The sequence below is a fragment of the Phytohabitans maris genome (assembly GCF_031085175.1).
GTDB lineage: Bacteria > Actinomycetota > Actinomycetes > Mycobacteriales > Micromonosporaceae > Phytohabitans > Phytohabitans maris.
On the sequence record NZ_JAVHUY010000016.1, the window covers coordinates 57,672 to 114,762 of the forward strand.

At 72.6% G+C, this 57,091-nt stretch carries 56 protein-coding genes and 1 pseudogene (2 of these 57 only partly in view); 34 read left to right on the plus strand and 23 right to left on the minus strand.

The genetic code is table 11. The features are described 5' to 3' along the window. The 3 genes from RB614_RS18390 to RB614_RS18400 all read left to right on the plus strand — a co-directional run. Window positions 1-286: the end of an acetoin utilization protein AcuC gene (locus RB614_RS18390; protein WP_308713887.1), read on the plus strand. Its footprint begins 896 nt before the window's first position; only the last 286 of its 1,182 coding nucleotides appear in the window; its start codon lies off the left edge, out of view; its stop codon occupies window positions 284-286. Beyond that, window positions 283-2,847: a bifunctional acetate--CoA ligase family protein/GNAT family N-acetyltransferase gene (locus tag RB614_RS18395; protein WP_308713888.1), complete on the plus strand. Its 2,565-nt coding sequence runs from the start codon at window positions 283-285 to the stop codon at window positions 2,845-2,847. Before RB614_RS18390 ends, RB614_RS18395 begins: the two co-directional genes overlap by 4 nt. A gap of 124 nt (window positions 2,848-2,971) precedes the next feature. Next, window positions 2,972-3,757 (plus strand): methyltransferase domain-containing protein, encoded by a 786-nt coding sequence (locus tag RB614_RS18400; RefSeq protein WP_308713759.1) that lies wholly within the window; start codon window positions 2,972-2,974, stop codon window positions 3,755-3,757. A 25-nt stretch (window positions 3,758-3,782) separates the two neighbouring features. Here the strand turns inward: RB614_RS18400 and sigB are convergent, their stop codons facing one another. Next, the gene (gene sigB, locus RB614_RS18405) at window positions 3,783-4,748 is read right to left on the minus strand and encodes an RNA polymerase sigma factor SigB (RefSeq protein WP_308713760.1); all 966 of its coding nucleotides are present in this window, start codon (window positions 4,746-4,748) and stop codon (window positions 3,783-3,785) included. A 245-nt stretch (window positions 4,749-4,993) separates the two neighbouring features. Between sigB and RB614_RS18410 the strand changes: the two genes are divergently transcribed. Next, window positions 4,994-5,782, plus strand: coding sequence for a sporulation protein (locus RB614_RS18410; protein WP_308713762.1), 789 nt, complete (start codon window positions 4,994-4,996; stop codon window positions 5,780-5,782). Window positions 5,783-6,060: 278 nt separating this feature from the next. On the opposite strand, the gene dtd is transcribed toward RB614_RS18410, so the two are convergent. From dtd to RB614_RS18435, 5 genes are all read right to left on the minus strand, one after another. Beyond that, window positions 6,061-6,483 carry a D-aminoacyl-tRNA deacylase gene (gene dtd / locus RB614_RS18415; protein WP_308713763.1) on the minus strand — a complete coding sequence of 141 codons (423 nt, stop codon included), beginning with the start codon at window positions 6,481-6,483 and terminating at the stop codon, window positions 6,061-6,063. Between the two features lie 5 nt (window positions 6,484-6,488). Then, window positions 6,489-7,964, minus strand: coding sequence for a DUF7782 domain-containing protein (locus tag RB614_RS18420; protein WP_308713764.1), 1,476 nt, complete (start codon window positions 7,962-7,964; stop codon window positions 6,489-6,491). After that, complete coding sequence (locus RB614_RS18425; protein WP_308713765.1) at window positions 7,965-8,441, minus strand: cupin domain-containing protein; 477 nt, start codon at window positions 8,439-8,441, stop codon at window positions 7,965-7,967. It lies immediately after the preceding gene. Between the two features lie 17 nt (window positions 8,442-8,458). Then, window positions 8,459-9,577: a PQQ-dependent sugar dehydrogenase gene (locus RB614_RS18430; protein ID WP_308713766.1), complete on the minus strand. Its 1,119-nt coding sequence runs from the start codon at window positions 9,575-9,577 to the stop codon at window positions 8,459-8,461. Window positions 9,578-9,769: 192 nt separating this feature from the next. Beyond that, a complete protein-coding gene (locus RB614_RS18435) occupies window positions 9,770-10,306 on the minus strand; it encodes a hypothetical protein (protein ID WP_308713767.1) in 537 nt (178 codons plus the stop codon). A gap of 245 nt (window positions 10,307-10,551) precedes the next feature. Between RB614_RS18435 and RB614_RS18440 the strand changes: the two genes are divergently transcribed. After that, a complete protein-coding gene (locus RB614_RS18440) occupies window positions 10,552-11,136 on the plus strand; it encodes an HhH-GPD-type base excision DNA repair protein (protein WP_308713768.1) in 585 nt (194 codons plus the stop codon). On the opposite strand, the gene RB614_RS18445 is transcribed toward RB614_RS18440, so the two are convergent. Next, window positions 11,133-11,444: a ribbon-helix-helix protein, CopG family gene (locus tag RB614_RS18445; protein WP_308713769.1), complete on the minus strand. Its 312-nt coding sequence runs from the start codon at window positions 11,442-11,444 to the stop codon at window positions 11,133-11,135. The genes RB614_RS18440 and RB614_RS18445 overlap by 4 nt on opposite strands. After that, on the minus strand, window positions 11,441-11,728 hold the full coding sequence (locus tag RB614_RS18450) for a hypothetical protein (RefSeq protein WP_173055330.1): 288 nt from the start codon (window positions 11,726-11,728) through the stop codon (window positions 11,441-11,443). Before RB614_RS18450 ends, RB614_RS18445 begins: the two co-directional genes overlap by 4 nt. A gap of 78 nt (window positions 11,729-11,806) precedes the next feature. Here RB614_RS18450 and RB614_RS18455 point away from each other — a divergent pair, with 78 nt between their 5' ends. Then, complete coding sequence (locus RB614_RS18455) at window positions 11,807-12,151, plus strand: DUF3099 domain-containing protein (protein ID WP_308713770.1); 345 nt, start codon at window positions 11,807-11,809, stop codon at window positions 12,149-12,151. 57 nt (window positions 12,152-12,208) lie between these two features. On the opposite strand, the gene RB614_RS18460 is transcribed toward RB614_RS18455, so the two are convergent. Beyond that, window positions 12,209-13,090: a carbohydrate kinase family protein gene (locus tag RB614_RS18460; protein WP_308713889.1), complete on the minus strand. Its 882-nt coding sequence runs from the start codon at window positions 13,088-13,090 to the stop codon at window positions 12,209-12,211. Next, window positions 13,090-13,995, minus strand: a complete 906-nt coding sequence (locus RB614_RS18465; RefSeq protein ID WP_308713771.1) for a pseudouridine-5'-phosphate glycosidase — start codon at window positions 13,993-13,995, stop codon at window positions 13,090-13,092. The genes RB614_RS18460 and RB614_RS18465 overlap by 1 nt, the downstream gene beginning before the upstream one ends. Window positions 13,996-14,070: 75 nt before the next feature. On the opposite strand from RB614_RS18465, the gene RB614_RS18470 reads away from it, so the two are divergent. From RB614_RS18470 to RB614_RS18480, 3 genes are all read left to right on the plus strand, one after another. Next, on the plus strand, window positions 14,071-14,289 hold the full coding sequence (locus tag RB614_RS18470; protein ID WP_308713772.1) for a DUF3039 domain-containing protein: 219 nt from the start codon (window positions 14,071-14,073) through the stop codon (window positions 14,287-14,289). A gap of 9 nt (window positions 14,290-14,298) precedes the next feature. Continuing rightward, window positions 14,299-14,901 carry a trimeric intracellular cation channel family protein gene (locus tag RB614_RS18475; protein WP_308713773.1) on the plus strand — a complete coding sequence of 201 codons (603 nt, stop codon included), beginning with the start codon at window positions 14,299-14,301 and terminating at the stop codon, window positions 14,899-14,901. A gap of 105 nt (window positions 14,902-15,006) precedes the next feature. Next, complete coding sequence (locus RB614_RS18480; protein WP_308713774.1) at window positions 15,007-16,722, plus strand: DEAD/DEAH box helicase; 1,716 nt, start codon at window positions 15,007-15,009, stop codon at window positions 16,720-16,722. Window positions 16,723-17,171: 449 nt separating this feature from the next. On the opposite strand, the gene RB614_RS18485 is transcribed toward RB614_RS18480, so the two are convergent. Beyond that, a complete protein-coding gene (locus RB614_RS18485; protein ID WP_173041975.1) occupies window positions 17,172-17,411 on the minus strand; it encodes a DUF7455 domain-containing protein in 240 nt (79 codons plus the stop codon). Window positions 17,412-17,657: 246 nt separating this feature from the next. After that, window positions 17,658-19,295: an RNA polymerase sigma factor gene (locus RB614_RS18490; protein ID WP_308713775.1), complete on the minus strand. Its 1,638-nt coding sequence runs from the start codon at window positions 19,293-19,295 to the stop codon at window positions 17,658-17,660. Between the two features lie 269 nt (window positions 19,296-19,564). On the opposite strand from RB614_RS18490, the gene RB614_RS18495 reads away from it, so the two are divergent. Next, entirely contained in the window at window positions 19,565-20,362 is a 798-nt protein-coding gene (locus RB614_RS18495; protein WP_308713776.1) for an inositol monophosphatase family protein, read from the plus strand. A gap of 153 nt (window positions 20,363-20,515) precedes the next feature. On the opposite strand, the gene RB614_RS18500 is transcribed toward RB614_RS18495, so the two are convergent. Further along, entirely contained in the window at window positions 20,516-21,037 is a 522-nt protein-coding gene (locus RB614_RS18500) for a LytR C-terminal domain-containing protein (protein WP_308713890.1), read from the minus strand. Window positions 21,038-21,345: 308 nt separating this feature from the next. Between RB614_RS18500 and RB614_RS18505 the strand changes: the two genes are divergently transcribed. After that, window positions 21,346-21,642 (plus strand): DUF4193 domain-containing protein, encoded by a 297-nt coding sequence (locus RB614_RS18505; protein WP_308713777.1) that lies wholly within the window; start codon window positions 21,346-21,348, stop codon window positions 21,640-21,642. Window positions 21,643-21,655: 13 nt separating this feature from the next. Next, window positions 21,656-22,435, plus strand: a complete 780-nt coding sequence (locus tag RB614_RS18510) for a hypothetical protein (protein ID WP_308713778.1) — start codon at window positions 21,656-21,658, stop codon at window positions 22,433-22,435. Here RB614_RS18510 and RB614_RS18515 read toward each other — a convergent pair. Then, window positions 22,422-22,907, minus strand: coding sequence for a DUF3093 domain-containing protein (locus RB614_RS18515; RefSeq protein ID WP_428983039.1), 486 nt, complete (start codon window positions 22,905-22,907; stop codon window positions 22,422-22,424). The two genes, RB614_RS18510 and RB614_RS18515, sit on opposite strands and share 14 nt — an antisense overlap. A gap of 136 nt (window positions 22,908-23,043) precedes the next feature. On the opposite strand from RB614_RS18515, the gene dut reads away from it, so the two are divergent. The 4 genes from dut to RB614_RS18535 all read left to right on the plus strand — a co-directional run bounded on the left by dut (window position 23,044) and on the right by RB614_RS18535 (window position 25,381). Further along, window positions 23,044-23,514: a dUTP diphosphatase gene (dut, locus tag RB614_RS18520; RefSeq protein ID WP_308713780.1), complete on the plus strand. Its 471-nt coding sequence runs from the start codon at window positions 23,044-23,046 to the stop codon at window positions 23,512-23,514. Then, window positions 23,511-24,263: a DUF3710 domain-containing protein gene (locus tag RB614_RS18525; RefSeq protein ID WP_308713781.1), complete on the plus strand. Its 753-nt coding sequence runs from the start codon at window positions 23,511-23,513 to the stop codon at window positions 24,261-24,263. The genes dut and RB614_RS18525 overlap by 4 nt, the downstream gene beginning before the upstream one ends. Before the next feature lie 81 nt (window positions 24,264-24,344). Beyond that, window positions 24,345-24,725: an OB-fold nucleic acid binding domain-containing protein gene (locus RB614_RS18530; RefSeq protein ID WP_308713783.1), complete on the plus strand. Its 381-nt coding sequence runs from the start codon at window positions 24,345-24,347 to the stop codon at window positions 24,723-24,725. Between the two features lie 2 nt (window positions 24,726-24,727). Continuing rightward, a complete protein-coding gene (locus RB614_RS18535; RefSeq protein ID WP_308713784.1) occupies window positions 24,728-25,381 on the plus strand; it encodes a DUF3159 domain-containing protein in 654 nt (217 codons plus the stop codon). Window positions 25,382-25,440: 59 nt separating this feature from the next. Here the strand turns inward: RB614_RS18535 and RB614_RS18540 are convergent, their stop codons facing one another. Both RB614_RS18540 and RB614_RS18545 read right to left on the minus strand, forming a co-directional pair. Continuing rightward, complete coding sequence (locus tag RB614_RS18540; protein ID WP_308713785.1) at window positions 25,441-26,130, minus strand: potassium channel family protein; 690 nt, start codon at window positions 26,128-26,130, stop codon at window positions 25,441-25,443. A 2-nt stretch (window positions 26,131-26,132) separates the two neighbouring features. After that, window positions 26,133-26,798 (minus strand): potassium channel family protein, encoded by a 666-nt coding sequence (locus RB614_RS18545; protein WP_308713786.1) that lies wholly within the window; start codon window positions 26,796-26,798, stop codon window positions 26,133-26,135. A gap of 92 nt (window positions 26,799-26,890) precedes the next feature. Between RB614_RS18545 and RB614_RS18550 the strand changes: the two genes are divergently transcribed. Together RB614_RS18550 and RB614_RS18555 are read left to right on the plus strand one after the other, a co-directional pair. Continuing rightward, the gene (locus RB614_RS18550) at window positions 26,891-28,894 is read left to right on the plus strand and encodes an APC family permease (protein WP_308713787.1); all 2,004 of its coding nucleotides are present in this window, start codon (window positions 26,891-26,893) and stop codon (window positions 28,892-28,894) included. Continuing rightward, window positions 28,891-30,060: a class I SAM-dependent RNA methyltransferase gene (locus tag RB614_RS18555; RefSeq protein WP_308713788.1), complete on the plus strand. Its 1,170-nt coding sequence runs from the start codon at window positions 28,891-28,893 to the stop codon at window positions 30,058-30,060. Before RB614_RS18550 ends, RB614_RS18555 begins: the two co-directional genes overlap by 4 nt. 83 nt (window positions 30,061-30,143) lie before the next feature. Here RB614_RS18555 and RB614_RS18560 read toward each other — a convergent pair whose 3' ends face one another. Next, window positions 30,144-30,371 carry a hypothetical protein gene (locus RB614_RS18560; RefSeq protein ID WP_308713789.1) on the minus strand — a complete coding sequence of 76 codons (228 nt, stop codon included), beginning with the start codon at window positions 30,369-30,371 and terminating at the stop codon, window positions 30,144-30,146. A 427-nt stretch (window positions 30,372-30,798) separates the two neighbouring features. Here RB614_RS18560 and RB614_RS18565 point away from each other — a divergent pair, with 427 nt between their 5' ends. The 14 genes and pseudogenes from RB614_RS18565 (at window position 30,799) to htpG (ending at window position 47,270) form a co-directional block, all read left to right on the plus strand. Continuing rightward, the gene (locus RB614_RS18565) at window positions 30,799-32,088 is read left to right on the plus strand and encodes an ABC transporter substrate-binding protein (protein ID WP_308713790.1); all 1,290 of its coding nucleotides are present in this window, start codon (window positions 30,799-30,801) and stop codon (window positions 32,086-32,088) included. A gap of 73 nt (window positions 32,089-32,161) precedes the next feature. Further along, window positions 32,162-33,055 carry a carbohydrate ABC transporter permease gene (locus RB614_RS18570; RefSeq protein WP_308713791.1) on the plus strand — a complete coding sequence of 298 codons (894 nt, stop codon included), beginning with the start codon at window positions 32,162-32,164 and terminating at the stop codon, window positions 33,053-33,055. Further along, the gene (locus tag RB614_RS18575; RefSeq protein ID WP_308713792.1) at window positions 33,052-33,867 is read left to right on the plus strand and encodes a carbohydrate ABC transporter permease; all 816 of its coding nucleotides are present in this window, start codon (window positions 33,052-33,054) and stop codon (window positions 33,865-33,867) included. The genes RB614_RS18570 and RB614_RS18575 overlap by 4 nt, the downstream gene beginning before the upstream one ends. Before the next feature lie 9 nt (window positions 33,868-33,876). Next, window positions 33,877-35,013 carry an ABC transporter ATP-binding protein gene (locus tag RB614_RS18580; protein WP_428983042.1) on the plus strand — a complete coding sequence of 379 codons (1,137 nt, stop codon included), beginning with the start codon at window positions 33,877-33,879 and terminating at the stop codon, window positions 35,011-35,013. Between the two features lie 23 nt (window positions 35,014-35,036). After that, window positions 35,037-36,999 (plus strand): annotated as a pseudogene (dxs, locus tag RB614_RS18585) (1-deoxy-D-xylulose-5-phosphate synthase); the annotation flags it as partial. A 124-nt stretch (window positions 37,000-37,123) separates the two neighbouring features. Further along, a complete protein-coding gene (locus RB614_RS18590) occupies window positions 37,124-38,455 on the plus strand; it encodes a hypothetical protein (RefSeq protein WP_308713795.1) in 1,332 nt (443 codons plus the stop codon). A 406-nt stretch (window positions 38,456-38,861) separates the two neighbouring features. Next, on the plus strand, window positions 38,862-40,160 hold the full coding sequence (locus tag RB614_RS18595; RefSeq protein ID WP_308713796.1) for a PQQ-binding-like beta-propeller repeat protein: 1,299 nt from the start codon (window positions 38,862-38,864) through the stop codon (window positions 40,158-40,160). 40 nt (window positions 40,161-40,200) lie between these two features. Next, window positions 40,201-41,460 (plus strand): outer membrane protein assembly factor BamB family protein, encoded by a 1,260-nt coding sequence (locus RB614_RS18600; RefSeq protein ID WP_308713797.1) that lies wholly within the window; start codon window positions 40,201-40,203, stop codon window positions 41,458-41,460. Window positions 41,461-41,462: 2 nt separating this feature from the next. Beyond that, complete coding sequence (locus tag RB614_RS18605; protein WP_308713798.1) at window positions 41,463-42,791, plus strand: outer membrane protein assembly factor BamB family protein; 1,329 nt, start codon at window positions 41,463-41,465, stop codon at window positions 42,789-42,791. 65 nt (window positions 42,792-42,856) lie between these two features. Next, window positions 42,857-43,516, plus strand: coding sequence for a response regulator transcription factor (locus RB614_RS18610; RefSeq protein WP_308713799.1), 660 nt, complete (start codon window positions 42,857-42,859; stop codon window positions 43,514-43,516). Then, window positions 43,513-44,718, plus strand: a complete 1,206-nt coding sequence (locus RB614_RS18615; protein ID WP_308713800.1) for a sensor histidine kinase — start codon at window positions 43,513-43,515, stop codon at window positions 44,716-44,718. Before RB614_RS18610 ends, RB614_RS18615 begins: the two co-directional genes overlap by 4 nt. A 63-nt stretch (window positions 44,719-44,781) precedes the next feature. Further along, a complete protein-coding gene (locus RB614_RS18620; protein ID WP_308713801.1) occupies window positions 44,782-45,072 on the plus strand; it encodes a type II toxin-antitoxin system Phd/YefM family antitoxin in 291 nt (96 codons plus the stop codon). Window positions 45,073-45,167: 95 nt separating this feature from the next. Beyond that, window positions 45,168-45,362, plus strand: a complete 195-nt coding sequence (locus tag RB614_RS18625) for a type II toxin-antitoxin system RelE family toxin (RefSeq protein ID WP_308713802.1) — start codon at window positions 45,168-45,170, stop codon at window positions 45,360-45,362. Window positions 45,363-45,422: 60 nt separating this feature from the next. Beyond that, window positions 45,423-47,270: a molecular chaperone HtpG gene (gene htpG / locus RB614_RS18630; RefSeq protein ID WP_308713803.1), complete on the plus strand. Its 1,848-nt coding sequence runs from the start codon at window positions 45,423-45,425 to the stop codon at window positions 47,268-47,270. Between the two features lie 82 nt (window positions 47,271-47,352). Here htpG and RB614_RS18635 read toward each other — a convergent pair whose 3' ends face one another. The 5 genes from RB614_RS18635 to RB614_RS18655 form a co-directional block, all read right to left on the minus strand. Next, the gene (locus tag RB614_RS18635) at window positions 47,353-48,966 is read right to left on the minus strand and encodes a cation:proton antiporter (protein WP_308713804.1); all 1,614 of its coding nucleotides are present in this window, start codon (window positions 48,964-48,966) and stop codon (window positions 47,353-47,355) included. After that, window positions 48,963-49,745, minus strand: coding sequence for an ABC transporter substrate-binding protein (locus RB614_RS18640; protein WP_308713805.1), 783 nt, complete (start codon window positions 49,743-49,745; stop codon window positions 48,963-48,965). The genes RB614_RS18635 and RB614_RS18640 overlap by 4 nt, the downstream gene beginning before the upstream one ends. A 50-nt stretch (window positions 49,746-49,795) precedes the next feature. Next, window positions 49,796-51,871 (minus strand): 3-hydroxyacyl-CoA dehydrogenase NAD-binding domain-containing protein, encoded by a 2,076-nt coding sequence (locus tag RB614_RS18645; RefSeq protein WP_308713806.1) that lies wholly within the window; start codon window positions 51,869-51,871, stop codon window positions 49,796-49,798. Then, on the minus strand, window positions 51,868-53,058 hold the full coding sequence (locus tag RB614_RS18650; RefSeq protein WP_308713807.1) for a thiolase family protein: 1,191 nt from the start codon (window positions 53,056-53,058) through the stop codon (window positions 51,868-51,870). Before RB614_RS18650 ends, RB614_RS18645 begins: the two co-directional genes overlap by 4 nt. 145 nt (window positions 53,059-53,203) lie before the next feature. Further along, entirely contained in the window at window positions 53,204-54,523 is a 1,320-nt protein-coding gene (locus RB614_RS18655; protein WP_308713808.1) for a ribonuclease D, read from the minus strand. A 228-nt stretch (window positions 54,524-54,751) separates the two neighbouring features. Between RB614_RS18655 and RB614_RS18660 the strand changes: the two genes are divergently transcribed. Both RB614_RS18660 and RB614_RS18665 read left to right on the plus strand, forming a co-directional pair. Beyond that, window positions 54,752-55,879, plus strand: coding sequence for a S1C family serine protease (locus tag RB614_RS18660; protein ID WP_308713809.1), 1,128 nt, complete (start codon window positions 54,752-54,754; stop codon window positions 55,877-55,879). Between the two features lie 84 nt (window positions 55,880-55,963). Then, complete coding sequence (locus RB614_RS18665) at window positions 55,964-56,977, plus strand: hypothetical protein (RefSeq protein WP_308713810.1); 1,014 nt, start codon at window positions 55,964-55,966, stop codon at window positions 56,975-56,977. 65 nt (window positions 56,978-57,042) lie between these two features. On the opposite strand, the gene RB614_RS18670 is transcribed toward RB614_RS18665, so the two are convergent. Next, window positions 57,043-57,091, minus strand: the 3' portion of a protein-coding gene (locus tag RB614_RS18670) for a DUF3000 domain-containing protein (RefSeq protein ID WP_308713811.1). 518 nt of this gene lie beyond the right edge of the window; the window shows 49 of its 567 coding nt (coding positions 519-567); its start codon lies beyond the right edge, outside the window; the stop codon is at window positions 57,043-57,045.

Below are 57,091 nucleotides of genomic sequence, written 5' to 3' on the forward strand. Positions count from 1 at the left end.
GTACGCGCTGGTCGAGGTCGTCCCGCGTACCTGGACCCACCTGCTCGCGGCGGCCACCGGCGACCCGATCGACCCGGCGGCGCTGACCCCGCTCGCCTGGCGTGAGCTGGCCAAGCGCCGCCGCCCGGGGCGCGACGTGCCGCTGCGGATGACCGACGACGTGCCGGTGACGTACCGGCAGTGGCAGCCGGAGAGCGAGCCGGACGCCGTCGACCGGGCCGTCATGGCCACCCGCAAGGCGGTCTTCCCGCTGCACGGCCTCGACCCCCACGACCCGCGGGACTGACCACTGTGGATCGATCCGCCGACGTCCTGCTGAGCGACGGCACCACCGTCCACCTGCGACGGATCCGCCCGGAGGACGCGGCCGGGATCGTCGCGATGCACTCGCGCTTCTCCGAGCGCACCCGCTACCTGCGCTACTTCTCGCCGTACCCGCGGATCCCCGAGCGCGACCTCAAGCGCTTCGTCAACGTCGACCACGACGCGCGCGAGGCCTTCGTCATCGAGACCGGCGACCGGATCCTCGCGGTCGGCCGGTACGAGCGGCTCGGGCCGGAGGCGCCGGATGCCGAGGTGGCGTTCGTCGTGGAGGACGCCTACCAGGGGCGCGGGATCGGGTCGGTGCTGCTGGAGCACCTGGCCGCCGCGGCGCGGGACGCCGGGATCAGCCGGTTCGTGGCCGAGGTGCTGCCGGAAAACTCGCCGATGCTGCGGGTCTTCGCCGACGCCGGCTACCTGATCCAGCGGCAGTACGCGGACGGCGTCGTGCACCTCGCGTTCCCGATCGCGCTGACCGAGCGCTCGCTCGAAGTGCAGTGGCGGCGGGAGCAGCGGGCCGAGGCGCGGTCGATCGCGCGGCTGCTGAGCCCGCGCGGCGTCGCCGTGTACGGGGCGAGCGCCAGCGGCCACGGCATCGGCGCGGCGATCCTCGGGCACCTGCGGGACGGCGGCTTCACCGGCGCGATCCATCCGATCCACCCCAGCGCGGACACCGTGGGCGGCCTGCCCGCCCTCCGCTCGGCGCGGCTCGCCGAGGGCATCGACCTGGCGGTGGTGGCGGTGCCACCGGAGGCGGTGCCCGGGGTGGTCGAGGACGCGGCCGCCGCCGGCGTGCACGGCCTCGTCGTGGTCTCGGCCGGCTTCGCCGAGACCGGTACCGGGTCCGGCACCGCCGCCGAGCACGAGCTCACCCGCGCGGCCCACGCGGTGGGCATGCGGGTGGTCGGCCCGAACTGCCTCGGCGTGGCCAACACCCACGAGGGGGTACGCCTCAACGCCACCCTCGCCCCGCGGCTGCCGCTGCCCGGGCGGGCCGGGTTCTTCAGCCAGTCCGGCGCGTTGGGTGTGGCGCTGCTGGCCGAGGCGGACCGGCGCGGGCTGGGGCTGTCGAGCTTCGTCTCGGCCGGCAACCGCGCCGACGTCTCCGGCAACGACCTGCTCCAGTACTGGGAGGACGACCCGGCGACCGACGTGATCCTGCTGTACCTGGAGAGCTTCGGCAACCCGCGCAAGTTCGCCCGGCTGGCCCGCCGGATCGGGCGCACCAAGCCGATCGTCGCGGTCGCCTCGGCGGCCCGGCCCACGGGGGCCACGGTGCTCTCCGGGGCGCGCTCGCTGCCCGCGCCGTCGAGCGTGACCGGCACCGCCCCGGGGCCGGACCGGGCCGGGGTGGCGGCGCTCTTCGCGCACGCCGGCGTGATCCGCGTGGACACGGTCGCCGAGCTCTTCGACGTGGGCGTACTGCTGGCCCACCAGCCGCTGCCGGCCGGCCGCCGGGTGGGCATCGTGGGCAACTCGACCGCGCTGACCCGGCTCGCCGCGGCCGCCTGCGTGGACGGCGGGCTGGTGGTGGCGCACGGGTACCCCCAGGACGTCCCGCCCGGGGCCGGCGCCCACGACTTCGGCGACGTGCTCGCCGACGCGGCCACCGACGGGGAAGTGGACGCACTGGTCGTGGCCCTGGCGCCACCGGTGCCGGGGCAGCTGTCCGATGAGGACGCCGACTTCGCCACCGCGCTGGCGAGCGTGGCGCTGGCCGGTGACAAGCCGACCGTCGTGACGTCCCTTGTAGACAAGATGCCGGCGGGCGTGCCGGCGTACCCGTCGGTGGAGGAGGCGGTGCGGGCGCTGGCCCGGGTCGCAGGGTACGCGGACTGGCTGCGCCGTCCACCCGGGACGGTGCCCGAAGTGGCCACAGTGGACTCGTTCGACGTGCTGGCCGCGTACGGGATCCAGGTCGCCCCCACGCTGCCGGCCGAGTCGGCGCGGGAGGCGGTGGCGGCGGCCGGCCGGCTGGGCTACCCGGTGGCGCTCAAGTCGTCCGGCGAGGCGCTGCGGCACCGGCTCGACCTCGGCGCGGTCCGCCTCGACCTGACCGATGAGTCAGCCGTCGGGCGGGCGTACACGGAGTTGGCCGACCGCTTCGGTCCCGGCGTGCTGGTGCAGGCGATGGTGCCGCCGGGCGTGGCCTGCGTGGTGGAACTGGTCGAAGACCCGGCGTTCGGGCCGGTGGTGGGCTTCGGGCTCGGCGGCGTCGCCACCGACCTGCTCGGCGACCGGGCGTGGCGGCCGGCACCGCTCACCGACCGGGACGCCGCCGCGATGGTCGACGAGCCGCGGGCCGCGCCGCTGCTGCGCGGCTACCGGGGCGCCGAGCCGGTCGACCGGGAGGCGCTGGCCCGGCTGCTGATCCGGGTGGGGCGGCTGGCCGACGAGCACCCGGAGGTACGCGAGCTGCGGCTCAACCCGGTGCTGGCCCGGGCGGACGGCCTGTCGGTGCTGCACGCCGAGGTGGTGCTCGGCCCGCCCGCGGTCCGCCCGGACACCGCACCCCGCCACCTCTAACCCGTGATCAAAGCTCCCCTCAAGTCGTTCTAGCGACTTGAGGGGAGCTTTGAATCACGGGAGGTGAGTTCGTATGCTGGGATACCGCTCCCAGAGTGTGGGCGGTGGGGTTAGCGTGCGGGACATGGCGACGTACACGCACGGGCATCACGAGTCGGTCCTGCGCTCGCACCGCTGGCGCACGGCGGAAAACTCCGCGGCGTACCTCCTCGGCCACCTCGCGCCCGGCCTCGCCGTGCTGGACGTCGGCTGCGGCCCCGGCACGATCACCGCCGACCTGGCCACGCTCGTCGCACCCGGCCCGGTCACGGCGGTCGACGTCGCCGAGGCGGTACTCGCCGAGGCGCGCCGGGCGGCGGATCTGGTCAACGTCGAGTTCGCGGTGGCCGACGTGCACGCGCTCGACTTCCCGGACGCCTCCTTCGACGTCGTACACGCCCACCAGGTGCTCCAGCACGTCGGCGACCCGGTCACCGCGCTCCGCGAGATGCGGCGGGTGTGCCGGCCCGGCGGGATCGTCGCCGCACGCGACTCCGACTACGCGGCGATGACCTGGTACCCCCAGGTGCCCGAGCTGGACGAGTGGCTGGCCCTCTACCGCGACGTGGCCCGGCGCAACGGCGGCGAGCCGGACGCCGGCCGGCGGCTGCACGCGTGGGCGCGGCAGGCCGGCTTCACCGAGGTGACCGCCTCGGCGTCGGTGTGGTGCTTCGCGACCGGTGAAGACCGGGCCTGGTGGAGCGGCATGTGGGCGGAGCGGATCACGCGCTCGGCCATCGCCGGGCAGGCGCTCGCGGCCGGGTACCGGCAGGAGGACCTGGACCGGCTCTCCGAAGGCTGGCGGAAATGGGGCGCCGTGGAGGACGGCTGGTTTGCCATCCTCCACGGCGAAGTGATCTGCCGCCCCTGAGGCTCTTCGCCGCGGCGCCGCACGGTCAGCTGGCGTACGCCTCCAGGCGCTTGGCCCGCGAGGGGTGGCGGAGCTTGAGCAGGGTGACCTTTTCGATCTGGCGGATCCGCTCGCGGGAGAGGCCGAACTCGCGCCCCACCTCGTCGAGCGTGCGCTGGCGGCCGTCGTCGAGGCCGAAGCGGAGCCGGATCACCGCCTGCTCCCGCTGGGAGAGCGTGGCGAGCACGATCTCGACCTCGCTGCGCAGCTCGCCCTGGGCGACGCTGTCGGCCGGCTCCTCGCGCGGGTCGACGCCCGCCACGAAGTCACCGAGCGCGCTCTCGCCGTCTTCGCCGACCGCCTGGTCGAGGCTGACCGGCTCCCGGTCGTACGAGATCAGCTCGATCACCTGGAACTCCGGCACGCCCATCGCCTTGGCGATCTCGGCGATCGCGGGCTCGCGGCCGAGCGTGGTGCTGAGGTCGCGGCGGGCGCGCACCATCCGGTTGACCTGCTCGACCATGTGCACCGGGATGCGGATGGTGCGGGCTTGGTCGGCCATGGCTCGGGTGATGGCTTGGCGGATCCACCAGGTGGCGTAGGTGGAGAATTTGTAGCCTTTGGTGTAGTCGAATTTTTCGACGGCGCGGATGAGGCCGAGGTTGCCTTCTTGGATGAGGTCGAGGAAGGCCATGCCACGCCCCGTGTACCGCTTCGCGATGCTGACCACGAGCCGAAGGTTGGCCTCCAGCAGATGGTCCTTTGCCGCCCGACCCTCGACCGCGATGGTCGTCAGGTCTTCGCGTATGGCCGGCGGAAGCGCCGCGTCCGCGAGCTTTTCCTCGGCGAAGAGCCCGGCCTCGATGCGCTTGGCCAGCTCGACCTCCTGAACGGCGGTGAGCAGCTTGGTCCGACCGATACCGTTCAGATACGCCCGGACCAGGTCGGCCGAAACCCCCCGCTCGTCGGTGGCGTCGAGGTCGGCATCGAGGGTGAGCTCGTTGTCGTTCATGTGCAGGACCACCTTTAGTCGCCTCCCCGCGTCGACAAGTGGCACGCGTCCCAGCCGCCCGAGTGGCGCTGGTGAGAAAAGCTTGGCGGTCGGGGCGTGAAGCGGGGGTGAGGCGAGCGTTCCGTGGCACTAATCCGGTAGTTGAATGGCCCGGCGTACCCCTTTTGAGGTAAATGTCGACGCTTGCTGAGTGGGGTTAGTGTGCTGAGGTTGCGATAGCTCCAACCCCGATCCGGGAGGACGACGTGGTCTTCAAGCGCATGTTGCAGGCGATGGGTGTGGGAGGCCCGTCGGTCGAGACAGTGCTCAGCAACCCCAACTGCCGGCCGGGCGGCTACCTGGAGGGCCAGGTGCACGCGGTCGGCGGCGACCACCCCGTCGATATCGAATACGTCGCTGTCGGCCTGGTCACCCGGGTCGAGGTGGAGAGCGGCGACTCTGAGTACGACACCAACCAGGAGTTCCACCGCCAGCGGCTGACCGGCCCGTTCCGGCTGGCCCCGGGCGGCCGCCACGACGTGCCGTTCCGCTTCGAGGTGCCGTGGGAGACCCCGATCACCGAGCTGTACGGCCAGCACCTGCACGGCATGACCATGGGCCTGCGCACCGAGCTCGAGGTGGCCCGCGCCGTCGACAAGGGCGACCTGGACGCGGTGGCGGTGCACCCGCTGCCGGCCCAGGAGCGCATCCTGGACGCGTTCCTGCGGCTGGGCTTCCGGTTCGGCAAGGCCGACGTCGAGCGCGGCCGCATCCACGGGGTGCAGCAGACGCTCCCCTTCTACCAGGAGATCGAGTTCTATCCCGCGCCGCAGTACGCGCGCGCCTTCAACCAGCTCGAGGTGACCTTCCTGCCCACGCCGCACCAGCTCCAGGTGGTGCTGGAGCTCGACAAGCGGGGCGGCGTCTTCACCGAGGGCCGCGACGCGTTCGGCCGCTTCACCGTCGACTACGCCGGGGCCGAGCGGGCCGACTGGACCAACCAACTGGACGCCTGGCTCCGCCAGTCGGCCCAACGTCGGGGCCTGTTCTTCTAGATCTCCGCCCGCCCGAAGCCCGCCGCCACCCGCGGCGGGCTTCGCGCACAAAGACCCATTCCAGAGCAGAGACTGTGAGCTACCGCGATGTCCGTGGTGGTCCGGACCGTTGCTCCCGCGGCCTCACCCTCCGCGCTCCACACCCCAACCGCCGGCCCGCCGCACGCGCGGCCTGCCGGCGCGTTGCGACCGGATCGAAGTAGATCTAGAACGTTTAGGGCTGAAATAGCGCCCTAAACGTTCTAGATCTACATTCACGGGCTCGGGCCCGGAGGGCTTCAGAGGTCCAGGAGGATCGTGCGGGGGCCGACGTTGACGCTCTCGACGAGCATGTGGGCGCGGAAGCGGCCGGTCGCCACCTTCGCGCCGCGCGACTCCAGCGCCTCGACGAACGCGGTCACCAGCGGCTCGGCGACCTCGGCCGGGGCGGCGGCGCCCCACGACGGGCGGCGGCCCTTGCGGGTGTCGCCGTAGAGGGTGAACTGGCTGACCACCAGCACGGGCGCGTCGATGTCGGCGGCCGAGCGTTCGTCGTCGAGGATGCGCAGCTCCCACACCTTGCGAGCCATCGTGTCGGCGGTCGCCGGCGTGTCGGTGTGGGTGACGCCGAGCAGCACCAGCAGGCCGTCTTCGATCCCGCCGACCACCTCGCCGCCGACCGTCACGCTGGCCCGGCCGACCGTCTGCACCACCGCGCGCATCCCGCTCAGCCCTCCGCGAGTCCGGCGACCGGTACGAGCATGCCGCGCTCCACCAGGTGGGCGACGATCGGCACGGCGGCCTCGGCGAGGTCGGACTCCGCGACCTCGTGCGCGACCGCGAGCACCGCGATCTGGTCGCGCAGCGGCACCCGGCCGTCGGCGCCGCCGACCAGCGCGAGCACCAGCGGGTCGACCTCCTCGCTCCAGCGCAACCCCTGCGGCATCGCCAGCACCTGCCGGTCCACCGCCCAACCCTCGGGGCCCATCGTGGCCTCCTGCCGCAGCTGGAGACCCTCGGCCGCCCGGTACCGTCCGGCGAGCAGGCCGGCCGCGTCGCGTACCCGGAGAAAATGCTGGCGGTCGAACCAGGCCGCGACCTGCGCGCCCAGCGGCCCGCCGACCTGCTGGCGCAGGTCTTCGACCCGGACCACCGGGTCGTCGGCGCCGGCGCGGCGGAGGGTGACCAGGCCGAAGCCGACCGCCTCGATCTTGTGGGCGTCGAACCAGTCGAGCCACTCGGCCTTGCGGGCCGGGTCGTGCGGCTCGCCCGCGTCGGTCAGCCAGAGGTCCACATAGGAGACCGGGTCGGCCACCTCGCGCTGGATCACCCAGGCGGAAAGGCCGGTGCCGGCGACCCAGCCGGCCACCCGGTCGCCCCACTCCTCGCCGGCGACGTGCGCCCAGTTGGCCAGGTACTGCATCGTGCCGCCCTCGGCCAGCAGCGCCGGCGCGGCGGCGGCCAGCTCGGCGCCGAGGCCGTCGCCGACGCGGCCGGAGTCGCGGTAGGCGTGGGTGGCCGTGCCCGGCCCCACCACGAACGGCGGGTTGCTCACCACCAGGTCGAAGCGGCGCCCCGCGACCGGCGCGACCATGTCGCCGCGCAGCAGCTCCCAGTCCATGCCGTTGAGCGCGGCCGTGGTGGCGGCGAAGCTGAGCGCCCGCTCGCTCACGTCGGTGGCGGTCACGGTGGTGGCGTGCTGGGAGAGGTGCAGCGCCTGTACGCCGCAGCCGGTGCCCAGGTCGAGCGCCGACCCCACCGGGCGGCGGATCGTGGCGCCGGCCAGCGTGGTGGAGGCCCCGCCGACGCCGAGCACGTGGTCGGGCGCGAGCGGTACGCCGGGGTGGGCGGCGGCGGGCAGGTCGGCGACGACCCACCACGAGTCGCCGTACGCCTCCAGGTCGAGCCCCTGCCGCAGCCCGTCGCCGTCCGGCACGACCAACCCGGCGGCCAGCGCCTCGGCGAGGGGGAGCGGCGCGAACGCGGCCTCCACGGCGGCGCGCGGCTCGGTCTGCCCGCACACGAAGAGCCGGATCAGCATGGCCAGCGGGTCGCGGTCGGCGGTGGCCCGCAGCGCGGCCCGGAAGTCGTTGCGGGAGACGCCGGCGGTGGCGGCCGGGCCGAGGCGCTCGGCGATGCCGCTGGAGGTGTACTCGGTCAGGGCGGTGCGGAGCTGCTCGACGCCCTTGTCGGTGAGAAGCATTCAGTCCATCCGGAAGTCGGCGAAGTCGAAGCCGGGCGCCACCACGCAGCTGACCAGCACCGGCTGGTCACCGGCGGGCGCCGCGGCCTGCCACACGCCGCCCGGTACGAGCACCTGCGGGCGCTGCCCGGCGGCGATGTCGTTGCCCAGGATCGCGGTCTCCTGGTCCTGGATCGAGCCGGCGGCCGTGACCTCCGGCTCGCGGAGCGAACGCGAGGCGGCCAGGCCGCGCATCCGCAGCGCCAGCGGGCCGCCGGCGTGCCACAGCCACAGCTCGTCCGAGCGGACCACGTGCCACCGCGACTCCTCGCCCGGGTGGAGCAGGAAGTAGATCGCGGTGGCGGCGCGGCGCGGACCGCCGTACCCCTCGGGCTCGAACGCGTGGTCGCTGCGCCAGGTCTCCCGAAACCACCCGCCCTCCGGGTGCGGGGCGAGGTCGAGCTGCTCGGCCAGTGGTGGTCGTGGTGAGGTGGTCACCCGGCCATTCTGTCGGGTCAGGAGCGGGCGGGGTGGCGAAGGATGCGATCGTCACCGTCCCGGACGTCGCCGCGCCCGTCGCGGTTGGACGTGGCCAGCCACAGCGCGCCGTCGGGGGCGACCTCCACCGTCCGCAGCCGGCCGTAGCGGTCGCGCAGCTCAGCGCGGGGTTCGCCGGCCCGGCCATCATTCAGGGGTACCGTCCAGAGCCGCTCGCCGCGCAGCGCCGCCACGTAGAGCGTGTCGCCGGCGATGGCCGCGCCGGACGGGGAGGCGTCGTCGGTCGGCCAGGTGACGATCGGGTTGGTGTACCGCCCACCCTCGGTGTCGCCTTCGCCCTCCACCTCGGGCCAGCCGTAGTTTCGGCCCGGCTCGATGCGGTTGACCTCGTCGAGGCGGTTCTGGCCGAACTCGGTCGCGTACATCCGGCCCGCGCTGTCCCAGGCCAGCCCCTGCACGTTGCGGTGGCCCATCGTGTACACCGGGGAGCCGGCCCGCGGGTTGCCCGGCGCCGGGTCGCCCTCGGGCGTCAGCCGCAGGATCTTGCCGTTCGGGCTCTGCGGATCCTGCGAGAGGTCGGTGTCGGCGGCGTCGCCGGTGCCCGCGTACAGCATGCCGTCCGGGCCGAACTTGATCCGCCCGCCATTGTGGTTTCCCGCTTTGCGGATCCCCTGGAAGATGACCTCCGGCCGGCCGCCGCCGTCGAGCCGGAAGCGCACGATGCGGTTGTCCGGCTCGGCGGTGTGGTACGCGTACACCCACCGGTCCTGGGTGTATTCGGGTGAGACGGCCAGCCCCAGCAGCCCACCCTCGCCGCCCGCGTCGACGCCCGGCACCTCGTACACCTGGCGCGCCGCCCCGCCGCCCGGCGACACCTGGAGGATCCGGCCGGTGTCGCGCTCGGCGACGAGGGCGTTGCCGTCCGGCAGGAACGCCATCCCCCACGGCACGTCCAGCCCGCTCGCCACCTGCTGCGGCGCGCCGAGGTCGGGCGGGCCGCCGGGCCTGCTGCTGGCGCCCCCGGTCACGGTCGGCGTGGGCACGGCGGGCGCGGGCAGGGTCGGCTCGTCGTCGCCCTCGTCCGAGCAGGCCGCCAGGGCCGCCACCAGGGCAACTGCCACCACGGTCTTCCGCACGGTCGTGCCCCTCTCGTCGGCTGCCTCGAACGCACCAGATCGCCGCTTCGCTCCGCCGCCCGGACCTTGCCAGCCGGCGGCGGAAGTCGCCCGCCGCCCGGCCCTTGCCAGTTGGGCGCCGGAGGTCGTCCGCCGCTCGGACCTTGCCAGTCCGGGGCGAAAGCCCGAGGAAAGAGTAGAGCCGTGGAGAGATTACTGCCGGCCGATGGCGTGTCCCTGCGAGCGCAGCCGCCGGGCCCAGCCGGCGACGGTGTGCCGGGGCACGTCGAAGTGCTCGGCGACCGCGGTGATCGAGCCGGTCTGCCGGTACACCTCCATGACCTCCTCGGCTTCGGGCATCCGCCGGTACGCGCGGGTGCCGGTGCTCTCCGCGGCCCGCTTGGTCGCCTTCTTCGCCGCCGCCCTGGTGGCTTTGGCGGTGGCTTTCTTGGCGGCGGTCTTGCGCGGGCGGCGGCGCGGCGGCGGTGCGACCTCTTCCTCCTCGACCGGCTCGGGCACCGGCGGCAGGGCCGGGGGCGGTGCCGATCCGGCGAGCGCGCGCACGAGCAGGTCCAGGTCGACCGGGGGCAGGTCGGCCGGGGCGAGCCCGCCGCCGCTGGCCGCCCGCACGGTCAGTTCGGTGATCCGGGTCTGCCCGGTCGAAGTGTCCACCCGAACGGTGGTGTGCGCCGTGGCGGCGCCGGCCGCGCCGTCGTTGTCCGGCGTGATGGTGATGACGTATCTACTCACGGGAGCCTCCTGTCCGGTGGGTCCGCCATCCGCGCCCGACCGCCGCGCCCCCGTACGCATGCGGCGCCCCGCAACAAACCTCGGTGGGACGACCTGCCACATTTGTCGACGGCGTGAGATTACCTCCCCGAGTTCGGGGACCGTGCTCTCTCGGGTGCATTTCGCTGCTGAAAGGTGTGCTTTCCATAGTGGAGCCCGCCGCGCACCCGACCCCGGCCGGAGGGCCGATCGTGCAGGATGGGGGCATGACGCTCAACCTGCCCATCGACGCCAAAGCCAACGAGCTGCTCCAGCGGAGCCCGTTGGCCCTGTTGGTCGGCATGATTCTGGACCAGCAGTTTCCGCTGGAGCGCGCCTTTTCCGCGCCGTACGAGCTGAGCCGCCGTCTCGGCCACGAGCCGACCGCGGAAGAGCTCGCCGACTTCGACCCGGAGGCGCTGACCGCCATCTTCGCCACCCCGCCGGCACTGCACCGCTTTCCGAAGGCGATGGCCGCGCGGGTGCAGGAGGCGTGCCGCATCGTCGTCGACACGTACGGTGGCGAGGCGGAGACCCTCTGGCGCACCGCGGCCGACGGCAAGGAGCTCTTCAAGCGGGTGAGCGCACTGCCCGGGTTTGGCAAGCAGAAGGCGCAGATCTTCGTGGCGCTGCTCGGCAAGCGGTTTGGCGTACGGCCGGAGGGCTGGCGCGAGGCAGCCGGTGCCTATGGGCCGGACGACGCGTACAAGTCGGTGGCCGACATCGTCGACGCCGCCGCGCTGGTGAAGGTGCGCGAGTACAAGCAGCAGGCCAAGGCGGCGGCCAAGGCCGCGAAGTCGGCGACCGGCTAGGCGGCGCGCGGGTGGGCCAGCGCCGCTATCGCCCGGCGCACGTCGGCGAGCGAGACGGTGGCCGACTCGTCGAGGTCGGCGAGCCCGGCCTCGATCCACTGCCGCATCAGGGTGGTCACGCCGATGCCGCGCGCCTCGGCGGCTTCGCGCACCCGCTCGTACGTCTCGACGGGCAGCCGCACGGATCGGCTCACCATGGGCACGTCACTGTCCGGACTGGGCAGCTCGGCCGGCTGCCCCTCGTCGATCAGCTCCGCGAGCCGATCCCCACCCTCGTGAAACTGCTTGAGCGCGTCGTTTCGATTCATCGTCGCCACCCCTGCTGTGCCTCGTCGTACCGCTTGGACTCGACGTCGGTCAGGTCGCGGGCGGACAGGACATCCCAATCGTTGTCGCCGCGGTCCGCCTCGATCAGCAGGATCGCGAGCCGCCGACCCCGCCCGGTCGCCGCGTAGACCACCATCACGTCGTCGCCCAGGTGCCGGATGATCCGGCGCGTGCTGTGGAGTGCTTCCCAAACCTCGCCCGGACTCACCTCGTAGAGCCGCAGGTTGGCCAGGCCCTCCTCGGTGAAGCTGAACCTGCTGCCCACACCGGCGAGCGTACCACGGGCGTAACACGCGAGACCGGGCGAAAAATCCGCCGGTGAGGCGAGTGGAAGGATGGACCGGTGAGGCGAAAGGCCGCACGGCCGATCCTGATCACCGACGCCGACCGCAGCCAGGCGGACCAGTTGCGCAGCCGCCAGGTGCGGTACGTCCTGATGATGTCCGTCCGGGGTGTCTGCCTGCTGGTCGCGGCGATCCTCGTGGGCACCAAGGCGCCGCTGCTCTGGCTCTGGCTGCCGCTCTGCCTTCTGGGCATGGTGCTGATCCCCTGGCTGGCCGTGCTCCTGGCCAACGACCGCCCGCCCAAGGAGCAGTACCGCTTCCGGCACAACCGCACCGAGGCGGACGAACCACCCCAGCAGGCGCTGCCGGACGCATCCCCGCCGAAGACGATCGACGCCGACTAGCTCTCCCGTGATCGAAGCTCCCGCCACGTCGTTCTAGCGACTTGGCGGGAGCTTCGATCACGGGAGCGGTGGGCGGGCGCCGAGCCGGGCGACCGCCTCGGTGCCGAGCGCCACCGCCCGCTCCAGCGCTTCCGCCGGCGGGGCTCCGCCGACCCAGGCCGCGAGCAGGCCCGCCGCGAAGGCGTCGCCGGCGCCGGTCGGGTCCACCACCGCCGGCGCGGGTCGGCCGGGCACCGCGAAGACGCCGGCCGGGCCGGCCCAGACGGCGCCGGCCGGGCCGCGCTTGACCACCGCGTGCACCGCGACCGTGGCGAGCGCGCGCGCCTGGACGACCGGGTCGGTGCCACCGGCCAGCACGGCCGCCTCGTCGGAGTTCGCGAGGACGAGGTCGACGCCGCGTACCCAATCCAGGAAGGCCGGGCCCGCGCGCCGCAACGGGCCCGCGGACGCCGCGTCGACGCTGGTGGTCAGCCCACGTTCGCGGGCCGCGGCCAGCGCGCGGAGGCCGGCCCACCGCGAGGCCGGATCGAGCAGGGGGTACCCGGAGACGTGCACGTGCCGCGCGCCCGGCGCCCCGGCCAGCGCGGCGTCGACGTCGGCGGGGGAGAGCAGCAGGCTGGCGCCGCGGTCGTTGACCATCGTGCGCTCGCCGTCGTGGGTGAGGACGATCACGGTGCCGGTGGCGGTGCCCGGGTGGGCGCGCACCGCGCAGCGGACGCCCGCGGCGGCGAGCTCGGCCACCCGGGTCCGGCCGGGCTCGTCGTCGCCGACCGCCGCGACGAGCGTGACCTGGGTACCGCGGGCAGCCAGCCAGGCGGCGGTGTTGGCGCCCTGGCCGCCGCCGGCGAAGCGGATCCGCGCGCCCGTGTCGGTGCCGGCCGCGGGTGGGCCGTCGAGGGCCGCGACGACGTCCGTGACCAGGTCGCCCACCACGACGATCAAGCGGCGGCCGCCACCGCGATCCGGCCGGCGAGCTCGGCGTTGCGCAGGATGATCCGCACATTGACGGCGAGGCTCTTTCCCCCGGTCGCGGAGTGGAAGTGCGCCAGCAGGAACGGCGTGACCGCCTTGCCGGTGATCCCCTCGGCGCGCAGCTTGGCCAGGCCCTCGGCGAGGGTGCGGTCGTGCAGCTCCGGGTCGAGCTGCTCGTCGAGCGGGAGCGGGTTGGCGACGACCAGCCCACCCTGGTGTACGCCCTGCGCGCGCCGCGCGGCCAGCACGGCCGCCACCTGCTCCGGCGTCTCCACGGACCAGTCCAGGTCGAAGCCGGCGTCGGTGATGTAGAAGCCGGGGAAGCGGCGGGTGCCGTAGCCGAGCACGGTGACCCCGAGCGTCTCCAACCGCTCCAGCGTGGCGCCCACGTCGAGGATCGACTTCACGCCGGCGCAGACCACGGTGATGGGGGTACGGGCGAGCGTGATCAGGTCGTTCGACTCGTCGAAGGCCTCGCGGTGCACCCCGCCGAGCCCGCCGGTCGCGAAGACCCCGATGCCGGCCGCGACCGCGACCGCGCTGGTGGCGGCGACCGTGGTGGCACCGTCGGCGCCGGCGGCCGCGGCGACGGCGAGGTCGCGTACGGAGAGCTTGGCGACGCCGTCGGCCATGGCGAGGCGGGTCAGCTCCGTGTCGTCCAGCCCGACGGTCAGCGCGCCGTCGATCATGCCGATCGTCGCCGGTACGGCACCCGTCGCGCGGACCGCCTGCTCGATCTCGCGGGCCACCCGAAGGTTGTCCGGACGGGGCAGGCCGTGTGCGACGATGGTGCTCTCCAGGGCCACGACGGGCTGGCCGGCGCGGAGTGCCCCGGCGACTTGGGCGCCCACCCGGATGTGAAGGTCCGTCACGATCACTACCGTATGTGGCACGTTGGACCGCCCGCCGCCGAGGTGGGAAACTAAACGGCTGGAGGTGTCGTAAACGTGAGCACTGAGGTTCTCGAGCGTCCGGATCTGAAAGACGCCGATACCGGTCCTGAGATGTTCCACTATGTCCGTAAAGAGAAGATCGCCGAGAGCGCGGTCATGGGCACCTTCGTGATCGCACTGTGCGGGGAGACGTTCCCCGTGACCAAGGCGCCCAAGCCGGGCTCGCCGGTCTGCCCGCAGTGCAAGGAGATCTACGAGTCGATGCGCCAGTGACCGGCCCCCTTGCTCTTCGCTGACCTCGTGGGGGTGGCGGTCTTCGCCGCCTCCGGAGCGACGGCCGGCGTGGCCAAGCGCCTCGACCTGTTCGGCGTGATCTTCGTCGGCTTCGTGGCCGCGCTCGGCGGCGGCATCATCCGCGACATCGTGATCGACGTGGTGCCGCCGCTGGCCTTCGCGGACTGGCGCTACCCGACCGTCGCGGCCCTCGTGGCCACCGCCACCTTCTGGCTCCACCCGCAGATCGCCCGGCTGCGCCGCACCGTACTGGTGCTCGACGCGGCCGGGCTCGGTCTGTTCACCGTCACGGGCACGCTCAAGGCGCTCGACGCCGGTGTGCCCGCGGTCGGTGCGTGCCTGATCGGCATGCTCGTCGGCATCGGCGGCGGGCTCGGCCGCGACCTGCTCACCGGCGAGATCCCGGTCGTCCTGCGGCGCGAGATCTACGCGGTGGCGGCGTTCGCCGGCGCGGTCGCGGTGGTCGCGCTGGAGCGCGCCCAGATGCACCACGACGTGGTACTGCTGGTGCCCGCCGCGCTCATCTTCGGGGTACGCCTGGTCGCGATCCTGCGCCGCTGGTCCGCCCCGCTCCCGCCGACAGCTGTGTGACTCCTGCGGCGGCTGTCCGCCAGTGGGGCCGGTGCGCGGTTATGCTGAAAGCCGCCTTCGCGCCGTCCGCGCGGGGGCGATTTCGTGTGTCGAGGGGGGTGTCGGGTGCGGCTGGCGTTGGACGACTTCCCACCGCTTCGGGCCTGGCAGCGCAAGGCCATGGTGGAGTACCTGCGCCGCCGTTCCGAAGACTTCATGGCGGTGGCCACGCCCGGCGCCGGCAAGACCACGTTCGCGCTGCGCATCGCGGCCGAGCTGCTGGCCGACGGCACCGTCGAGGCGGTCACGGTGGTGGCGCCGACCGAGCACCTGAAGGCGCAGTGGGCGGCCGCGGCGGCGCGGGTGGGCATCCAGCTGGACGCCGCGTTCCGCAACGCCGACATCCACTCCTCGACCGACTTCCACGGGGCCGTGGTCACGTACGCGCAGGTCGGCGTCGCGCCCCAGGTGCACCGCCGGCGCACGATGACCCGGCGGACGCTGGTGGTGCTCGACGAGATCCACCACGCCGGTGACTCGCGCTCGTGGGGCGAGGGGGTGCGGGCCGCCTTCGAGCCCGCCGTACGCCGCCTCATGCTCACCGGCACCCCGTTCCGGTCGGACGACAACCCCATCCCCTTCGTGACGTACGAGCGGGGCGCTGACGGCCTCCAGCGGTCCCGCTCCGACTCGGTGTACGGCTACGCCGACGCCCTCCGCGACGGCGTCGTGCGGCCGGTGATCTTCCTGGCGTACTCGGGCGAGACCCGGTGGCGCACCAGCGCGGGCGACGAGCTCGCCGCGCGGCTGGGCGAGCCGATGACCCAGGACCTCGTGGCACAGGCGTGGCGCACCGCCCTCGACCCGGCCGGCGAGTGGATGCCCCAGGTGCTCCGCGCGGCCGACGCGCGGCTCCAGGTGCTGCGGGCCGGCGGCATGGCCGACGCGGGCGGGCTCGTCATCGCGACCGACCAGCAGGCCGCGAGGGCGTACGCGCGGCTGATCGAGCGGGTGACCGGCGAGAAGGCGGTCGTGGTCCTCTCCGACGACCAGGGCGCCTCGGCGCGCATCGCCTCGTTCTCGGCGTCGGAGCAGCGATGGCTGGTGGCTGTGCGGATGGTCTCCGAGGGCGTCGACATCCCGCGCCTGGCGGTCGGCGTCTACGCGACGAGCGCCTCCACGCCGCTCTACTTCGCCCAGGCGATCGGCCGCTTCGTGCGCGCCCGGCGTCCCGGCGAGACCGCCACGGTCTTCCTGCCGAGCGTGGCGCACCTGCTGGGGCTGGCGAGCGAGATGGAGGCCGAGCGCGACCACGTGCTGGGCGAGCCGAAGCGGGCCGAAGAGGAGGAGCTCTTCGAGCGGGCGCAGCGCACCGAGCAGGCCAGTGGCGAGCTGGAGAAGCGCTTCGAGGCGCTCTCCGCCACGGCCGAGCTCGACCAGGTCATCTTCGACGGCGCCTCGTTCGGCACGGGCGCGCAGGCCGGTACCCCCGAGGAGGAGGAGTACCTGGGACTGCCCGGCCTGCTCACGGCCGAGCAGGTGGCGCTGCTGCTCAACAAGCGCCAGGCCGACCAGCTGGCCGCCCAGCGCCGCGCCAAGGCCACCACGGCCGCGCCGGCGGCCGGCGTGCCGCCCCAGCCGGCCGGGCCGCGTACGGCGGGGGAGCGGCGGATCGCGCTGCGCCGCCAGCTCAACTCGCTGGTCAACGCCCACCACCACCGCACCGGCCTGCCGCACGGCAAGATCCACGCCGAGCTGCGCCGGCTCTGCGGCGGCCCGCCGAGCGCCCAGGCCACGATCGAGCAGCTCGAAGAGCGGATCGCCGCGGTCCAGACGCTCTAGCCCGATCTCCTCCCACCCGGCCTCCCGGCCGGCCTCCCGGCCGGGCGACGCCGTCGGGCCGGTGCGGCAACCGAACAAGCCCGCCGCCTCGGTTTCTCACCCGCCATCGGGCAGATCTAGAACGTTTAGGGCGGATATAGAGCCCTAAACGTTCTAGATCTCCTTGCCCACGGGGTGAGGCCGCCCGCGGACGTGGCAGCGGAGGCCGGGGGTCTCGGCAGCGCTGCGAGCCGCCGGCCGTAGCGGTGCCCGCGGGAATGCACCCCAAGAAAACGCTCCGCTGCGCTCCACGTTTCCCCGGGGGCCCCGCGCGAACGGTCCGCAGCTGACGCGGACCGGGGAAAATCTGGGTTTCGCTCTGAGCGAAACCCGCCGAGGAACACAGAACCGGCCGGAGGCACACCTCCTCCGGCCGGTCTACGTCTGTGTGTGCGCTTGCCGAACCTCGGCTAGTTCGGATTTGCCATCAGCTCGGCGCCGCGCCAGGTGAACTCGGGGTCCGACACGAACTGGACCGTGATCTTCACGAGATCCTCGGCGTACTTGTTCGCGTGGTGCCCACAGAACACCAGCTCGCTCCCACCCGCCAGGGTGATGCGCAGCTTGCCAGCCGCATTGCAGCGGTCGCACCGTTCATCGGCGGCTGGCGGGGCCGCCGTCTCGGGCGGCGGCGTGAGGGTCGGGGTCATCGCCTTCCTCCTCTGGTCGTCACCGATGAACACGTTCTTCGGTCGTTGCTCACCTATCGTCCAACACCCATGGTGGGTGCTGCCTTCCCGGAGTGCCCTCTGGGGACCGAGGTCACACCCGGGTACCGACAGTGTGCCGTGCGACAAGGGTGCCACGTCAACGATCACATCTGGGCAACGGTGAGATGACCACACCGTGATGTACGGGTGGTGTTCAAAGCGACACGCTCTGTTGACTAACGTCCCTCAATCGAGGTAATCGCGGAGCACCTGTGACCGCGACGGGTGTCGCAACTTTGACATCGTCTTTGACTCGATCTGACGAATGCGCTCGCGTGTCACGCCGTAGACCTGGCCGATCTCGTCGAGCGTGCGCGGCTGGCCGTCGGTGAGGCCGAAGCGGAGCCGGACCACGCCCGCCTCCCGCTCGGAGAGGGTCTGCAGGACCTGCTGGAGCTGGTCCTGCAGCAACGAGAAGCTCACCGCGTCGACCGCGACCACGGCCTCGGAGTCTTCGATGAAGTCGCCGAGCTGGCTGTCGCCCTCGTCGCCGATGGTCTGGTCGAGCGAGATGGGCTCCCGGGCGTACTGCTGGATCTCCAGCACCTTTTCCGGTGTGATGTCCATCTCCTTGGCCAGCTCCTCCGGGGTGGGCTCGCGGCCCAGGTCCTGGAGCAGCTCGCGCTGTATCCGACCGAGCTTGTTGATCACCTCGACCATGTGCACCGGGATGCGGATGGTGCGGGCTTGGTCGGCCATGGCTCGGGTGATGGCTTGGCGGATCCACCAGGTGGCGTAGGTGGAGAATTTGTAGCCTTTGGTGTAGTCGAATTTTTCGACGGCGCGGATGAGGCCGAGGTTGCCTTCTTGGATGAGGTCGAGGAAGGCCATGCCACGCCCCGTGTACCGCTTGGCCAGCGAGACCACGAGCCGCAGGTTGGCCTCGAGCAGGTGGTTCTTGGCCCGTTCGCCGTCGCGCCCGATCCAGCTCAGGTCGCGGTGCATCTGGGTGGGGAGCTTTTCCTCGCCCTCCTCGGCGGCGCGCAGGCGCTCCGCCGCGTACAGCCCGGCCTCGATGCGCTTGGCGAGCTCGACCTCCTGCTCCGCGTTGAGCAGGGGGACCTTGCCGATCTGCTTCAGGTAGGCCCGGACCGAGTCGGCGGAGGCGGTGAGCTCGGCGTCGCGGCGCGCCTGCTTGAGCGCCTCGGACTCCTCGTCGTCCCACTCGAAGTCGTTGCTGTCGGCGGTGGCGTCGGCCTGCGCCGCCTCGGCGAGCTCGGCCGGCTCCTCGACCACGACGTCTTCGATCTCGGCGGCCAGCGCCTCGGGATCGATGTCTTCGACCTCGCCCTCGGGCGCCGTGCCGTCGGCGGGCTGCTCGCCACCGGGTGCGGCCTTGGCGCCCTTGACGGCCTTGGCCGGCCCGTTCTTCGGGGCGGCGTCCGCCGGGGCGGTCTTGGGAGCCGGCTTCGCCGCCTTGGCGGCCGGCTTCGCCGCCGGCCGGGTAGCTGCGTCGTCGGCCGCGGGTGCGGTCTTCTTGAGCGGGGTCACGGTGGCCTCCTCGGCGGGTGCCGGCTTGGGCACCGGCGCCTTCTTGGCAGCCGTCTTCGTTGCTTTCGCGGTCGTCGCCTTCGACGCCGGGGTCGCGGACCGCGCGGCGGAAACGCGGCGGCGCGTGCTGACCGAACCGTCCCACACCACGGTCACGCCTCGCTCGGCGAGGGCCCGCAGGATCTTCTTCGCCTCGGCCGGGGTCACCGCGGCGGCCTCCACGGTCTGCGTGACCTCCGCGGAGGTCAGCTGGCCGCCGGCGCGCTCGGCGTGGGCGATCAGAGAGTCGGTGATCGAGCGAACGTCGGCGCCGGTGTGGCGAGGCTCTGTCACGAATGACCTTCCGGAGGCGATGAACGAACGCGGCCGACCGGCCAGCACAGCACGAGGTGAAGAACTGGCCGGTTTGTGGGAGCCCCCGTCTCGCGGGCCGTCCGGGCGGTGGCGGTCCGCGTCGCGGTGGGCAGCGTGAATTGTAACGCTGTCTGCGGCGATCATCCCGCGACGCACGCCGGGGGAGCGGCTCCGGGGGCCGCCGCAAGGGGTGTTTTCGAGGCTCTGACAGGATGATACGGGCCGACCGCGGTTTCTAGGGGGTATGTATGCCGGACGCGGCGGATTTGCTCGCGATCGCGGTGGAGATCGTCCGGGACGCCGGCGAGACCGCCCGCCGGATGCGCGTCGAAGGGGTCTCCGGCGTCGCCACCAAGAGCACCGACACGGACGTCGTGACCGCCGCGGACCGCGCCGTCGAGCGCCAGGTGGTCGACGCGCTTCGGGTACGCCGTCCGGAGGACGCGGTCCTCGGCGAGGAGTACGGCGCGAGCGGCACCCACGGGCGCGTGCGGTGGATCCTCGACCCGATCGACGGCACCGTGAACTACCTCTACGACCTCCCCCAGTACGCGGTCTCGCTCGCCGCGGAGGTGGACGGGCGGGTGGTGGCCGGCGTCGTACGCAACCCGGCGACCGGCGCGGAGTGGACGGCGACGCTGGGCGGCGGCGCGTTCCACGGCGGTACCCGGCTGCACGGCTCGCCGCAGACCGAGCTGGCCCAGGCGCTGGTCGGCACCGGCTTCGGGTACGACCCGGCCCGCCGCGTGCACCAGGCCGGCGTGCTGCACGGGCTGCTCGGCCACGTACGTGACATCCGGCGCTTCGGCTCGGCCGCGCTCGACCTCTGCGCGGCCGCGGGTGGGCAGCTCGACGCGTACTACGAGAAGGGCCTGAACCCCTGGGACCACGCGGCCGGCGGCCTGGTCGCCACCGAGGCGGGTCTGGTGGTCGCCGGCCTCGGCGGGGCACCGCCCGGGCTCGACATGGTGGTCGCCGCCCCGCCCGCGCTCTTCAAGCCGCTCCACGACCGCCTGGCCGAGCTGGACGCCGCCGGGGGACCCTGAGCGGCCGCCTGCCGCCCTATTGCGGGCCGCCCGGGGGGAAAAGCGGGTGGGGCCTTCCGCGGGCGGCTGAGCCGTCGCTCAGGCGTCCGGTCCCGGCGCTTCCGTCTTGGCCGCGCCGCTCAGCCTGCGTCTTGGCCGTCTTGGCGGCGCCGCTCAGGCGTCCGTCTTGGCCGCGCAGGTGCCGGGCGGGAGCTGCGGGCTGCCCAGGTCGACGAGGGACTGGTTGACCTCGGTGGGCGTGGCCAGCTGCTGGAACTGGTCGCCGAGCACCACGTCGACCGTGTCGTCGGCGCGCTTCGGGTCGTACTGCGTGGCGGCCTTGCCGAGGAAGAACGCCTGGATCACCTGCGAGGACCCGATCCCCTTCGGCCCGTACCGCAGGAGGGCGACACCGTCGACGCCCTTCGGCTGCGGGTCGTTGCCCTTCTTCTTCAGCTGGAACCCGCGGCCGGCGAAGTCTTCGGCCACCGACTCGGCGAGGCCGACGGTGTCTGTCGCGTTGTAGACGTTGATCTTGATGTCTTTCGCCTCGCGGAGCACCAGGTCGCCCTGCGGCCAACCCTCCGGGCAGCTGGCCGCCGCGACCTCGCCGCCCTGCGAGTCACGCACCAGCGCGACCGCGACAAAGACCAGCGCGAACACGACCAGTACGCCGACGACGACGAGTGCTCGCACTCGGGCAAAGGTCATGCCGGTGAGGTTAGCGCCTGGTCGCCGGTCGCGCGGACGGAGGCGCGCAAAGCCGCGAATCAGGTCGAGTCGCCGGTGTGTTGACGGTGCGTCGGACGCGGGTACCCCTATCTTCGTGTCGCCTGAGTCACATTGGGAACAACTTCGCGCGGTGGGGCGTACATGCATCCCACAGGGGCGGTATACATGCCTCGCCTGCGAGGCGGTAAGGTACGCCGCCCACAGTTGGGCACAGAAACATCGTCGTCCGGGTTACACCCGGAAGCGACACACGAACGGGAGAGTGACAACCGATGGCCACCGACTACGACGCACCGCGTCGCGACGAGGTCGACCTCGGCGAGGACAGCCTGGAGGAGCTCAAGGCACGGCGGACCGACTCCCAGTCGGGCGCCGTGGACGTGGACGAAGCCGAGGTAGCCGAGAGCTTCGAGCTGCCCGGAGCCGACCTCGCCGACGAAGAGCTGACCGTCAAGGTGCTGCCGATGCAGCAGGACGAGTTCCGCTGCGCACGCTGCTTCCTGGTGCACCACCGGAGCCAGCTGGCGTACGAGCGGAACGGCGAGCTGATCTGCACCGAGTGCGCCTGACCTGGTCAGTGCCGTGACGGACGGAGTTCCCGAGTCCGGAGTGGACCCTGAGCTGAGCAAGGCGATCGCCGAGCTCAGCGAGGAGGGCGTGCCCCCGGCCGAGCGAAAGCGGCTCCTGCGCCGCATCGCCGGCCAGGTGCCCATCCGCCGGATCGGCACCATGTTTCGGCCGAAGGCCGCCGCCAGATGGATGGCCGACACCGTGGCCGGCGTGGCGCCGTACATCCCGGTCCGCGACCTGGAGACGCTCCGCCGCCACCATGACGGATTGGACGGTGAGGCGCTCGCCGACCGGCTCGTCCGCAACGCCAGCCGGGTGACGGCCGGTGTGGGGGCCGCCGGCGGCGGGATCGCCGCCGTCGAGTGGGCGGCGACGCCCACCCTGTTGACCGCACCCGTGCTGCTCGCCGCCGAGACGGTCGCCGTGGTCGCCGTCGAGATCAAGCTGATCGGCGAGCTCCAGGAGGTTTACCGGGTCCCGGTTCCGGGTACCGGGGCGCAGCGCGCGGTGCGCCTGATCCAGGCCTGGTCCCAGCAGCGCGGGTTCAACCCGCTGACGCCGGGCGTCGGCATCGGCGCCGTGCTCGGCACGGCCGCCCGCAAGGAGCTGCGCGACCGCCTGTTGCGCCGCTTCGGGCGCAACATCACCACGCTCGGCCCGCTGCTGACCGGCGCGGCGGTGGCCGGATACCTCAACCGGAGGGCGACGCAGGCCCTCGGTGACCGCGTCCGTGACGACCTGCGGCGGCGCGGCCGCGGGGCGATCGAGGGGACGGTCGTCAGCGACGGCTGACCGCCTCCCGGGCGGCGACCAGCGCGGCCGCCAGCTCCGTGGGGCGGCGCGAGCTGACCACCCAGTACGGCGTGGGGTCCGCCGGGTCGTCGAGCACGATCTGCACGGCACCGCCGATCCACGGCCGCTGGACGACGAACGCGAGCGGGTCGGCGCCCACGCCGAGCACCTCGCGGCGGCCGGAGACGTCGAGCGGCACCGCGTCGGTGACGAAGCGCACGGGCAGGTGGGCGTCGTCGACGTACAGTTCGCCGCCGGCCACCCGGATCCGGATGCGACCCGCCCACCACAGGCCGGCGACCGCCAGCGGCAGCAGCACGACGAACGGGAGCCAGGCGCGCACCCCGCTGGAGCCCATCCAGATCTCGGCCGCGAGGAGGGCGGCGGCACCGAGGCCGGGCAGCCACAGCCACCACGGAACGGTCAGGCGTTCGGCATACTCCTCCACGGGGTGAGGGTACGTCTCAGGCACTGAGCCGGACACGCGAGGTGCCGGCGAGTGAGCATCGTGGCGCCGGCCACGGCCCGAGGGGCGGAGCGAGCGCGAAGCCGAGCAATTGGGTAGGGCAGGATGGACCCCAGCAACCCACGCGACGAAAGAGACAGACGTGACCGACGCTGTGCCCGTACCGGTGCGCCGGCTCGACCCGGACCTGCCGCTCCCCGCGTACGCCCATCCGGGGGACGCGGGCGCCGACCTCGTGGCGGCCGAAGACGTGGAGATCGCGCCGGGCGAGCGCGCGCTGGTCGGCACCGGGGTGGCGATCGCGCTGCCGGAGGGCTTCGTGGGGCTGGTGCACCCGCGCTCCGGCCTCGCCGCGCGGCTGGGCGTGACCGTGCTGAACGCGCCCGGCACGGTCGACTCCGGCTACCGGGGCGAGATCAGGGTCAACCTGGTCAACCACGACCGCACGGCCACCGCCAAGATCTCCCGCGGCGACCGGATCGCGCAGCTCGTGGTGCAGCGGGTCGAGCGGGCCGCGTTCCAGCCGGTCGACGAGCTCCCCGACTCCAGCCGGGGCGCGGGCGGGCACGGTTCGACGGGCGGCCACGCCGGCCTGGTCGGGGAGGTGCGTTGATGTTCTCGCGGCGGCGGGAGGGCGGGCGGCACGCGCGCGACAACAGCCAGCGCCGCGGCCGGGCGGAGCAGCGGTACGAGCCGGCCGAGCCCGAGCCGGTCGTGCCGAGCGTCGGCCCGTACGACGTGGCCGACGCCCCGGACGGCGTGCAGCGGCTCGACCTGGGCAGCCTCAAGATCCCCGCGGTCGACGGCGTCGAGGTGCGGGTGCAGGCCAACCCCGACGGGGTGGTGCAGCAGGTCGTCCTCGTCCACGGGGAGAACGCCCTCCAGCTGGGCGTCTTCGCCGCCCCGCGCAGCGAGGGCATCTGGGACGAGGTGCGCGCCGAGATCCGCAAGTCGCTTTTCGACGACGGTGTGGCCGCCGAGGAGATCGACGGTGAGTACGGGGTGGAGCTGCGCGCCCGCGTGCGGACCCCGGAGGGCCTGACCGACCTGCGGTTCGTCGGCATCGACGGCCCGCGGTGGATGGTCCGCGGCGTGTACCAGGGCGGAGCGGCGGTCGACCCGGCCGGCAGCGGCCCGCTGGTGGACTGCCTGCACGGCCTCGTGGTCGACCGCGGCCAGGAGGCCAAGCCGGTGCGCGAGCCGCTCCCGCTGCGCCTGCCGAAGGAGCTGGCCGCACAGGCCCAGCAGGGCCAGGCGGCGGCCGAGCCGGCGGCCCAGGCCGTGGACGCGCCGCCGCCGGTCAACGGCGCCGGTCCCACCCAGCCCCGCCGCCGGCCGTCCCCCCGCCCACGCCGCACCTAGCTTCGACAGACGTCGATCGACGCGCCGGCCGCGGGGGCGTACCCTGGGATGACCCTGTCGAGGAGGCTGACACCCAAGGTCATGGCGACCGACCACACCTCACACTCGGTGCGCCGGTTCTTCCAGCGCCTCACGGCCACCGAGGCCGAGCTCGACGCGGAGGAGCTGCAGCGGGAGAGCGCGGAGTCCGGCTCGACGCTGGCCGGCCTGTGCCGGCGGGGGCAGCTCGTATCGGTGTCCGGCCGCTTGCGTACCGTGGTCTACACTCCACGGACCAACCTGCCCACGCTGGAGGCGGACCTGTACGACGGCAGTGACGTCGTCACCCTGGTGTGGCTCGGCCGCCGGCACATCGCCGGGATCGAGCCGGGCCGGCAGTTGACGGCGCGCGGTCGCGTCGCGGTGCGCGATGACCGTAAAGTCATCTACAACCCGTACTACGAGCTGGAAGCGCCTCGATAGATATGACGACGCAGCCGGAGGACGACGAAGAACGCCTGCCCAGCTTCGCCGAGCAGATGGCCGAGCAGCTGGGCGGCTGGCGGGGCCTGGTCGAGTCGAGCGTGCCAGTCGTGGTGTTCGTCCTCGTCAACATCGTCGCCGACCTCAACCCGGCCCTCATCGCCTCGGTGGGCGTGGCCCTGGCCATCGCCGCCCTCCGCCTGATCCAGCGCCGCCCCGTCCGCCACGCGGTCAACGGGCTGTTCGGCGTCGGCATCGGCGCGTTCATCGCGTGGCGTACGGGTGACGAAAAGGACTTCTACCTGCCCGGCATCCTGTACGGGATCGGGTACGGCCTGGCCCTGCTCCTCTCGGTGGCCGTCCGGCAGCCGCTCGTGGGCTGGATCTGGTCGGTGATCGTCGCCGGCGGCAAGTCCGAGTGGCGCACCGACCGCAAGCTGATCCGCCTGTTCAGCCGCCTGACCGTGCTGTGGGGCGTCGTGTGGCTGGCCAAGGTGGGCGTGCAGGCCGCGCTCTACCTCGCCGACCAGGACACCGCGCTGGGCGTGGCCCGGCTGCTGCTCGGCTACCCGCCGTACCTGCTGCTGCTCGCCTTCACGGTGTGGGCCGTGCGGCGCGAGACCCGGCAGCCCGAGACGGAAGCCGCGCCCGCCTAGCCCCGTGATCAAAGCTCCCCTCAGGTCGTTCTAGCGACGTGAGGGGAGCTTTGATCACGCTAGGAGGCTTCGCGGGTCCGTTCCACGCTGTCGGCGCCGAGGATCACGGCGCGGACGGTGTCTTCCACCTCGGCGGTGCAGACGAAGATCAGCTCGTCGCCGGCCTCGATCGGGTCGTCGGGCGTGGGCACGAGCACCCGCTTGCCGCGCAGGATGGCCACGAGCGCCGCGTCGCGGGGGAGCGGCACCGCGTGCACCGGCTGGCCCACGTACGGCGCGGTGGGGGGCAGGGTGATCTCGACCAGGTTGGCCTCGCCCTGCCGGAAGGTCATCAGCCGCACCAGGTCGCCGACCGTCACGGCCTCCTCGACCAGCGCGGCCATCACCCGCGGCTTGCTGACCGCCACGTCGACGCCCCACTGCTCGGTGAAGAGCCACTCGTTCTCCGCGCGGTTGACCCGGGCGACCACCCGCGGTACCGCGAACTCGGTCTTGGCCAGCAGCGACACCACCAGGTTGACCTTGTCGTCGCCGGTGGCGGCCACGACCACGTCGCAGCTGGAGAGCGCGGCCTCCTCGAGGCTGGCCAGCTCGCAGGCGTCGGCCAGCACCCACTCGGCGGCCGGTACCCGCTCGGGGCGGAGCATCTTGGGCTGGCGCTCGATGAGCATCACCTGGTGGCCGTTTTCGATCAGCTCCTGGGCGATCGAGCGACCCACGTTGCCGGCTCCGGCGATCGCGACCCGCACCGCTACCGCCCCCCTTCCGGGGCGGTGCCGGCGATCATGCTCACGCGCTCCGCGATGTCGTCGGTGACCAGCATGAACACCTGGTCGCCCTCCTGCAGCATGGTCGAGGGCGTGGCCAGCGTGCCGATGCCGAAGCGGGTCAGGTAGGCGATCCGGGTGCCGGTGTTGGCCTCCAGCTGCTTGACCGGATGGCCGTACCACTCCTTGTGCACGGGCACCTCGATGATCGAGACGGTGCTGGTGGGATCGCGGAAGATCTCCATGGTCCCCTCGGGGACGAGCTGGCGCAGGATGCGGTCGGCCGTCCACCGGACCGTCGCCACCGTGGGGATGCCGAGCCGCTCGTACACCTCGGCGCGCCTCGGGTCGTAGATCCGGGCCACCACGCGGGAGACGCCGAACGTCTCGCGGGCCAGCCGGGCCGAGATGATGTTGGAGTTGTCACCGCTGGAGACCGCGGCGAACGCGTCGGCCCGCTCGATTCCGGCCTGGCGCAGCACGTCGCCGTCGAAGCCGATGCCGGTCACCGTGATGCCGCCGAACTCCGGCCCGAGCCGCCGGAACGCGTCGACGTTCTGGTCGATCACCGCGACCGTGTGGTCGCGCGCCTCCAGGTTGTGCGCGAGGGTCGAGCCGACCCGCCCACAGCCCATGATCACCACGTGCACCCCGTGACTCTCCTCTCGTTCCCGGGAGAAGCCTCCCACGTGATCGCCACCGGCGGGGCGGCGGCCACCCCGCCACCGTACGATCGGCGCTTGTGGCCAGTCCCACCTCACTGCTGAAACGGCTGCTGGTCGGCCGGCCGTTCCGGTCCGACCGGCTTCAGCACACGCTGCTGCCGAAGCGCATCGCGCTGCCGGTGTTCGCCTCGGACGCGCTCTCCAGCGTGGCGTACGCGCCGGACGAGATCCTGCTGACCCTCTCGATCGCCGGGGCCGGGGCGTACCTCTACTCGCCGTGGGTGGCGCTGGCCGTCGTCGTGGTGATGCTCACGGTGGTGGCGAGCTACCGGCAGAACGTGCACGCGTACCCGTCGGGCGGCGGCGACTACGAGGTGGCGACCGTCAACCTGGGACCCAAGGCGGGCGTCGGGGTGGCCAGCGCGCTGATGGTCGACTACGTGCTCACCGTGGCGGTGTCGACCTCGTCCGGCGTGGCCAACCTCGGCTCGGTCATCCCGTGGGTCGCCGAGCACAAGGTGGGCGTGGCGGTGACCGCCGTGGTGGTGCTCACCGCCATGAACCTGCGCGGGCTGCGCGAGTCGGGCACGGCGTTCGCCATCCCGACGTACGGCTTCATGATCGTCATCATCGGCATGCTCCTGACCGGCCTGGTCCGTATCTTCGTGCTCGGTGACGACCTGCGCGCGCCCAGCGCCGACCTGCTGATCGCGGCCGAGGACGACCACCTGACCGGGTTCGCGATGGTGTTCCTGCTCTTACGCACGTTCTCGTCGGGCTGCGCGGCACTCACCGGCGTCGAGGCGATCTCCAACGGCGTGCCCGCGTTCAAGCCGCCCAAGAGCCGCAACGCCGCGACCACGCTGCTGCTGCTCGGCACCGTGGCGGTCACGATGCTGGTCGGCATCATCTGGATGTCCCGCCTGACCCACCTGCAGTTCGTCGAGAACCCAGCGCTGCAGATCGTGCAGGGACCGCCCGGGTACGAGCAGAAGACCGTCACCACCCAGATCGGCGAGGCGGTCTTCGGCGGCGGCTCGGTCCTGCTGTACGTCGTGGCCGCCGCCACCGCCCTCATCCTCTTCCTGGCCGCGAACACCGCGTTCAACGGCTTCCCGGTCCTCGGCTCGATCCTCGCCCAGGACCGCTATCTGCCCCGCCAGCTGCACACCCGCGGCGACCGGCTGGCGTTCTCCAACGGCATCATCCTGCTGGCGCTCTTCGCGATCCTGCTGATCGTGGCGTTCCAGGCCGAGGTCACGCGGCTGATCCAGCTGTACATCGTGGGCGTGTTCGTGTCGTTCACACTGTCGCAGGCCGGCATGATCCGCCACTGGAACCGCCTGCTGCCCCGCACCCGCGACCCCGAGCAGCGCCGCCGCATGATCCGCTCGCGGGCCATCAACGCGTTCGGCGCCGCGATGACCGGCACGGTGCTGGTGATCGTGCTGATCACGAAGTTCCTGCTCGGCGCCTGGATCGCGATCGCCGCGATGGCCGTGATCTACGTGACGATGCTGGCCATCCGCAAGCACTACGACACCGTCTCCCGCGAGCTCACGCCCGCCGACGCCCGCCAGGTGCTGCCCGCCCGCAACCACGCGATCGTGCTGGTCAGCAAGGTGCACCTGCCGACGCTGCGGGCGCTCGCGTACGCCCAGGCCACCCGCCCGGACTCGCTCACCGCGGTCACCGTCAACGTCGACGACAAGGACACCCGGCGGATCGAGGAGGAGTGGGAAAACCGCGAGATCCCGGTGCCGCTCACCGTCGTCGACTCGCCGTACCGGGAGATCACCCGACCGATCGTCGACTTCGTCAAGTCGGTCCGCCGCAGCTCACCCCGGGACGTGGTCACCGTCTTCATCCCCGAGTACGTCGTCGGCAAGTGGTGGGAGCACCTGCTGCACAACCAGAGCGCGCTGCGGATCAAGGGGCGGCTGCTCTTCGAGCCGGGCGTGATGGTGACCAGCGTGCCGTGGCAGCTCGCCTCCAGCGCCGGCAAGGACCTCGACCGCCTCGACCGTGACCTGGCCCGCGGGCCGGCACGCGGTCCGCGCGAGCGGACCCCGCCGCGGTGATCCTGGAACGCGTCACGCTGGACGTCGGCCCGGTCGCCCACGGCGGGCACTGTGTCGCCCGGGTCGGCGAGCCGCCCGGTCGGGTGGTCTTCGTGCGGCACGCGCTGCCGGGCGAGCGGGTGGTCGCCGAGATAACCGAGGAGCATCCCGGGTACCTGCGCGCCGACGCGGTCTCCGTGCTCACGCCGTCGCCGGACCGGGTCGAGCCGCCGTGCCCGTACGCCCGTCCCGACGCGTGCGGCGGCTGCGACCTCCAGCACGTGGCGCCTCCCGCCCAGCTGGCGTGGAAGGCGGCCGTCGTACGCGAGCAGCTGGCCCGGCTCGCCGGACTGCCCGACCTTCCGGTGCGGGTCGAGCCGCTGTCCGGCGGCCCGCTGGGATGGCGCACCCGGGTCCGGTACACGGTGGACGCCGCCGGCCGCACGGGGCTGCTCAAGCATCGTTCGCACGAGGTGGTGCCGGTGGACCGCTGCCGGATCGCCCACCCGGCCATCCAGGAGCTGCCGGTCACCGGCCGGGCGTGGCCCTCGGCGTCCACGGTGGACACGGTGGCGCCGGCGGTGGGCCCGGCTCTCGTCGGCCCGGACGGCGCCTTCCGGTCACCGATCGTCGAGCGGGCGGTGGGGCGGGAGTGGACGCTGCCGGCCGACGCGTTCTGGCAGGTGCACCCGGCGGCCGCGGACGCCCTCGCCGGTACGGTGCTCGACCTGCTCGACCCGCGCCCCGGCGAGTCGGCCTGGGACCTGTACGGCGGCGCCGGCCTCTTCGCCGCCGCCCTCGCCACCAAGCTCGGCGCGGACGCCCCGATCACGCTCGTCGAGTCGGCACCGCAGGCCGTGGCCGCCGCCCGTACCAACCTCATCGACCTGACCGGCCTGCGCGTGGTGCGGTCCACGGTGGAGGCGGCCCTGCGCCGCGGGCGGCTGACCGGCCCGGTCGACCTGGTCGTGCTCGACCCGCCCCGTACCGGGGCCGGGGCGGCGGTGACCCGGGCCGTGATGGCGGCGGGCCCGCGCGCCGTGGCGTACGTGGCCTGCGACCCGGCGGCGTTCGCCCGGGACGTACGCACGTTTCGCGATGGGGGCTGGCGGCTCGCGGCACTGCGTGCCTTCGACCTGTTTCCGATGACTCACCACGTCGAATGCGTGGGGCTTTTGTTGCCCTGATTGGCTTTGTTGCCTTGATTTCGGGGGCCGCGTTCGATGCTTTCGCCGGTAGTGTTTTCCGCTCCGAGGGCGAGCGGCTTGGGCTATGCGACGGGTGGGTGGATTGCGGTGGCGGGCTGCGTGAGGGTCGCCGACTGGCGCGTCGCCCGGGCGGAGGAAAGCCGATCGCGGACGCGCACGACCGCGACGACGAGGAGCACGAATGGCAGCAAGGGCAGTGACAGCAGCGTGATGACGAGCATCGCGACCGTCTGACCGGCGGCGGAGGCATCCGGTCGGCGTGCGCGATGGGCCGGGGGAGCGGCGGACATGTCACTGAGCGTACTCGTCGCGTGGGGTTATCTGTCCGTTTCGTACCTCGTTTGGGGGAAACTGTCCTGCTCGCGACAGTAACCTCTCCGCGACGTCCGGATCAGGCGACCGGCTGAATAGATCGTGGTATTTAGCTGCCCCTCCAGGGGCACTCAGGTACCACGATCTGCGCCTTGGGGCGATCTTGGAGTCGCCGGAGGCGTGGGTGGCGCGAGGCCAACCTCGATGCCCCGGGAGCCCCGCGCAACGGTCTGGACCATCGTGGACATCGCGGTAGCCCTGGTCATCGTGGGGTTGTCGTAGAGCGCTCTCTGCCCCGTCGGGCGGCATCGTTGCGGCTCGATCACGGAATCGACTCCAGGCGTTGACAACCTTGTCTCCGGAGGGCGATCGTTCGACGGCACACGCGACCTTTGGGAGGGTGGTATGCGATACAGCAGACGGGGCATCGTCGCCCTGGGTCTAGCCGCAGCCTTGATCGCGCTCCCTGCCTGTTCGAGCAGCGCCAACGACGACGATGGCGGTTCGAGCGGCAGCGGCGACACCGAGGTCGAGGTCTTCTCGTGGTGGGCCGGTCCGGGCGAGAAAGAGGGCCTGGACGCGATGATCGCCGACTTCACGACGAAGAACTCGGGCATCAAGTTCAACAACGCGGCCGTGGCCGGTGGTGCCGGCACCAACGCCAAGACCGTGCTCGCCACCCGCCTCCAAGCCAAGAACCCGCCGGACTCGTACCAGGTGCACGCCGGGCTCGAGCTGGCCAGCGACATCGAGGCCGGGTACGTCGAGGACATCACCTACCTGTACGACCAGCAGGGGTGGAAGGAGAAGTTCCCCAAGGGGCTGGTCGACGCCATCACGGTCGACGGCAAGATCTACTCGGTGCCGGTGAACATCCACCGCTCGAACCTGCTCTGGTTCAACCCGGCCACGCTCCAGAAGGCGGGCATCAGCGCGCCGCCGAAGACGTGGGCCGAGTTTCTCACCCAGGCGGCCACGCTCAAGTCCAAGGGGATCACCGCGCTCTCCATCGGGCCCGGCTGGACGCAGGAGCACCTGCTGGAGAACGTGCTGCTGGGCGAGCTCGGCACCGACAAGTACACCGGGCTGTGGAACGGGTCGACCGACTGGAAGTCGGCCGAGGTGACCGCGGCGCTCACCACGTACACGAAGATCCTGGGCTTCTCCGACCTCAAGTCGGCGGCGGCCGACTGGCAGCCGGCGCTCGACAAGGTCGTGGACGGCACCGCCGCCTACAACGTGATGGGTGACTGGGCCGACGGCTACCTCAAGGGCGCGAAGGCGCTGAAGTTCAAGACCGGGTACGACGTGGTCGCCACCCCGGGCAGCGAGGGCGTCTACAACTTCCTCTCCGACTCGTTCACGCTGCCGGTCGGCGCACCGCACAAGGGCGCGGCGGAGAAGTGGCTCGTGGAGTGCGGCTCGACGGAGGGCCAGGACGCGTTCAACCCGCAGAAGGGCTCCGTGCCGGCGCGGACCGACGCCGACAAGAGCAAGTACACCGACTACCTGGCCGCGGCGCTCGCCGAGTGGCAAAACCCGGCGACCAAGATCGTGGGCTCGCTGGCGCACGGCGTGGTGGCCAACAACGCGTTCAAGGGTGAGATCGACACGGCGCTGCAGATCTTCGTGCAGGACGGCAACGTGGCGAAGTTCGCCGACGCGGTGGCAAAGGCATATGACGCAAACAAGTAGGTCCACATCGGAATCCGGGTCGGGCGCCGCGGTCGTCGGCCGCGGCACCCAGCCCGGTCCGAAAGCGAGCAAGGTGCGGCGGCGGCTCCGGGCCTGGGGCCCGGGGCTGCTGCTCGTCTCGCCGTCGCTGGTCCTGCTCGGCATCTTCGTGTACGGCTTCCTGGGCTGGAACATCCGGGTGTCGTTCACGAGCTGGCGCGGCCAGACCCCGGTGTACGACTGGGTGGGCACCCGCAACTACAGCGAGCTGTTCGACAACGAGCGCTTCCAGATCGACGTGCGCAACCTGGCCGTCTTCACGTTCGTCTTCATCGGCGGCTCGCTGCTGCTGGGGTTCGTCATGGCCATGCTGCTGGAGAAGGGCGTGCGGTTCGAGGCGTTCTTCCGCAGCGTCTTCCTCTTTCCGATGGCGATTTCGTTCATCGCCACCGCCATCATCTGGCGCTGGCTGCTCAACAACGGCTCGGGTGAGTCGACCGCCGGCCTCAACAAGCTCTTCGACAACATCGGCCTGGGTTTCCTCTTCAGCGACTGGCACAAGACCCCGTCGTCCTGGGCCATCGCGGCCATCGCCCTCCCCGCCGGCTGGGCCCTTTCCGGGTACGTGATGGCGCTTTTCCTCGCCGGCCTGCGCTCGGTGCCGGAGGAGCTGAGGGAGGCGGCCCGGGTCGACGGCGCGCCCGAGCGAAAGGTCTTCTGGCACGTGGTGCGCCCGATGCTGCTGCCCGTGCTGATGAGCGCGGTGGTGATTCTCGCGCACATCTCGATGAAGACGTTCGACCTCTTCTACGCGATCGACCAGGGCAACCTGCGGATCGACACACCGGCGCTGTACATGTGGTTCACCACGTTCCAGCCGGGCTTCTTCGCCCGCGGCGCGACCATCGCCACGCTCCTGCTCTTCGGCATCGCGCTGGTCATCGTGCCGTACATCTGGTGGTCGGTCAGGACGGAGCGGCGCAAGTGAAAACCCTGGTGCGCACCGGACGCTACCTGGCCCTGCTCGTGCTGGTGTGCTTCTTCCTCATGCCGGTGTACGCGCTGCTGATCACCGCGCTCAAGGATCCCGCCTCGGTCAGCGTGGTGCGGATGTGGGAGCTGCCCCAGTCGTTCTCGATGGAGAATTTCCGGATCGTCTGGCCCGACCTGCGGGAGGGCTTCGTCAACAGCGCGCTGCTGGCCGTACCGGCGAGCCTGGTCTCGGCGATGCTCGGCGCGGCCAACGGGTTCGTGCTCTCCAAGTGGCGCTTTCCCGGTGCCGACTTCGTGTTTCCGCTGATCCTGTTCGGCATGTTCATCCCGTACCAGGCGATCCTCATCCCCATGTACCGGACGATGCAGAGCGCCAACCTGGTCGGCGGGCTGGACGGGCTCATCATCGTGCACATCATCTACGGGCTGCCGATCACCACGCTCATCTTCCGCAGCTACTTCGCCGGCCTCTCCGACGAGGTCATCGAGGCGGCCAAAGTGGACGGTGCGGGCATGCTGCGCACGTTCTTCCACGTGGCGCTGCCGATCGCGCCGCCCGCGTTCGCGGTGGCGCTGATCTGGCAGTTCACCTCGGCGTGGAACGACTTCCTCTTCGGCGTCCTGCTGACCAGCCGCGAGTTCTGGCCGATCACGGTGGCGCTCAACAACATCGCGGGCGGGCAGACCGTGCCGTTCAACCAGGCGATGGCGAGCGCGCTGCTGGCGAGCGTGCCGACGCTGCTCGTGTACGTCCTGCTGGGCCGGTTCTTCATGCGCGGTCTGATGGCCGGCGCGCTGAAAGGTTAGGGATTGACGTTGTCGGGGATCAGGTTGGAAGGCGTCACCAAGAGGTACCGGGGTGGCGTCGTGGCGGTGCGGGACGTCGACCTGACCGTCGAGCCGGGCGAGTTCATGGTGCTCGTCGGCCCCTCGGGCTGCGGCAAGTCGACGCTGCTGCGCATGATCGCCGGCCTGGAGGAGGTCACCGAGGGCAGGGTCTTCATCGGCGACAAGGACGTGACCGAGGAGCTTCCGCAGCAGCGTGACGTGGCGATGGTGTTCCAGAGCTACGCGCTCTACCCGCGGATGACCGTGCGCCGCAACATGGCGTTCGGGCTGCGCATGCGGCGTACCCCGAGGGCCGACCGGGAGCGGCGGGTGCACGAGGTCGCCGGCGTGCTCGGTCTGGACCACCTGCTCGACCGCAGGCCGGGAGCGCTCTCCGGCGGGCAGCGGCAGCGGGTCGCGATGGGGCGGGCGATCGTGCGCGAGCCGCAGGCGTTCCTCATGGACGAACCACTGTCCAATCTGGACGCCAAGCTGCGGGTGAGCATGCGCTCCCAGCTCTCCCTGCTGCATCAGCGGCTCGGCACCACCACCGTGTACGTGACGCACGACCAGGTCGAGGCGATGACGCTCGGCAAGCGCGTGGCCGTGCTCCGCGACGGCGTGCTGCAGCAGTGCGACACCCCGCAGACGCTCTTCCACAAGCCGGTCAACCTGTTCGTGGCGGCGTTCATCGGATCGCCGTCGATGAACTTCGTGCGGGCCGCCGTGGAGGGCGGCGAGGTCCGGTTCGGCGAAGCCCGTATCCCGATAAAGCGGGATTTGGGCGAGCGGCCGGTGATCCTCGGCGTGCGCCCGACCGGCCTCGCGCTCGCCAACGGCAACGGCTGGCCCACCGTCGAGGTGCGCCCGGCGATCGTCGAGGACCTCGGCGACGAGCGCTTCGTGATCTTCGATCTGGACGCGCCGCGGGTGGACACCGAGGCGACCCGGGCCGCCGTGGACGCCGAGACGGCGGACGACGCGCTGCTGCTGCCAGAAGACCGGGCCAGATTCACGGTACGCCTCTCGGCTGACCAGCCAGTCAGTGTCGGTGAGCCTCTGACCTTGGCAATCAACCCCGAGCGGCTGTACTTCTTCGACCCGGACTCGGGGGCGGCGCTGTGAGAGTGCCGATAGAATCGGCCGGCATGAGCGCTGAAGCCGGTTTGCTGAGCACGGTCCGTGGCCCCCAGGACGTCAAGCGCATGACGCCGGAGGAGCTGGCGATCCTCGCCGCCGAGATCCGCGACTTCCTGGTGGCCAAGGTGTCCCGGACCGGCGGCCACCTGGGGCCCAACCTGGGCGTGGTCGAGCTCACGCTGGCGATGCACCGGGTCTTCGACTCGCCGCTGGACCGGTTCCTCTTCGACACCGGCCACCAGGCGTACGTGCACAAGATGCTCACCGGCCGGCAGGCCGGCTTCGACCAGCTCCGCCAGCGCGGCGGTCTCTCCGGCTACCCCAACCAGGCGGAGAGCGATCACGACGTCATCGAAAACTCGCACGCCTCCACCGCCCTGTCGTACGCGGACGGCCTCGCCAAGGCGTACGCCCTGCGGGGTGAGAGCCGGCAGGTGGTCGCGGTGGTCGGCGACGGCGCGCTCACCGGCGGCATGTGTTGGGAGGCGCTCAACAACATCGCCGCCGCGAAGAACCCGCTCGTCATCGTGGTCAACGACAACGGCCGCTCGTACGCGCCGACGATCGGCGGGCTCGCCGAGCACCTCTCCAGCCTGCGGCTCAACCCCGGGTACGAGCGGGTGCTCGACACGATCAAGGACACGCTCGGTGCGACGCCGCTCGTGGGGCGGCCGGTGTACGAAGTGCTGCATGCCGTCAAAACGGGCATCAAGGACGCCGTGGCGCCGCAGGCGATGTTCGAAGACCTCGGGATCAAGTACGTCGGCCCGATCGACGGCCACGACCTGGCGGCGGTCGAGTCGGCGCTGCGCCGGGCCAAGGGCTTCGGCGAGCCGGTGATCGTGCACGCGGTGACCCGCAAGGGATACGGCTACCGCCCGGCCGAAGAGGACGAGGCCGACTGCCTGCACGGGCCGAGCAGCGCGTTCGACGTGGAGACCGGCAAGCTGCTCGCCGCCCCGTCGCTGAAGTGGACCAACGTCTTCGCCGACGAGCTCGTCGCGATCGCCGACGAGCGGCCGGACGTGGTCGGGATCACCGCCGCGATGGGCGAGCCCACCGGCATCGCCACGCTCGGCCGCAAGCACCCCTCCCGGGTGTACGACGTCGGGATCGCCGAGCAGCACGCCGTCACCTCCGCGGCCGGCCTGGCGCTGGGTGGGCTGCACCCGGTCGTGGCGGTGTACGCGACGTTCCTCAACCGCGCCTTCGACCAGGTGCTGCTCGACGTGGCGATGCACAAGCTGCCGGTGACGTTCGTGCTGGACCGGGCCGGCATCACCGGGCCGGACGGGCCGAGCCACTACGGCATCTGGGACATGTCGGTCCTCGGCGTCGTGCCCGGCCTGCGCATCGCGGCGCCGCGCGACGCCACCACGCTCCGCGAGGAGCTGCGCGAGGCCGTCGCCGTCGACGACGGCCCGACCGTCCTGCGCTTCCCGACCGGCGCGGTCGCGCCCGACCTGCCCGCGGTCCGCCGCGTGGGCGGCGTCGACGTGCTGGTCGAGTCGCCCACCCGCGACGTGCTGCTGGTCGCCGTCGGCGCGTTCGGCCAGCTCGGCGTCGAAGTGGCCGGGCGGGTGGCCGAGCAGGGCTACGGCGTGACGGTCGTCGACCCGCGCTGGGTGCGCCCGGTGGCGCCCGAGATCGTGGCGCTCGCCCGCGACCACCGCCTCGTGGTGACCGTCGAAGACGGCGTACGCGCGGGCGGCGTCGGCGACGCGGTGGCCAAGGCGCTGCGCGACGCCGACGTCGACGTGCCGGTGCGCGACCTCGGCGTACCGGTCGCCTGGCACGCCCACGGCAGCCGCGGCCAGATCCTGGCCGACCTCGGCCTCACCGCCCAGGACGTGGCCCGCGAGGTCACCGGCTGGCTCACCCGCCTCGAAGCCCCGACCCCGTCCTTCGACGACACGAGCGTCCTCCGCCGGGAGTCCGCCAAGTAGCGTCCGAACGCCTTTTGAGGAGCCAAGGAGCGCGCAGCGTACGTGCGCTGTGACAGCGGGATGTTGGCACGTCCTGATCGTGTCCCGTAACCCCGAGCCGATCGACGGCCGGTAACGTCCTTGGCTGGCATACAGCGAGGGGAGGCGCGGTGGCGTACGAGCGGTCGGTCAACGGCGGCCGGGCGACCCTGGACGCGGCGTTGCAGCGGGCCGTCAAGCGGGCCTCGGTGATGCGGCAGGGCTTCTACGTGGTCGTCCTGCTGGTCGCGCTCGCCGGCCAGGTCTCCGGGGCCGTTGAGGCGTTGGGGATCCCGCTGGCCGCGGCGATACCGGCCGTGGGCGCGCTGGAGCTGGGCGGCATCGTGGTGCTCGCCAACGCCGACGTGCGCCGCCGGCTCGGTGAGCGGGCGATCGGGTCGCGGCTGCTCTCCGCGGCGATCGCGGTGGGGGCCGTCGCGTTCAACTGGCTGGCCCACGACGACCACCTCCTCGGCGGCTTCTTTGCCGGCATGTCCGCGCTCGGCTACCTGGTGTGGCTCACGCACACCGAAAACCAGCGCCGCGACCGGCTGCGGGCCACCGGTGACCTGCCGCCCACCACCCCGGCGTACGAGGTCTTCGGCCACTGGCTGCGCCACCCGCTGCTGACCCTGCGCGCCAAGTCGCTGGCGAAGGCCGATCCCGCCCTGGGCCTGTACACCTCGATGGCGGCCGCCCGCGCGGAGACCCGCCGCGACCGGCGGCAGCGGGCCATCGCGAAGGTGCTGCACCGGAAGATCCGTTTCGCGGTCGACCCGAAGACGGCCGACATCGCGCTGGCCGTCTACGACCTGGACGAGATTGCCGCCCGCCTCGCCCGCCGCGCCGACTACGACGGACTCACCGACCTGATCGCCGCCGACCTGGCCCCCGCGCGGCTGGCCGGCCTGGCACCGGGCGACGAGCCACTCGTCCCGCGCCCCGCGGAGCCCGAGGCCGCATCCGAGCCCGAGCCCCAACCCGAGCGGATCGAGGTCACCGAGGTCGTGCCGGTGCGACCGGCCGTGGTGCCGTCGGCGGCGCTGACCGAGCCGAGCGAGGAGTTCCGGGTCATCGAGGCGGTCCGCCGCGAGTGGGAGGAGCTGCAGCGCCCCAGCCGCACCACCACCCGGGCCGCCGACGGCGACTCACCCCGCCGCCGCTCCCGGGCCACCGCCCGGGTACCGGTGCAGGAGCAGCCCGCCCCGCCACCCGCGCCGGCCGATCCCGAGCCGGAGCCGGTGGGCGCCGCCGGGCGCCGCGAACGTTCGCTGCGCAGCCGGGTCCACGCCGCGCTCGACACGCACGCCCCCGCCGACGGCGCCGGCGACAGCAACCAGCTCGTCGACCTGGTCGCCGACGTGCTCAAGCTCGACGACGTGGAGCGCATGTCCGCGTTCACCTACGTCCAGACCTGGCAGCGCGACGCCGCCCGCGTCCCCCAGCAGGCCGGCCGCCCCTGACCCAAAGCTTTCCTTGCCCCGGTCCGCCTCTCGCCGACTTCCCCGCCCTCCGCTGCCAGGCCCGCGCGGGTTCGGTCGCGCGTCGCCGCCGGTCCTCGCCCTGTCGCCGGACCGCGCGTTGCCGCCGGACCCGGACGTGCGTGCGCGAAGCTCTGGAGCTGCCCGCACAGACGGGGCACCGCTCGAGAGGGGCCGACCGCTTAAGTCGATCATGGAGCCAGGTCCGTCCCGGACCGCCCTCTGCGAGCAGGCGCGCGGTGATCGTGGTATTCCGGTGCCCCTGTGGGGGCACCTAGGTACCACGATCTCGGCGATCCGCCCTTGACCGCCGTCGGGCCGGGCGGTCGGGTGCTACGGGTGAGGGCGGCGGACGGGGGTACGTGCGGGGCGTGGCAGGCTTGTCGGCATGGTGATCGATCTCGGGCTGGATCGGGAGCCGCCGGCCGCGCGGTTGCGGGACTGGGGGCGGCGGCCCGGGCACTGGCGTCCGGTCGCGCTCGCCCTGGTCGCGGTGCTGCTGCTCGCCGTGACCGGCTCCGGGCCGGCGCCGGCGCCGAGCCTCACGCTCACCGCGAGCTTCGGGCTCGACCGGCGCACCGACTTCGTGGTGATCGGCGACCGGCTGTACGTGTCGGTGCCCAGCGCCGGGCCGTCCACCGACCAGCGCTGGCTGCTCTCCGCGTACGAGCTGCCCGGCGGGCGTCCACTGTGGACCGCGCCGTACGAGTCGAGTGTCGAGCAGTTCGTCGACGTGCAGCCGGCGGCCGGCCTGGTCCTGGTCACCGGGCTGGTCGGCGGCGAGGGGATCGCCACGCCCACCACCGCGGTCGAGGCGGCCACCGGCCGGGTGCTCTGGACGCTGCCGACCCGGGTGGCCGTGTCCGACGACGGGCGCACCGGCGTGATCGGCGGCCTGCTGCGCCCCGGCGAGCCGGCCGGGGCGAGCGTGCGGGCGGTGGACCTGACCACCGGGCGCGACCTGTGGAAGGCGACCTTCGCCGCGCCGACGAGCGTCCGTCCGGTACCCGATGGTCGGGCCGTGACCGTGACCAACGGTGATGATGGCGGCCATGCCGAGGTGCGCGACGTCCGCACCGGCGCGGTGCTGGCCTCCCGGACGGTGCTGCCGACCGGCGCGGGCGCCACCCTCTCGGTGACCGTCGGTGACACGCTGCTGCTGGGTTACCAGGACACGGCGGGCGACCGCGGGGTCGCCGCGTACGCCACCGACACGCTGGAGCTGCGCTGGCGGCGGGTGATCACCGAAGACGACGTACGCCGGTTCAGCCCGTGCGGCCCGCTGGTCTGCACCCCCAGCGCGTTCGGCGTGGAGGCGATCGACCCGGACACCGGCAAGCTGGTGTGGCACACGGACGAGGCGGACGCGGTCTTCGACGTGGGCGGGGTGCTCGTGGCCGACGCCCAGCCGGCCGGCCTCGCGGCGGTCGATCCGGCCACCGGCCGTACCCTCTTCGACCTCGGCGGGCTGGAGACGGTGCTGAGCCCGCGCACCGAGCACGGGCTGGTCTCGGTCGGCCGCACGATCGGCGACGACCGGAGCTGGCTGTCGATCGCCCGGCCGCACACGGCGGCGCCGCGGCCGCTGGGTGTGGTGCCATATCGGGTATGGGACTGCGTGGCGGGCGAGCGGAGCGTCGTGTGCCGCGCGCCGGACGACAAGCTGAGCATCTGGACGTACCGCTGAGCCGCTGGAACCATCCGGCGGGCCCGGGGATCGGCCTCGTATGGTGATCGACCTGGGCGTGCCGCGGGACGAGATCGAGCTGGCCCCGCGCCCCCTGCTGCCGCGGCAGCGACGGGTGGTCGCGCTGGCGCTCGCGTTCGTCGCGCTGATGGGTGTGGCCGGCGGTGCCGCGCCGGTGCGGCCGGAGCTGGTCTCCGTCACCATCCGGGCCACCGCCGCCGACGAGATCGTGGTCGGCGACGACGCGCTCTACCTGATGCGCCCGGGCCGGGGCGTGGTCCGCGCCGGGCTGCGGACGATCACCAGCTACGCGCTGCCGGAGGCGACCGGGCCGGTGTGGGAGGCCGCGCTCTACACCGACGGACCGGTGCGCGGGGCGTCCCTTGTGGACGGCATGCTGCTGGCCCTCGCGGAGGGCCCGGAGATCCAGACGATCGCCATCCGGCCCGGCACCGGGCGGGAGGTGTGGCGCCGCAGCGGCTGGTACAACCGCACCGCCCCCGGCCACGGGCTGCTCCAGGACTTCTCGCTCAGCGACCTGCAGCGCCTCTTCAACGTCGACCTGGCGACCGGGGACGTGCGCTGGTCGAAGGCGTACCCTTCGGAGCACTCGGTGGTCATCGACGAGGACCGCTTCGTGCGCTGGACCCCGGCCGGCGTGGTAGAGCTGTACGACGCGGACAGCGGCGCGCCGCTCGCCACCGCCCGGCTGCCCGTCGACCCGCAGCAGCCCCCGGTGCTGATGGGCGACCTGCTGCTGGTCCACGAGCAGGCGGACGGGCGGCCGGTGCTCGCCGCGTACGGGACGGACCGCCTCGACCGCCGCTGGCAGGCCGACGTCGACCCGCGCAGCGAGTACGTCAGCGGCGAGTGCGGGGACGCGCTCTGCGTGGGCGTCGGCGACTTCGGCGGCCTCCGCCTCGTCGACCTCGCCACCGGCCGCACCCGCTGGTCCGCGCCGGGTCTGGGGTACGCCTACCCCGTGGGCCGCTACCTGCTCGGGTACGGCCCAGGGCAGCTGAACAACTCACAGATGGTCCTGCTCGACCCCGCCGACGGGCACCTCGTGGCCGACTTCGGGCAGTGGGACCTCTCGTTCCCGTCGAAGGACTGGCGCATGCTCGGCGTCCGGGAGAACGGCCCCCGCGCCCTCGTCGCCCGCCTCGACGCGGCCGCGGCGGACGTGGACGTGCTCGGCCTGCTCGCCGACGTCTCCCTGTGCCGGCCCACCCCGCTCGCGGTGGTCTGCCGCCGCGCGGGCGGATCTGTCGGAGTCTGGTACCCCAGGCGCAGACTGTAGCCGTGGCCGTCGGCGGCGTCATCGACCTCGGGGAGGTGCGGCCCGGGCCGGAGCGGGCCGTGCCCCGGCCGGTGCGCACTCCGGTGCGGTGGCGGTTCACCTGGGCGCTCGCCGGGCTGGCCGTGGTCGCCACCACGCTGGGCCCGGCACTGCCCGAGGCGGCGCCGCTGACCGAGGCCACGATCCCGGCGCGGCTGGGCGACACGGCGTTCGCGGTGGGCGAGCAGTTCTACGTGGTCACCTCCGGCCGCACGGAGCTGGCCGGGGCGCGCACCATCAGCGCGTACACGCTGCCCGGCGCGACCCGGCTGTGGCAGGCGCCGCTGCCGCTCACCGGCGCGCTGCGCGGGGTCGGCGCCGTGGCCGGGCAGATGCTCCTGAGCACCCAGCCGGAGCTGCTGGAGCAGGTCGAGAGCGTCTCGATCCGGGAGGCCAGCGGCCAGGTCATGTGGCGGCGGCGGGCGCTGTTCGAGGGCGTGACGCCGGGCGGCCAGGTGCTGCTCTGGACCTCGCCGGACGGTACGCCCAGCGCCAGCACCGGCCGGGAGACGCTGGAGGCCGTCGACCCGGTTACCGGCGCCGTCCGGTGGGCCTACCGGGTGCCGGCCGGGGCGTGGCTCTCCTACCGGTACGCGGACCGGTCGCCGACCCACGTCGTCACGCTGCTGCCCTCGGGCACGGTCGAGGTGCGCGAGGTCGAGCAGGCGCGGGTGCTGGCCGCAGCCGACCTCCTGCCGGCCCGGCCGCCGAGCACTCCGGCGAGCTACGTGCAGTTCGCCGGCGACATGGTGCTGGTCCGCGACGGCCCGACCGTCGTGGCGTACGGGGTGGACGGCCTCGATCGCCGGTGGAGCGCCGCGATCGATCTGGCGACCGAGTACGTGACCCCCGGGTGCGGCGACAAGCTCTGCGTGGTGCGGCACCTGGGCGGCGTACGGGTGCTCGACCCGGCCACCGGCCGGACGCTCTGGACCGACCGGTCCCGCGTGTTCGTCAGCCGGGCCGGCGACTACCTCGTCGGGCAGGCCCGCGGCCGCGACGGCTTCACCCAGCTCACCGCGCTCGACCCGGAGACCGGGCGGGAGCTGAACCGGCTCGGCGAGTGGACGGTCATCGCGCCGCCGACCGCCGCCGGTGAGCTGATCGCGATGCGCACCGACCTGGCCACCTCGCGGGCCTGGCTGGCCCGGATCGACCCGGCCACGGGCGGCGCCCACTTCTTCGGCGTGGTCGGCGGCGTCACCGGCGACTGCGAGGTGCGCTCCGGCGCGGTTATCTGCCGTCGCCTGGACGCGACTGTGGGTGTCTGGCGCCCCGTCCCGTTACCTTGACTCACGTCGGCTTCACACCCCTGGGTGGACGCTGACCTGGCGACAACGAACGGGAGGTGGCCACCATGCGGGTCCTGGTGGTCGAGGACGAGCGCGCCTTGGCCGACGCGATCGCCCGCGGGCTGCGGCGGCAGGGCATGGCGGTGGATCTGGCGTACGACGGCTCGACCGGGCACGAGATGGCGTTCGTGACCCGGTACGACGTGGTCGTGCTCGACCGCGACCTGCCCGGCGTGCACGGCGACCAGATCTGCGCCGACCTGGTCTCGTCCGGCGCCCTGACCCGGGTGCTGATGCTGACCGCGAGCGGCACGGTCGCCGACCGGGTCGAGGGGTTGCAGCTGGGCGCCGACGACTACCTGCCCAAGCCGTTCGCCTTCGACGAGCTGGTGGCCCGCGTGCAGGCGCTCGGCCGGCGGGCCACGCCCCCCGCGCCGCCCGTGCTCTCCGTCGCCGACCTGGTGCTCGACCCGGCCAAGCGGGTCGCCACCCGGGCCGGTACCCCGCTCGACCTGACCCGCAAGGAGTTCGGAGTGCTGGAGGAGCTGCTCAAGGCGCGCGGCGGCGTGGTCTCCAGCGAGGAGCTGCTGGAACGGGTCTGGGACGCCAACACCGACCCGTTCACGACGACGGTACGGGTCACGGTCATGACCCTGCGCAAGAAGATCGGCGACCCGCCGCTGATCGAGACGGTGGTCGGGGCCGGCTACCGGGTGGCTCCATGACCGTCTACTCGGGGCGGCCCGGCCGGCACCGGCTGCGGCCCACGCTGCGGCTGCGGCTCACGCTGCTCAACGGCGTGCTGCTGGTCGGCGCCGGCGCGATCCTGGTGCTGCTCGCCTGGCTGCTGGTCGGCGACGCGCTGCACCCGGCCGACCAGCTGCGCCCCGGCACGACCGTCGAGCTGGCCAACGGCACCCGCCTCGGCGCCCAGGAGTGGCAGGACCAGGTGGTCGACGCCGCCTCGCGGGAGCTGCTCGCCAAGGGGCTTGTCGCGTTGCTGGCGATCAGCGTGGTCGGCGTCGCCGGGGCGTACGCGGTGGCCGGCCGCGCCCTCCGCCCGCTGCACCAGGTCACGTCGACCGCACAGCGGCTCGGCGAGGAGACGCTCGACCAGCGCATCCGGTACTCGGGGGCGGACGACGAGGTGGCCGAGCTGGCCGCCACGTTCGACGCGATGCTCGACCGGCTGGGGGAGGCGTTCGAGGCGCAGAAACGGTTCGTGGCGAACGCGTCGCACGAGCTGCGTACGCCCCTGGCCGTGATGCGTACCGAGATCGATGTGACAATGGCCGACGAGGAGGCGGACGTCGCCGAGTACCGGCGGATGGCCACGGTCGTGCGGGACGCCTCGGAGCGGGCGAACGGCCTGGTGGACGCGCTGCTCGTGCTGGCCCGCAGCGAGGCCCAGTCGGGGCGCCGGCTGGCCCGCAAGGTCAACACCGACCTGGCCACCGCGGCCACCACCGCCCTCTCCGCGGTGCGCGGCGAGGCCGACCGCCTCCAGCTGACCGTGACCACGTCGCTCAAGCCGGCGCCGGTGGTCGGCGACCCGAGCCTGCTCGACCGCCTCGCCGGCAACCTGATCGAAAACGCGATCCGCTACAACCACCTGCACGGCAAGGTCTGGGCGCGGACCGGCTCGGACGCGGCGGCGGCCTGGCTGGTGGTCGGCAACACCGGCTTCGAGGTCGACCAGGCGGACGTGCCGGGACTCTTCGAGCCGTTTCGCCGGGGTGGCCGCGAGCGCACCGGGGCGCGCGGCTCGGGGCTCGGCCTGTCGATCGTGCGGGCGGTCTGCGACGCCCACGGCGGCACCGTGACGGCGGCCGCCCAGCCCGGCGGTGGCCTGGAGGTCACGGTCACCCTGCCCGCGGCCGACACCACCCCGGTCGTGGCCGCGACCGCCGCCGTACCGACGCACTGATCACCACCGGCTCGGGACCTGTACTGCACAGAATTCGCGCCACTTTCTGCTAGGCTCGGTGGCATGACAGCCATGCCCTTCACCGATGCCCGCAACCGGCTATCGGAGCTGATCGAGGAGGTCGAGCGCACCCACGAGCGCATCGAGATCACGCGCCATGGGCGCCCGGTCGCGGTCCTCATCTCCCCGGATGATCTGGCCGCGCTGGAGGAGACCCTCGACGTGCTGGCCAACCCGGACGTCATGCGCCAGCTGGCCGAGTCCAGGGCGGCCGCCGCTGCCGGTGACGTGCTGGATGCCGACGAGCTGGCCGCCCTCATGGCTCGGCGCGCGAGGCCGCCGGCCGACCAGTGAGCCACCCCTCCAGCCCGGCGCCCTATCAGCTCCGCGTCACCGGACCGGCCGCTCGCGCTATCGCCGGTCGCCTGCCGGAGAAGGTGGCCGCGGCCGTGTGCGAGTTCCTGACCACGGTGCTGGTCGACAACCCGCACAGGGTCGGTAAGCGACTCCTGCTCCCGCCGTACGAGGGGACCTGGTCGGCCCGGCGTGGCGCCTACCGGGTTCTTTACGAGATCGACGAAGAGCGGCGCGTCGTCCTGGTCACCGCGGTCGAGCACCGCGGCGACGTGTACAGGTCCCGGTGACCTGCGGACGCCCAGTATCCTTTCCCCGGCGCTTTTGATTGGCACGGGAAAGGAGTCTCGGTGGGCAGGGAAACGCTGGAGTTTCAGGCGGAGACGCGGCAGCTCCTGCATCTGATGGTCCATTCGATCTACTCGAACAAGGACATCTTCCTCCGCGAGCTGATCTCCAATGCCTCGGACGCGCTGGACAAGATGCGGCTGGAGTCCCTGACCAACAAGGAGCTCCAGGTCGACACCTCCGACCTGCACATCGAGATCGAGGTCGACAAGGAAAAGCGCACGCTGGCCATCCGCGACAACGGCATCGGGATGAGCCACGACGACGTGGTCTCGCTCATCGGCACGATCGCCAAGTCGGGCACCGCGGAAATGCTGCGAAAGCTGCGCGAGGCACCGGACAGCGGCGCGTCGGCGGAGCTGATCGGGCAGTTCGGGGTCGGTTTCTACTCGACGTTCATGGTCGCCGACAAGGTCACGCTGGTCAGCCGCCGGGCCGGCGAGAGCGCGGGCACCTTCTGGGAGTCCAGCGGCGAGGGGACGTACGAGATCGAGTCGCTCGACGAGGCGCCGCAGGGCACCTCGGTAACCCTCCACCTCAAGCCGGAAGACCCCGAGGACCAGCTCTTCGACTACACCGCGGAGTGGAAGATCCGGGAGATCGTCAAGCGGTACTCGGACTTCATCGCGTGGCCGATCCGGATGGCCGGTGAGGAGCAGCCGCTCAACTCGATGAAGGCACTCTGGGCGCGGCCCCGCGCGGAGGTCGGCGCCGAGGAGTACCACGAGTTCTACAAGCACGTCAGCCACGACTGGACCGACCCGCTCGAGACGATCCACATGAAGGGCGAGGGCACCTTCGAGTACGAGGCGCTGCTCTTCGTGCCGGCCCACGCCCCGTTCGACCTGTTCTCGCGGGACGGCAAGCGCGGCGTGCAGCTCTACGTCAAGCGGGTCTTCATCATGGACGACTGCGAGGCGCTGGTCCCGCAGTACCTGCGCTTCGTCAAGGGCGTCGTGGACGCGCACGACCTCTCGCTCAACATCTCCCGCGAGATCCTGCAGCAGGACCGCCAGATCCAGGTGGTACGCCGCCGGCTGGCCAAGAAGGTGCTCTCCACGCTCAAAGACCTCAAGGCCGCCGACGCGGAGAAGTACGGCACGTTCTGGAGCGAGTTCGGCCGGGCCCTGAAGGAAGGGCTGCTCGAAGACCCGGACAACCGGGAGCAGCTGCTCGACCTGACGCTGCTGGCCTCGACCGCCGCCGAGTCGACCTCCCTGCGCGAGTACGTCGAGCGGATGAAGGACGGCCAGAAGGACATCTACTACATGACCGGCGAGTCGCGGGCCATGGTCGAGCACTCGCCGCACCTGGAGGCGTTCCTGGCCAAGGGGTACGAGGTGCTGATCCTGACCGACCCGGTCGACGAGGTGTGGGTCGAGCAGGTCACCGAGTTCGACGGCAAGCCGTTGCAGTCGGTGGCGAAGGGCAAGGTCGACCTCGGCGAGTCCGAACCGCCCGCGGAGCAGGCGGCCGACTTCGCGGAGCTGCTGTCGTGGCTCGGCGGCACGCTGGCCGACGACGTCAAGGAGGTCCGCCTCTCGACCCGGCTGACCACCTCGGCCGCGTGCATCGTCGGCGACGAGCACGACATCACCCCGACGCTGGAGAAGATGTACCGGGCGATGGGCCAGGAACTGCCCCGGACCAAGCGGATCCTCGAGCTCAACCCCGACCACGCGCTGGTCACCGGGCTGCGCGCCGCGCACGCGGCCAAGCCGGACGACCCCACGCTGGCCGAGGCCGCCGAGCTGCTCTACGGCACGGCGCTGCTGGCGGAGGGCGGCGAGCTGCCCGACCCGGCGCGCTTCACCCGCCTGGTCGCCGACCGCCTGGCCCGCACGCTCTAGAGACCCGCCGGTGATCGAAGCTCCCCTCAAGTCGGTAGAACGACTTGACGGGAGCTTCGATCACCGGCGTGGGGCCGGGCGGCTAGGCGTCGATCGACGTGGCGGCGCGGCGGCCTAGTTCGGCGGCGAGGTCGGGGGTCGGGGCGGCGTGGAGTAGGGCGCCGTCGGTGCCGCGGTATTCCAGTACCGGCGCGGGCGGCGCCACCCCGGCCGTGTCCGACCACATCGGACCGTCCACGACCACCAGCGTGGCCAGGTGGGCCGCGGCCGCGTGGGCGATGCCGGCCGCCAGCGAGCGGTCGACCACCACCGCCCCGGCGCCGTCGACGCCGTGCGCGCTCGCCGCGGCCTCCAGGGCGCTGACCGCCGCCGTGTCGTGGGCCGGGTCCGACTCGCGGCGCAGCAGGACCGGGTGTACCACGCCGCCGTCCGGTGCGGCGATCCGCGCGGCCAGCCGGAAGACCTCCGGCGGTGGCTCCACTGTGGACACCGCGAGCACGACACGGGCGCCGAGCGGGCGGTCGGTGGCGGACGGGCGGGGCACCTGGCGCATGAAGCGGCGGCCGGCGATCGGCGACACGACGAGGCTGACCAGGATCAGCACGAGCACCGCGTTGACCACCGAGGTGCCGAAAAGGCCGATCTGGTACCCGATGGTGGTCGACGCGAGCGTGGCGGCGGCCTGCGGCGTGGTCAGCGCGAACATCACGCCGGCCCGGGACCCGGAGAAGCCGAGCAGCACGCGGGCCAGCCAGGCGGCGAGCGCCTTGCCACCCACGCAGGCCACGACGAAGAGCGCGGCCAGGCCGAGCGTGCTCGGCTGGGCGATCACCCGGGGGTCGAGGATCAGCCCGACCGAGACGAGGAAGACCGGGATGAACACGGCCGCGCCGAAGAAGTCGATCCGGTCCATCAGCCGCCCCTCGTTGGGGACGAGGCGGTTGAGCGCGAGCCCGGCGAAGAACGCGCCCACGATCCCCTCGATGCCGAAGACCTGGGCGAGTACGGCAGCGGCGAGGAAGCCTGCGATCGCGACGAGGTAGCGCACCGTGCGTTCGCCGCCGAGCCGCCGGAAGCACCACCGGGCCGCGCGGGGCAGCGTGTAGAAACAGAACCCGCCGAGTACGGCGAAGCCGGCGACCAGCCGCAGCAGCACCTCCCAGGTCGAGGCGGCGCTGCCGGCGGTACCGGCGACGACCGCCAGCACGATCAGCGCGAGCGTGTCGGTGAGCACGGTGGCGCCGACCGCCGTGGCGACCGCGGGATCGGAGCCCAGGCCGCCGCCCCGGATCAGCGGGTACACGATGAGCGTGTGCGAGGCGAGCAGCGAGCCGAGCAGGAGCGCGGCCGGCGCGCCCCAGCCGAGCGCGAAGCCGACCGCCGTGCCGGCCGCCATCGGCGCCGCGAACGTGAGCAGCCCGAACGAGATCGCCGAGCGGCGGTACGCGCGCAGCAGCGCGAGGTCGAGCTCCAGCCCGGCCACGAACATCAGGTACAGCAGGCCGAGCTGGCCCAGGTCGGGCAGGGTGTCGCTGGCCTGGCTGATCCAGCCGAAGCCGTTGGGGCCGATCGCGTACCCGCCGAGCAGCAGCCCGATGATGCCCGGCACCCGGGCCCGCTCCAGCAGCAGCGGCCCGCCGATCACCACGGCGAACAGGAGCAGGAACTCCCACGCCGGGCCGTCGGGGGCGGTCACCGGTCCCGCCCGATGACCGGTACGTCGGCCTGTGCGTCGCGTACGTCGGCGCCGAGCCAGCGCCGCGCGAGCCGGTCGATCGTGCCGTCGCTGGTGAAGGCGCGGACCGCCGAGTCGACCGCCTCGGCGTTGGCCGAGCCCTTCGGGAGGGCGACCGCGAGCGCGTCGTCCGTGGAGACCTGCACCGCGACCCGCAGCGTCCCGTCCGAGCGGTGCGCGAGGACGAGCGCGACCGGCAGGTCCAGCAGCACCGCGTCCACGGATCCGGCCGCCAGGAGGGTGAGCGCGGCCGGCTCGTCGGCGGTGAACGCGGGCGGCGTGCTGGGCCGGACGAAGCCGGTCAGGACGGCGGCGAGCGTCGTACCGCGCTTGACCGCCCATCGGGTGTCCCGGGCCGCCGCGAGGTCCGGGATCGCGCTCCGGGCCAGCCCGGCCGGCGTGGCCGCCAGGTACGGCCCGGAGAAGTCGAGCACCCGCTCGCGGTCCGGGGTCGCGGTCACCTGGGACAGGGCCAGGTCAGCCCCGCCCAGGTCGCCGGAGACGATCCGCTCGAACGGCACCCGTACCACCCGCGTCCGCAGGTGGAAGCGGCCGGCGAGCGCCTCGGCGAGGCCGTACTCGAATCCGCCCGGCTCCTCCCAGAAGCCCGGCAGCGGCAGCGTGGCCGTTGCGACGGTGAGCTCGCCGGCCACCGCCGGCCGGAACTCGCCGGCGGCGGGTGCGCCCCGCGCGCATCCGGCCAGCAGCACCACGACGAGCAGCGCCCCGATCCCGCGCATGGTGATCACACTAGGCAGGATCGGGGCGCAAGCGGCCTAAAAGCCGTGAATCACGGCAGGCTGGCCACCCCGCGAGGCAGGCTAGCCACTCCTTGGGGCAGGAACAGCCGGCCGGTCACCCGCTCGGACGTGCCGGTCCGATCCAGGTACGGCGTGATGCCGCCCAGGTGGAACGGCCAGCCGCCGCCCAGGATCAGGCAGAGGTCGATGTCTTGCGCCTCGGCGACCACGCCCTCGTCCAGCATCAGCCGGGCCTCCTGGGCGAGCGCCTCCAGGGCCCGCTGGCGTACCCGCTCCGCTGTGGACGGCTGGTCGCCGAACGCCAGCAGCCCGGCCACCTCCGGGTTGACCTCGTCGTCGACCAGGAACGGCTTGCCGGACTCGGCGACCCGGCGCAGGTTGTCGCTGACCGGGAAGCGGTCCGGGAACGCCGCGTGCAGGATGCCGCCGACGTGGTACGCGACCGCGGGGCCGACGAGCTGGAGCAGCGGCAGCGGCCGCATCGGCAGGCCGAGCGGGTCGAGCGCCTCGTTGGCCACGTCGAGCGGGGTGCCCTCGTCCACGGCCGCGAAGATCTCGCCGAGGAAGCGGGTCAGCAGCCGGTTGACCACGAACGCGGGCGCGTCCTTGACCAGCACGCAGGACTTCTTCAGCTCCTTGCCGACCGCGAACGCGGTGGCCAGCGTGGCGTCGTCGGTCCGCTCGCCCCGGATGATCTCCAGCAGCGGCATCACCGCGACCGGGTTGAAGAAGTGGAAGCCGACCACCCGCTCGGGGTGCTCCAGGTCGGCCGCCATCTCGGTGACCGACAGCGAGGAGGTGTTGGTCGCCAGCACCGCCTCCGGCTTGACGATTTTCTCCAGCTCGGCCCAGACCTGCTTCTTGACCTTGAGGTCTTCGAAGACCGCCTCGACCACGAGGTCGGCGTCGGCGAATACGCCCTTGTCGACCGAGCCGCTGATCAGGCCGTGCAGCTTGGCGGCCTTGCCGGCGTCCAGCCGCCCCTTGGCGGCCATCTTGTCGATCTCGCCGTGCACGTACGCGACGCCCTTGTCGACCCGGGCCTGGTCGAGGTCGGTCAGCACGACCGGCACCTCCAGGCGGCGGGCGAACAGCAGCGCGATCTGGCCGGCCATCAGGCCCGCGCCGACCAGGCCGACCTTGGTGACGTCGCGGGCCAGCGCCGGCGCGGGAGCCCCGGCCGGGCGCTTGGCGCGGCGCTGCACGAGGTCGAACGCGTACAGGCCGCTGCGCAGCTCGTCGGTCATCACCAGGTCGGCGAGGGCCTCGTCCTCGGCGGCGGTACCCTCCGCGAACGGCGCCTCCTTCGCCAGGCCGAGCAGCTCCAGCGCCCGGTTGGCCGACGGGACGGCGCCGTGCAGCCGGTCGTCGAGCGTCTTCTTCGCGAAGAAGAGCACGCCGTCCCACATGTCCTTGTCGACCTCGGGGCGGGTGACGGTGACCTCGCCGCGTACGACACCGGCCGCCCACTCCAGGGAGCGCTCCAGGAAGTCGGCCGGCTCCAGCAGAACGTCGGTGATGCCCAGCTCGGCGGCCTGGGCCGGCCTGAGCATCTTGTTCTGGGTGAGCGGGTTCTGGATGATCACCTGGGCCGCGGGCGCGATGCCGATCAGGTTGGGCAGCAGCTGCGTGCCACCCCAGCCGGGTACGAGCCCGAGCAGCACCTCGGGAAACGCGAGCGCGGCCGCGCCGCCGGAGAGCGTGCGGTAGTGGCAGTGCAGCGCCAGCTCGAGCCCGCCGCCCATCGCCGCGCCGTTCACGAACGCGAACGTCGGCACCGCCCTCTGCTTGAGCCGGGCGAAGACCCGGTGCCCCTCGCGGCCGATCTGCAGCGCCTGCTCGCGGTCGGTGATCGTGGGCAGGCCGGTCACGTCCGCGCCGACGCAGAAGATGTACGGCTTGCCGGTCACCGCCACGAACGCCGGCTCCGCGGCGAGCGCCGCCGTGATGGCCGCGTCGAGGCTGGCCAGCCCTTCGGGGCCGAGCGTGTTCGGCTTCTTGTGGTCGAAGCCGTTGTCCAATGTGATCAGTGCGGCCGGCTTGTCCAGGCCGGGCACGTGCACCAGGCGCAGCAACGACCTGGTGACAACCTCCTGGTACGTCACTTTGCCTCCCACAGCGGGTTCTCCCAGATGACCGTCCCACCCATGCCGATGCCGATGCACATCGCCGTCAGGCCGTACCGCACCTCGGGGTGCTCGGCGAACTGCCGCGCGAGCTGCGTCATCAGCCGTACGCCGGAGGAGGCGAGCGGGTGGCCGACCGAGATCGCGCCGCCCCAGGCGTTCACCCGCGGGTCGTCGTCGGCGATGCCGAAGTGGTCGAGGAACGCGAGCACCTGCACCGCGAACGCCTCGTTCAGCTCGAAGAGGCCGATGTCGCCGATGGAGAGCCCGGCGATCCGCAGCGCCTTCTCGGTGCTCGGGATCGGGCCGTAGCCCATCACCTCGGGCTCGACCCCGACGAAGCCGTACGACACCAGTCGCATCGCCACCGGCAGGCCCAGCTCACGGGCCACGTCTTCGGCGGCGATGATGCTCGCGGTGGCGCCGTCGTTGAGGCCGGCGGCGTTGCCCGCGGTCACCCGGCCGTGCGGGCGGAACGGGGTCTTCAGGGTCGCCAGCTTCGCGAGGCTCGTCTCGCGCGGTGCCTCGTCGGCGGTCGCCAGGCCCCAGCCGGCCTCCGGGTCGCGCACGGCCACCGGTACCAGGTCCTGCTGGATCCTGCCGTCCGCGTACGCCTTGGCGGTCTTCTCCTGCGAGGCCAGGCCGAACGCGTCCGCGCGCTCCTTCGTCACCCGCGGCAGCCGGTCGTGCAGGTTTTCCGCGGTCGCGCCCATGACCAGCGCGGACGGGTCGACCAGCTTTTCGGCGAGGATGCGCGGGTTGGGGTCGACGCCCTCGCCCATCGGGTGGCGCCCCATGTGCTCGACGCCGCCGGCGATCGCCACGTCGTAGGCGCCCATGGCGATCCCGCCGGCCACCGTGGTGACCGCGGTCATCGCGCCGGCGCACATCCGGTCGATCGCGTACCCGGGTACGGTCTTCGGCAGCCCGGACAGCAGCGCGGCGGTGCGGCCGATGGTGAGGCCCTGGTCACCGATCTGGGTGGTGGCGGCGATGGCCACCTCCTCCACCCGCTCCGGCGGAAGCTGCGGGTTGCGGCGCAGCAGTTCGCGGATGCAGCGGATCACCAGGTCGTCGGCGCGGGTGTTGGCGTACATGCCGCCCGCCTTGCCGAAGGGTGTGCGGACGCCATCGACAAAGACGACATCCCGGACTTGACGGGGCACAGCAGGGCCTCCTCGTGGGCGTGCGGACCTCCTAGCCCAGGATGCTACCCGCCGGTAACTATGGCCGGGGCTGTGGGGCGGGTCACTGTGCTCCCGTGATCAAAGCTCCCCCCATGTCGTTCTAGCGACGTGGGGGGAGCTTTGATCACGGGGTGGGCTCGCGGAGCGCGACCGCCAGGCCGTCCGCGATCAAGCCGACCTGCCAGGCCCGCGCGCCGTACCCGCGAAGTGTCGCCGCGACCGTCTCCGGCGTGATCTCCTCGGGCGGCGTCCAGGCCAGCCGGCGTACCGAGTCGGGTGTGATCAGGTTTTCCGGCGGCAGCGTGTGCGCGGCGGCGGCGGTGGTGACCACCTCGCGGCACCGGGCCAGGCGGGCCGCCGCGATCGGGTCGCGCTCGGCCCACCGGTGCGGCGGCGGGGGACCGTCCAGCGGCGGGGCCACCGGCAGCATGTCGTCGGGCAGCTCGCGCGCCTTGGCCAGCGCCTCGATCCAGGTACGCGCCAGCCGCCGCACCGACCGCCCGCCGAAGCCGGGGAGGGTGAGCAGCGTCCGCTCGTCCTTGGGGTCGAGCTCGGCGGCCGCGATGATCGCCGCGTCGGGCAGCACCCGGCCGGGCGCCGAGTCGCGGCGGGCGGCGATCTCGTCCCGCGCGTACCACATCGCGCGCACCCGCGCCTGCGCCCGCGCGCCGCGGATGCGGTGGATGCCGGAGGTGCGCCGCCACGGGTCCGGGCGCTGCCGGGGCGGCTGCGCGCCGGAGGCGACCAGCGCCGCGAACTCCTCGGCGGCCCAGCCGTCCTTGCCCTGCGCCGCGAGCTCGGCCGCCAGCTTGTCGCGCAGGTCGGTGAGGAGCTCGACGTCCAGCGCCGCGTACGTCAGCCACGACTCGGGCAGCGGCCGGGTGGACCAGTCGGCGGCCGAGTGGTGCTTTTCGAGTGTGTACCCGAGCAGCTGTTCGGTCAGTGCGGCCAGGCCGACCCGCTCGAATCCGGCCAGCCGAGCGGCCAATTCCGTGTCGAAAAGGCGACGCGGTCGCAGGCCGAGATCGGCGAGGCAGGGCAGATCCTGGCTCGCGGCGTGCAGTACCCATTCGGCGTCGGCGATGGCCTCGTCGAGCGTGCGCAGGTCACCGAGGGGGAGCGGATCGATGAGTACGCTGCCCGCGCCCGCTCGGCGCAGCTGCACGAGGTACGCGCGCTGCGTGTACCGGTAGCCGGAGGCGCGCTCGGCGTCCACGGCGACCGGGCCGGTGCCGGCGGCGAAGCGGGCCACGACCTCGGCAAGCTGGTCGGGCGTCTCGATCGGGGTCGGGGTGCCCTCGCGGGGGGCGGTCAGCGGTACGGGCCCGCCAGGCGTTATCGGGTCGGGCCCCACGCTTTCGGTTGCCGGAGCGGGCCGGCTGTGTGGTCCGTCCCCTGCTTGGCGTTGCGCGGCCCGACGGCGCAGGGGTGGTTCGTCGGTCACCCGACAACCGTAGTGTGGTCGCCGGCTGGCAACGAGCAGCCGGTGCCCGGCGCGTCGAACCGGAGGCCGCTCACACCGGACGTCACCGGACCCGGCGCCCGTGTCAGCATGAAGGAGACAAACGTCGTTACCGCCGGTACGGTCCACCGGTGCCGCCGATCGGCTCGGGTGGGGTTGTGCCGAGGTGCGACTGTGGAACGGGCGTCCTAGGGGAGGGGCTAGATCTCGATGACTGCTGGGTACGACCCGCTGTCCGCGCAGCCCGGAGCACAGGTGCCCGGTCCGCGCCACTCGCTCGAGGAAGAGGTGGGCGTGGCACCGGCCGGGCCGCCGGCCAGTGGGCCGCCGCGCACCGACGATCCGGACGGGCTCTACCGGCCCGGCCCGCCCCCGCCGCCACCGCAGAGCCCGCCGTTCGGCGCGATGCCGCCACCTCCGGGACCCGCCTACCCTCCGCCGCCGCCCGCCGCCTTCCCGGCTCCGGCCTACCCGCTCTCCGCGCCGCCCATGTCGGGGCTGCCCGGCGGTGAGCCGCAGTACGCGCCGTACCCGCCGATCGCGGCCCCGCCGCCGCCCCGCCGCCGCCCCTCCTGGCTGGGGCTGAGCGCGCTGGTGCTCGCGCTGATCCTCGGCGCCGTCGCGATCGTGCAGTCCATCCAGATCCGCGACCTCCAAGGGCGCGTCGCCGACGGAGACCGGGCGCTCGCCGAGGCGCAGGCCGCCGACAAGGGGCGGATGGACGGGCTGGACGGGCGCACCGCCGAGTTGGAGACCGCGGCGGGCAAGGCGTTCAACCCCGAGGCGATTTCGAGCGAGGTGCTGCCCAGCGTGTTCCGCGTGTCGGCCGGGCAGTTCACCGGTACGGCGTTCGCGGTGGGGCAGCAGAGCGGCAGCACCACCAACCTGTTCACCAACTTCCACGTGGTCGAGTCGGTGTGGGTCGCGGGCCAGCGCGAGGTCTTCATCGAGCGCAAGGACCAGCGGTGGCCGGCGACCATCGTCCGGGTCGACGAGCAGGACGACGTCGCCCAGCTACGCACCAACAACAAGTTCACCGGGCTGGCCACCGCCCGTGAGGCGGCCAAGTCGGGCCAGCAGATCGTGGTCGTCGGCGCCCCGCTCGGGCTCGAAGACACGGTCACGACCGGCGTGATCAGCGCGATCCGCAAGGACGAGGGTGGCTCCGGCACGGTGATCCAGTTCGACGCTCCGATCAACCCCGGCAACTCCGGCGGTCCCGTGGTCAACGCCGCCAAGCAGGTGGTCGGCATCGCCACCGCCAAGGCCCGGGACGCGGAGGGCATCGGCCTCGCGGTGCCGATCAAGACCGCCTGCGACGAGTTCAAGATCTGTTGATGCTGCCGCGGCGCCCCGACCGGCCCGAGAACCGCCGGGTGCGCCGCGCTCTGACCGGGCGGCCGAGCGCCCACAGGAGGAATGATGTCCTACCCGCCTCACACCCCCGGTGGACCGTACCCGCCACCGGGTGACCAGCCGCCGACGCAGCCGATCCCGGGCGGCAACGAGCAGGCGTACACGATCCCGACCGGCTCGGTACCGGCCGGCACGTACCCGCCGGAGCAGGGCTCGGTGCCGCCCGCGCCGCAGCCGCCGTACGGGGTGCCGGCGCAGCCCTCCGGCCCGCCCGCCTACTCGCCGGCGCAGCCCGCCTCGCCGGCCTACCCGGCGCAGCCCGCCTCGCCGGCCTACCCGGCGCAGCCCGCCTCGCCGGCCTACCCGGCGCAGCCCGCCTCGCCGGCCTACCCGGCGCAGCCTGCCTCGCCGGCCTACCCGGCCCAGCCGCCGACCGCGGCGTACCCGCCGGTGGAGCAGCCGCCGGCGCAGCCGTCGTACCCGCCGGCCGACCCCGGTGCCGGCTTCGCGGCGCAGCCCGCCTACGCGCCCCCGCCCTCGTACGACCCGGCCTCCGCGCCGCCGGCCGGGCCGCTGTCCGGGGTGCCGTACTCCGCTTCCCCGCTCTCCGGCCCGCCGATGTCCGGCCCTTCGTACGGGGCGCCGTACGGCGCGGTCCCGCCGCCGAAGCGCGGGCAGCTGCCGCTGATCCTGGGCATCGTGGCGGCGCTGCTGTTCGTCGGCGCAGGTGTCATGACCGGGCTGTACATCAGCAAGTCCGGCGACTTGAGCGACACCCAGAAGCGGATGGACCAGCAGGTCAGCCAGCGCGACGACACGATCGCGGCGAAGACCAGCGAGGTCGACAAGCTCAAGGCCGACCTGACGGCGGCCCAGGAGAAGCTGACCCAGACCGAGCAGGACCTGACCGGCACCAAGAACGACAAGGAACAGACCGAGAAGGAGAAGGCGGTCATCGCCGACTGCCTCAGCAAGGTCAACGCGTTCATCGCGGCGCTGGCCGACGGCAACCAGGCGGCGGCCGAACGGGCCGCGGACGCCCTCGCGGCCCCCTGCCGCGAGGCCGAACGCTACATGTAGCCGGGTTTCCGGAAGGCGGCCGTGGCGGACTCGCCGCGGCCGCTTTTCGCGCGCTGAGCGGCGGGTCAGGCCATCAGGCGGTGGCCGTGCAGGGCCGTGACGCCGGGCGGCGGG

Coding starts and splice junctions, on each gene's coding strand:
- RB614_RS18400 (WP_308713759.1), top strand. CDS start 2,972: ATGGCGACGTACACGCACGGGCATCACGAGTCGGTCCTGCGCTCGCAC.
- sigB (WP_308713760.1), bottom strand. CDS start 4,748: ATGAACGACAACGAGCTCACCCTCGATGCCGACCTCGACGCCACCGAC.
- dtd (WP_308713763.1), bottom strand. CDS start 6,483: ATGCGCGCGGTGGTGCAGACGGTCGGCCGGGCCAGCGTGACGGTCGGC.
- RB614_RS18420 (WP_308713764.1), bottom strand. CDS start 7,964: ATGCTTCTCACCGACAAGGGCGTCGAGCAGCTCCGCACCGCCCTGACC.
- RB614_RS18440 (WP_308713768.1), top strand. CDS start 10,552: ATGACGCTCAACCTGCCCATCGACGCCAAAGCCAACGAGCTGCTCCAG.
- RB614_RS18445 (WP_308713769.1), bottom strand. CDS start 11,444: ATGAATCGAAACGACGCGCTCAAGCAGTTTCACGAGGGTGGGGATCGG.
- RB614_RS18485 (WP_173041975.1), bottom strand. CDS start 17,411: ATGACCCCGACCCTCACGCCGCCGCCCGAGACGGCGGCCCCGCCAGCC.
- RB614_RS18495 (WP_308713776.1), top strand. CDS start 19,565: ATGCCGGACGCGGCGGATTTGCTCGCGATCGCGGTGGAGATCGTCCGG.
- RB614_RS18505 (WP_308713777.1), top strand. CDS start 21,346: ATGGCCACCGACTACGACGCACCGCGTCGCGACGAGGTCGACCTCGGC.
- RB614_RS18530 (WP_308713783.1), top strand. CDS start 24,345: ATGGCGACCGACCACACCTCACACTCGGTGCGCCGGTTCTTCCAGCGC.
- RB614_RS18535 (WP_308713784.1), top strand. CDS start 24,728: ATGACGACGCAGCCGGAGGACGACGAAGAACGCCTGCCCAGCTTCGCC.
- RB614_RS18560 (WP_308713789.1), bottom strand. CDS start 30,371: ATGTCCGCCGCTCCCCCGGCCCATCGCGCACGCCGACCGGATGCCTCC.
- RB614_RS18565 (WP_308713790.1), top strand. CDS start 30,799: ATGCGATACAGCAGACGGGGCATCGTCGCCCTGGGTCTAGCCGCAGCC.
- RB614_RS18595 (WP_308713796.1), top strand. CDS start 38,862: ATGGTGATCGATCTCGGGCTGGATCGGGAGCCGCCGGCCGCGCGGTTG.
- RB614_RS18600 (WP_308713797.1), top strand. CDS start 40,201: ATGGTGATCGACCTGGGCGTGCCGCGGGACGAGATCGAGCTGGCCCCG.
- RB614_RS18610 (WP_308713799.1), top strand. CDS start 42,857: ATGCGGGTCCTGGTGGTCGAGGACGAGCGCGCCTTGGCCGACGCGATC.
- RB614_RS18615 (WP_308713800.1), top strand. CDS start 43,513: ATGACCGTCTACTCGGGGCGGCCCGGCCGGCACCGGCTGCGGCCCACG.
- RB614_RS18620 (WP_308713801.1), top strand. CDS start 44,782: ATGACAGCCATGCCCTTCACCGATGCCCGCAACCGGCTATCGGAGCTG.
- RB614_RS18640 (WP_308713805.1), bottom strand. CDS start 49,745: ATGCGCGGGATCGGGGCGCTGCTCGTCGTGGTGCTGCTGGCCGGATGC.
- RB614_RS18660 (WP_308713809.1), top strand. CDS start 54,752: ATGACTGCTGGGTACGACCCGCTGTCCGCGCAGCCCGGAGCACAGGTG.
- RB614_RS18665 (WP_308713810.1), top strand. CDS start 55,964: ATGTCCTACCCGCCTCACACCCCCGGTGGACCGTACCCGCCACCGGGT.